Consider the following 55,769-nt stretch of genomic DNA (forward strand, 5'->3'; position numbering starts at 1 on the left):
GCCTCAGGCGGCCCGGATCCGGCGGAGTTCGCCGGCCTGGGCGCCGGGGTGGAACTCCTCGAGCATCGTGGTGACGAGTTCGGCGATGGCCGAGCGCTCGGACCTGCTGAGGGTGATGTGGGCGAACAGCGGGTGACCCTTGAGCTTCTCCACCACCGCCTGGATGCCGTCGTGCCGACCGACCCGGAGGTTGTCACGTTGCGCCACGTCGTGGGTGAGAACGACCCGCGATCCGGTGCCCAGTCGGGACAGCACGGTGAGCAGGACGTTGCGCTCGAGCGACTGCGCCTCGTCGACTATCACGAACGAGTCGTGGAGGCTGCGGCCCCGGATGTGGGTCAGTGGCAGCACCTCGAGGATGTCGCGATCCATCACCTCGTCGATCACGTTCTCGCTGACGAGCCCCTCCAGGGTGTCGAACACCGCCTGCGACCAGGGCGACATCTTCTCCGACTCGCTGCCCGGCAGGTAGCCGAGTTCCTGACCGCCGACGGCGTACAGGGGCCGGAAGACGACGATCTTGCGATGTCGACGCCGCTCGAGCACGGATTCGAGCCCAGCGCAGAGGGCGAGGGCGGACTTGCCGGTGCCGGCGCGGCCACCGAGCGAGACGATGCCGATCGACTCGTCGAGCAGACAGTCGATCGCGATACGCTGCTCGGCCGAGCGGCCCCGCAGGCCGAAGGCCTCGACGTCGCCGCGGACCAGTCTGAGTCCGCCGTCGTCGGTGACGCGGGCCAGCGCCGAGGACGAGTCGGTCTGCACCCGCACCCCACAGTGCACGGGTGTTTCTGCGTCGAGGCCGGCCGCGCGGGCGACGAGCGGTGAGGCGCCGCCGGTCGAGAAGAGGGTGTTGACGAGCTCCTGCGTGGCGGGCAGGTCCGAGACGCCGCTGTAGCCGGTGAGAACGACGTCCTGCGCGTGGTACTCGTCCGCGGGCAGTCCCACCGAGCCGGCCTTGACGCGGAGCGGGACGTCCTTGGAGACGAGGACGGTGTCGTCGCCCTCGGCCCGCAGGTTGAGTGCACAGGCGAGGATCCGGGAGTCGTTGCCGGTGTCGCGGAACCCGGCGGGCAGAACCGATTGATCGGTGTGGTTGAGCTCGACCCGCAGGGTGCCGCCGGTGTCCGTGACGGGCAGGTCACCGTCGAGGCGGCCGTGGCGCAGGCGCAGGTCCTCGAGCAGCCGCAGTGCCTCGCGCGCGAAGTAGCCCAGCTCGGGGTGGTGGCGCTTGGCCTCGAGCTCCCCGATCACCGCGATGGGCAGGACCACCCGGTTCTCGGCGAAGCGGGTGACGGCCCACGGGTCGGACAGCAGAACCGAGGTGTCGAGGACGTAGGTACGGACGGTGTCGGTCACGGCGCGCTCCTGGACCGCGGCACCCGCGGTCGTGTCGGGATGGACCGGTCGGCCCAGGTCGTCCGGAGACGACAGGGCCGGGTGCCGGCCCCCTCCCGATCGCCTGTAACGATCATCGGCTGGGACCTCCCGACGGTCGGCTTCCCCACCGACCGTTGGCCCCGACGCTACGCCCCGAATCACATCGCTGTAGTTAAGTCGACGTGAATTCTCCGCGACCTCCCGCGTCCGCCGTCTCCGGCCCGCCGGGGTGTCCCAGCGAGATCCCCGTGCCGTGGACGTTGGGTCGCTTTCTGTCAGCGGCGCTGAAGCCGTGGAAGGCCTCTCACTCCCGCCGGCGCGCGAGCCCCTGAGCGGCGAACGCCTCGTTCAGCTCGAGGAGGTCGACGTCCGCGAGGCTCCGGTCGAGCTTGCCGAGCAGCTCGGCCGTGGCCGCGGTCCGTCACTCGACCATGAGGCGGATGGCCTCGGCGACCACCGCCGGCCGGTCGCCGCCCTCGATCTCGACCGTGACGAGCGTGGTGAGCTGGGCGCCGGAGGGCTTGCGGTCGAGTGAGGTCAGCTCGACGCCGGCCCGGATCCGGGATCCCACCGGGACCGGCGCGGGGAACCGCACCTTGCCGAGCCCGTAGTTGATCATCATCGAGAACCCGCGGATGTCCATGACCCGGTTCCCGAGTACCGGCAACAGTGACAGGGTGAGGTACCCGTGGGCGATGGTCGTGCCGTAGGGCCCCTCCGCAGCTCGGGCGGGGTCCACGTGGATCCACTGGTGATCCCCTGTCGCGTCGGCGAACGCGTCGACGCGCTCCTGCGTGATCTCCATCCAGTCGCTGTATCCCACGTGCTCGCCGATCGCCGCCGACACCTGGTCCAGGCCCTCGAACACCCTCATTTCAATCCTCTCCTCATCCCGGGCCGTGTTCCACCACCACGATAGACATCCCCGGGTGCCGCGGGGTCGCCTCCGGATCGGTCTTGCACTGCAGCGCGATGAGACCCGAGCGACGGGCGTCGGTGATGAACGTCGTGGCACCGGTGATGACCGACCATCAGCCGGGCGGAGCTGACGGTGCTCGGGCGGCGGCACCGCGTTCGATCTGCGCGCCCGGTTGCGTGCTCACCGACCCGTCGGCGACGCGGAGGTCTCGGACTGGGCCTCCACCGTCCTCATACCGTGAATGCAGGATGATGGTGCACATGAATACGACAGGCGATACGCAGCGTGGGCCCGGCGGGGTCTCGCGTCCGCAGAAGACGGCGCTCCTGGTGGCGAAGCGGATCGTCGCGGACATCGCCCGGCGCGGCAACACCGTCGGTGACCGCCTGCCGCCCGAACACCTCATGCTGGAGGAGTACGGCGTCGGCCGGGGCACGCTGCGGGAATCACTGCGGTACCTGGAACTGCAGGGGGCCATCACCCTCAAGCCCGGGCCGGGTGGCGGCCCGATCGTCCAGCAGCCCGACGGCGGGACGCTCGCCGCCGCGTTGAGCCTGCTCATGCAGTTCGAGAACGCCCCGTTCTCCACGATCATGGAGGCGAGGGCGGCGATGGAGCCGTCGATCGCGAGGCTCGCCGCCGGGCGGATGAGCCGCGAGGCGCTGGAGGAGCTCCGCCTCAACGTCGAGGCCACGCGCGAGGGGGCCGAGGGGGGCGAGTACTTCGCCGACGACTCCGAGCGGTTCCACGCCCTCATTGCCTGGGGGTCGGGCAACGTCCTGTTCGGCTATCTCTTCGACGCGCTGCTCGGAATCCTGGCGGGCTCGTCCATGGGCGTGGCCTACCCCAAGCGACAGCGCGACCACACGTGCGCGATCCACGAGGACATCTACCGGGCGATCGCCGACCGCGACGCCGTGGCGGCCCACGACCTCATGGCGCAGCACATCACGGACCACCACCACTACTTGAAGAAGAGGTTCCGCGCGGCGTTGGAGCAGCCGATCCGCTGGGACCTCGCCTGGTGACGAGCGCGGCGCGGTGTCAGATGTGCCGACCGCCGGTGATCTCCAGGACCGTGCCGGTCATGTAGCTCGACATGTCGCTGGCGAGGAAGAGCACCGCCTGCGCGACCTCGCCCGGTTCGGCCGCCCTCCCCATGGGGATCTCGGCCATCTTCTCCTCCCAGATGTGCTCGGGCATCGCGAGCGTCATCGCGGTCCGGATGAGCCCGGGCTGGACGGCGTTGACGCGCACGCCCGCGAAGGCGACCTCCTTGGCCGCGGCCTTGGTCAGTCCGACGATCCCTGCCTTGGCCGCCGAGTAGTTGGTCTGACCGACCAGGCCGACCTTGCCGGAGATCGAGGAGATGTTGACGATCGCCCCTCCGCCGTGGCCGCGCATGCGCCCGGCGGCAGCGCGGGTACCGTTCCAGGTGCCTTTGAGGTGGATAGCGATGATGTCGTCGAACTGCTCCTCGGTCATCGTGCGCATCGTGGCGTCGCGGGTGACCCCGGCGTTGTTGACGAACACCCCGAGCGGCCCGAACGCCTCCTCGGCGACGTCGATCGCAGCCTCGACGGCGGCGCCGTCCCGCACGTCACAGTGCAGGTACCGAACGTGGTCCTCGCCGCCCAGCTCGGCGACCGCCGCGGCGCCGGCCTCGTCGTCGATGTCCCCGACCACGACGCGGGCTCCGTTCGCGATGAACGTCCGGGCGATCTCCAGCCCGATCCCGCGCGCGGCCCCCGTGACGACCGCGGTCCGACCCTCGAGAAGTCCCATCATGTGCCCCCTTCGTCCAGTGCCCCGGCCCTCTCGACCAGGATCGCCTCGGTGTGTCCGCCCCGTGCCGGCACGCGCCCCATCGGCGGTTCGAGGCCCGAGAACCTCATCGCCGGCAGCAGTCCGCGGACCGGCCCGGCCGGGGTCCCCACCCCGCGCCACCGGTTCCGGGCCGCGAGTTGCGGGTGCTCGACCGGCCCGGCGACGTCGTTGAGCCGCGCCGCCGGCACACCGAACCGGTCCAGACTGTCGGCCCGCTCCGCCGAGTCGGGCGAATCACCCACCGACCCCGCGGCGGTCACCGGCTACCCGCCGCCCGCGTGGCCGCCCGGACGAGGCCGCCACCGATGATGAGCCTCTGGATCTCGCTGGTCCCCTCGTACAGGCGCAGCAGCCGGACGTCCCGGTAGATCCGCTCGACGGGGACGCCGCGGATGTACCCGCTGCCACCGTGGATCTGGACGGCCAGGTCGGCGGCCCGACCGGCCATCTCGGTGCAGTAGAGCTTGGCCGCCGACGGGGCGATCCGGCGGTCCTCACCACAGTGATACTTCGCGGCGGCCTCGCGGACCATCGCGCGACCCGCCATCACGCCCACCTGGATATCCGCCAACATCGCCTGTACCAGTTGGAACTCACCGATCACCGTCCCGCCCTGGGTGGCGGTGGAGGCGTGCGCGAGCGACTCGTCCAATGCGCGCTGCGCGGCACCGACCGCCAACGCGGCGATGTGCACGCGGCCCCGCGCCAGCGAGGTCATCGCGGCCCGGTAGCCCGCGTCCTCGTCACCGCCGACCAACGCATCGTCAGGTACGCGGACGGCCTGGAAGCTGACCTCGGCGGTCCAGGCACCCTCCTGGCCCATCTTCTCGTCCTTGGGCCCCACCGTCACGCCCGGCGTGTCCGCGGGGACGAGGAAGACGGCGACGCCAGTGCCGTCGGCGTCGGCGGGACGGGTCCGGGCGAACACGACGAACAGGCCGGCGAGCGGCGCGTTGGTGATGAAGCGCTTGGCTCCCTCGATCACCCAGCCGGCTCCGTCGCGCACCGCCTTGGTGGTCAGCCCAGCCGGGTTCGACCCGGCGCCGTCCTCCGTGAGAGCGAACGACGCGATCACCTCCCCTGAGGCGATCGACCCCAGCCACCTCGCCTTCTGCTCGTCCGTCCCGAAGTTCACCAGCACCTGCCCGGCGATCCCGTTGTTGGTGCCGAACAGGGACCGCATCGCGAAGGTCGTGTAGCCGAACTCCATCGCCATCTCGACGTCCTGGGTCAGGTCCAACCCCAGGCCTCCCCAGCGCTGCGGGATCGCGTAACCGAACAGGCCCAAGTCGGCCAGCCCCGCGCGGATGTCCGCCGGGACCTCGTCGGCGTCGGCGATCTCCTGCTCGCGCGGCAGCACCACCGTACGGATGTAGTCGCGCGTCGTCGCGAGAATGTCCGCGAAATCGTCCCCGGAGACCTCCGGGTCCGCCACCGTCGTGTCCATCGCCCGCCTTCCGCCGCTTCCAGCGCGTCGCCTGGATGCTACCAACTATGATCATCGTTAGCGGGGAGCTCCATCCGCCCCTGAGTCCCACCGGATCTGCTGAGACGGACACCGGTGCCTGAGTACAGTCGGCGCCATGAAGGCTGCCGTGTGTGTCGAGACCGGATCCCCGCTGGTGATCGAGGACATCCCGATCCCCGAACCGCGGGAGGGCGAGGTTCTCGTGCACAACCACGCCTGCGGGGTGTGCCACACCGACCTGCACGTCATGAAGGGCGAGGTCGGATTCCCGCTCCCCGGAGTGCTCGGCCACGAGATCTCGGGCGTCGTGGCCGAGGTCGGCCGCGGCGTCACCACCGTCCGCCCCGGCGACCGGGTAGTGGGCTCGTTCATCATGCCGTGCGGCTACTGCGAGAACTGCGCGCGCGGCATGGAGGACATCTGCTCCACATTCTTCGAGTACAACCGCCTGCGCGGGACCCTGTACGACGGCGAGAGCCGGTTGCGCCGCGCCTCCGGTGAACCGCTGTCCATGTACTCGATGGGCGGGTTGGCCGAGTACAGCGTCACGCCCGCCACGGCAGTGTTCGCCCTCCCGGACCACCTCGACCTGACCGACTCCGCGATCCTCGGGTGCTCGATGTTCACCGCATACGGGGCGGTCCGCAACGTCGGCGATCTCCGCACCGGGGAGTCGGTCGCGGTGGTGGCGGTCGGCGGCGTCGGCCAGAACATCGTCCAGTTGTCCGCGGTGAGCGGCGCGGAATCGGTCATCGCGATCGACGTCGACGACGACAAGCTCGCGCTCGCCCGCCGTATGGGCGCCACCCACACCATCAACTCGGCGCAGACCGATGCGACGGCCGCCGTCATGGAGATCACGGGTGGCCGCGGGGTCGACGCGGCATTCGAGGCGCTCGGCTCCGCGGTCACGACCCGCCAGGCCACCGAGGTCGCCAGAGAGGGCGGCCGCGTCGTGGTGGTGGGCATCCCGCCGGCCGGGACGTCCCTGGACGCGGATCTGGCGCGCATCGTCCGTCGGAAGATACAGATCAAGGGTTCGTACGGCGCGCGGGCCCGGCAGGACGTGCCCGCCCTCATCCGTCTGCTGGCCGCCGGCAAGCTGGATCTCGGCCAGGTCATCTCGCGGCGCGTCCCGATGGCCGAGGCGCCGCAGGCCTACGAGGCGCTCGACCGCGGCGAGGTGCTGGGGCGCGCCATCGTCCTCACCGGCGACTGAGCGCCCTCGTCGAGAAGAGCGTTTCGCACAGATCCACTCGACCGATACGGGCGAAATCGTCTTCTCGATGGTGACGGCAGCAGGCCCCGCCGAACGACCCCCACTCGCACCGACCCCCGGCCCGCCGCCATCAAGGCGAGGGCCGGGGTCGGGGGCGCGCTGATCGGGCAGGTCAGAGCAGTTCGATGATGGTGGCGTTCGCCTGGCCGCCGCCCTCACACATCGTCTGCAGGCCGTACTTGATGTCCTTGTCCTTCATGTGGTGGACGAGGTCGGCGAAGATGCGCGCGCCGGACCCACCGAGGGGGTGACCGAGCGCGATCGCGCCGCCGTTGGGGTTGAGTCTGGCCGGGTCCGCGCCCGTGTCGGCCAGCCACGCCATGGGCACGGAGGCGAACGCCTCGTTGACCTCGAACACCCCGATGTCATCGATCGACAGACCCGACTTCTGCAGGGCCTTGGCGGTCGCCGGGATCGGCGCGGTGAGCATGATGACCGGGTCGTCACCCGCGAGAGTCGCGGCGTGCACGCGAGCCAGCGGGGTGCAGCCATACTTGGCGGCCGCCTCCTCGCTCATCACCAGGATCGCCGCCGAACCGTCGGAGATCTGCGAGGCGTTGCCCGCGTGGATGACACCGTCCTCCTTGAACGGCGTCTTGAGCCCGGCCAGTCCCTCGACGGTGCTCCCGCGGCGGATACCCTGATCGGTGTCGAACACGCCGTCCGGGGTGGTCACCGGCACGATGTGCCCGGCGAAGAACCCGGCGTCCTGTGCGGCGGCGGCCTTCTCGTGCGAGGCCACCGCGAACTCGTCGAGCTGGGTGCGGGAGAAGCCCCACCGCTCGGCGATCATCTCGGCGCCCACACCCTGGTTGGGCGCGATGCCGTCGTACCGGTCCATGAAGTGCTGCCCGTAGGGGAACGAATCGGCGGACACGTGCGAGCCCATCGGTACGCGGGTCATCGACTCCACGCCGCCGGCCACGACCACGTCGTGGTACCCGGACTCGACGACCGCGACGGCGAAGCTCAGCGCCTGCTGCGACGACCCACACTGCCGGTCGATCGTCACGCCGTTGACCGTCTCGGGCCACCCGGCGGACAGCGCGGCGGTCCGGGCGATGTCGCCGGCCTGCTCACCGGCCTGCGTCACACAGCCCCAGATGACGTCCTCGACGACCGCCGGGTCGATCCCCGCCCGCTCGACGAGCCCGTTGAGCACCACGCCGGACAGGTCAGCCGGATGCACCCCGGCCAGGCCGCCCTTGCGCTTACCCACCGCGCTACGCACGGCCTCCACGATCACTGCACCCATGTAGGTTCTTCCTTCTCTCTCGTGCGTCCCCCGGTGCCGGACGCTCCCGGCCACTGGTGGGACATCCTAGGGTTATCCGATGTACGGCGGGGTCTTCTTCAGTTCGCCACGCGCGATCGTGCGGCGGTGGACGGCGTCCGGTCCGTCGACGATGCGCAGGGCCCGCGCCCAGGCGTAGAAGTACGCGAGCGGGGTGTCGTCGGAGACGCCGGCGCCGCCGAAGACCTCGATGGCCCGGTCGATGACCGCGCACGCGACCTGCGGCGCGATGACCTTGATGGCCGAGATCTCGAAGCGGGCCTCCTTGGCGCCGACGGTGTCAATCATCCACGCGCAGTGCTGGACCTGCAGGCGCGCCTGATCGATCTCGATCCGCGAGTTGGCGATGTGCTCCTGCACCACGCCCTGACTCGCCAGCGACCCGCCGAACGCGTGGCGCGACTTGGCCCGGTCGACCATGAGCGCGAGCGCCCGCTCGGCCATCCCGATGGCGCGCATGGCGTGGTGGATCCGGCCCGGTCCGAGGCGCGCCTGGGCGATCGCGAAGCCGGCCCCCTCCTCCCCGAGCAGGTTCGAAGCGGGCACCCGCACGTTGTCGAACACCAGCTCACAGTGCCCGTGCTGGTCCTGGTAGCCGAAGAGGGGCAGATTGCGCTCGATCCGCAGGCCCGGGGTGTCGCGCGGGACGAGGACCATGGACTGCTGACGGTGGGTCTCGGCGTCGGGGTCGGTCTTGCCCATGACGATGAGGATCTCGCAGCGGGTGTCGGCGATGCCCGTGATCCACCACTTGCGACCGTTGATCACGTACTCGTCGCCCTCGCGGCGGATCACGGTCTGGATGTTGGTGGCGTCCGAGGAGGCGACATCCGGCTCGGTCATGGCGTACGCCGAGCGGATCTTCCCCTCCTTGAGCGGCTCGAGGTACCTGGCCTTCTGCTCATCGGTGCCGAACAGGTGGAAGGTCTCCATGTTCCCGGTGTCGGGGGCCTGCGAGTTGATCGCCTCGGGGGCGATGACGGGCGACCATCCCGTGATCTCCGAGACGGCGGCGAACTCGAGGTTGGAGATGCCCGACCACTCGGGCAGGAAGAGGTTCCACAGGCCACGACGGCGGGCCTCGGCCTTGAGGTCCTCCATGATCGGCGGGTAGGCGTTGTCGCCGTGTTCGCGCAGATACGCGGACCACACGGGCTCGGCCGGGAAGACGTGCTCCCGCATGAACTCCCACATGTTCTCCTGCAGCTCGAGGCTGCGCTGACTGTGAGCGAATTCCATTGTTTCTACTCCTGTAGTGGTTGTCGGCGCGGACGCGGTCAGTGCAGGGTCATGCCACCGTCGACCACGAGGGTCGCGCCGGTGATGAAGGACGAGGCGTCGGAGGCGAGGAATACCAGCGCTGAGTCGAGTTCGGGCTGCAGTCCGAGCCTGCCGAAGATGGTGCTGCCGGTGATGTCGGCGAGCATCTTCTCGGGGATCTCGTCGGTCATCTCGGAGGCGAAGTACCCGGGGGCGAGCGCGTTGACGCGGATGCCACGGCGGCTGCCCCACTGGTGGGCCAGGTCGCGGGTCAGGCCGAGAACGGCCGCCTTGGTCGCGGAGTACGCGGCCTGCGGCGCGAAGCCGGCGGTCAGGCCCAGCACGCTGGCGACGTTGACGATGCTCGAGCCGGGCTGCATGACGGCCGCGCACTCCTTGGCCGCCCAGTAGGCGCCGTTCAGGTTGACGTCCACCACGCCGCGGAACTGCTCCGGTGTCTCCTTGAGGGCGGGCACGGCGGTGCCGAGTCCGGCGTTGTTGACGAGGATGTCGATGCGCCCGTGGGCGTCCGTCACCGCGCGGACCATCGCCCCGCAGGCCTCTGGGTCCGCGACGTCGCAGGCCACGGTCATCGCGGTGCCGCCGGACGCGCGCAGGTCGTCTGCGAGTGCCTCGAGCCGGTCGCGGCGCCGGGCGGCGAGCACGACGATCGCGCCGGCCGAGGACAACGCGCGGGCGAATCCCGCCCCGAGGCCGGAGGACGCGCCGGTGATCACGGCGACGCGGCCGTCCAGGCGGAACCGTTCCAGGACGGGCACCGCCGACTGCGGTCCCGTGCGAGGGTCGACGGGGGCCGACGCACCGGGATCGGAGGCGCCGGGGGTGGGATCAGTCATCGCGTGGTCCCCTTCCGGGAGTCGAGGATCGAGTGGCCGTGGTCGACCAGCTCGCGGATCTGCGGGCCGATGTCTCCGAAGTCCTGCCCGGCCATGTCGCCGGCCTCGGAGCGGGTGGCCACGCCCTGGGCGATGGCGGCGAACTTGAACGTGGCGAACGCCAGGTACCAGGGCATGTGGGACGGGTCCGTGCCGGTGGCGTCGCAGTACCGGTCGAGGAGGCGCTGCGGCCCCGGCCACCCGGGTTCGGTGGTGACGGTGGGGATGAGCGGCACCGTCGGCCCGTCGGGATCGCCCCAGTACAGGACGGTCTGTGCCAGGTCGGCGACGGGGTCACCGAGCGTGGACAGCTCCCAGTCGAGGATCGCCTTGATGCGCCCCGGGTCGTCGGGGTCGACGACGTAGTTGTCCAGTCGGTAGTCACCGTGGATGATCCGCGACGACGGAGAGGTGGGCATGCTCTCGCCGAGACGCGCCGCCAGGTCGGGCAGGCGCTCGGCCCGGACAGAGGCACTGGACTTCTCCGACTGGCCCAGCCAGCGTCGGAGTTGTCGCTCCAGATAGCCCTCCGGGCGTCCGAGATCGGACAGGCCCACGGCGTCCTGGTCCACGGCATGGAGCGCGACCAGGGCGTCGATCTGGGCGTCGGCCATGGCCGCCTTGTCGTCGTCGGACTCGGCGAAGCCCGGCGGTAGCACGTCACGGATGACGTGGCCGACCACCTTCTCCATCACGTAGTACGGCACGCCCAGGTCCTCACCGGTGGTCTCGTTGAGCACCACCTTCGCGACCGGCACGTCCGTGTCCGCGAGCCCGAGCTGGATGCGCGCCTCCCGGCCCATGTCGTGGGCGCTCGGCAGGAGCTTCCCCGTGGGTGGCCGCCGCAGGATGAGCTCACCGGCGTCCGAGCGGAGCGTGAACGTGAGGTTCGACTTGCCGCCGGCGATGAGCTCGGCGTCGAAATCGGTCCACGCCCGGTCGCCGGTGGCCTCGGCGATCTTCGGACCCACGATGTCGGGGCGGAGCAGCTGGTCGAGCGACAGGCCCGTGGCCTCTGACGATGATGGGGTCATGGAGTTCGATCCTCGCTGTTGATGGGCGGCCGGGTGAACGGTTCGGAGCAGACCTGGGGGCTGCGTGGGTCGGAGGCGCCGTGTCAGTGCTCGCCGACCCGGTGCAGGTCGTGACCCCGGGTCTCCTTCATGAAGGCGGTCGCGACCATGGTGCAGACGCACAGGAAGATGATGTACGCGCTGATCATCCAGTACAGGTCCCACTCGATGAACTGGGCGTTGAGGTACGGGGCGCTGCCGCCGAACACGGCGACCGAGAGCGAGTAGGCGAACCCGATGCCGGCGGTGCGCATCTTGGTGGGGAACGCCTCGGACATGAACGAGGACAGGATCGACCCGGCGGCGGCGACGAGCGTCATCGCGATGAGCGAGGCGACGAACAGCGTCCACGGGCGCTCGTCGATCATCCCCATCAGCACCGGCGTGGTGATGATGGTGCCGACACCGAAGATGAAGATCACCGGGCGGCGGCCGATGTGGTCCGAGAGCAGACCCCACAGCGGCAGGGTGCCCAGCGCGATGAGCTGGCTGGCGAAGATCATCCAGAACGCGGACTCGGAGTCCATGTCGCGCTGCGTGATGGCGAACGTCGACGCGTAGGAGCTCCACGTGTAGTGCGCGACCGTGATGCCGGAGACCATGGCCACGACGAGGGCGATCGCGCCGGCCAGCTTGCGCCGCGAGAACGTGACCGCGGTTCCGGACGCCTCGGCCTCGGCCGCGGCCTTGTCGAAGACGTCGGATTCCTCCATGCCGCGACGCAGGTAGAGCACGAACAGGGCGAACACGGCGCCGAGCAGGAACGGCACGCGCCAGCCCCACTCGCCCACGGCGCTCTCCGACAGCACGGCGGTGATGCCGCCGCCGATGCCGTAGGCGATCACGGTGCCGCCCATGATGGCGACAAAGACGAGGCTGCCCCACATGCCGCGACGGTGCGGGGGCGCGATCTCGGCGACGTAGCTGTAGGCGGTCGCCGACTCGCCGCCGTGCGCGAAGCCCTGGACCATGCGGCACAGCAGCAGCAGGCCGGAGGCGACGATCCCGAGTGCTCCGTAGGTCGGCAGCAGGCCGATGAGCAGGCTCGCGCCGGCCATCATGAGCATGGTGGTGATGAGGACGAACTTGCGGCCCTTCACGTCGGCGATCCGGCCGAAGACGATCCCGCCGAGGGGGCGCATGAGGAAGCCGACCGCGAAGACGGCGAGGGTGGCCAGCAGCGCGGACACCGGGTTGTCGTTGTTGAACATCGCTGCGGCGATGTAGGGCGCGAAGACCGCGTAGGCGGTCCACTCGTACCACTCGAACAGCTGCCCGGTGGTGCTGGCGGCCAGGGACCGGATGCTGCTGCGGTTTCCCCGTGCCGTCTGCACGGGTGGTGCGGCGTCGGCGGTAATGGCTCCGTTGTCGCCGGGGTTCAGGGTGGCCTCGGCCATCTCAGTGTCCTTCGGTGTGAGGGGAAGTTCGGGGCGCGTGGTCAGGGCTGGTCGGGGGCATGCGCGTCTCGGAGCTCGCGACGGCGGATCTTGCCGGTCTGGGTCTTGGGAAGTTCGGGGACGAGGTGGATCTCGGCCGGTCGCTTGTAGGCGGCGAGCCGGGCGGCGGCGAACGCGATCAGCTCGTCCTCCGTGGCGGTACCGCCGGCCTTGAGCGAGACGAACGCGACGACCTTCTCCCCGCGGTACTCGTCGGGCAGGCCGACGACGGCGGCCTCGAACACGGCGTCGTGTTCGTAGAGGGCGTCCTCGACCTCGCGCGGCCAGACCTTGTAGCCGGAGGCGTTGATCTGGTCCTTTAGCCGGTCGACGAGGTAGACCCAGCCGGCCGCGTCCATGACGGCGACGTCACCGGTGTGCAGACGCCCGCCGGGCATGGTCGACTCGGTCGCGGCCTCGTTGCGCCAGTAGCCCGAGACGATCTGAGGCCCGGACAGCACGAGTTCGCCCTGCTCGCCGGGCGCGACGGGGGTGTCGTCCGCGTCGACGACCTGGGCATCGATCCCTGGCAACGGCACGCCGATGGACAGGGTGCCGCTGGCGGCGTCGACCGGCGCCCGCAGGCCCGGCGGCACGGCGATCACGCCGGAGGTCGTCTCCGTCATGCCGTAGCCGTTGTGGATGTAGTGCCCGAACCGCTCGGCGAACCGCTCGACCGTCGACGGCGGGATGGGGGCACCACCGCTGTAGAGGGTCTTGACCGCGGCGAAGTGCTCCGGCCCCGCATCCTCCAGGCGCATGAGCGCGTTATACGCGGTGATCGAACCGATCGTGAACGTGACGCCGTGCTCACGGAAAGCATCGAGCACGACCTCCGGCCGGAACCGGCCCGCGAAGACGAGCGTCGCGTCGCCGATGAGGGCGAGCGTGGCGTTGGCGACGGCGCCGGTGATGTGGAAAAGCGGAGCGATGGCCAGGACGACGTCCCCCGGCGCCACATCGACGAAGTCCGCGAGACTCCGGGCGACCGCGACGACGTTGCCGTGCGAGTTCATGGCCCCCTTCGGCGGCCCGGTCGTGCCCGACGTGTAGGTGAGCAGCGCCAGATCGTCCGCCGTGACCGTGACCTGCTCCGGCGTGCGACCCTCGAACCGGCGGATGAGCTCGACGAGGTCCCCGTCCGCGGAGGGCTCCGCCGGCTGCTCGTCACCGAACGCGCGGGGATCGTTCCGCGTCTGCAGATCCCGCTCGCTGGTGCTGACGACCCAGGCCACGTCCGTACCGCTGACGGCGTCCCGGATGGCGGGCACGTCCCTGTCGGTGGCGATGATCCCGACGGCACCGGAGTCGGCGACCGGGAGTAGGAGCTCGCGTCCGAAGTACATCGGGTTGAGCACCACGGCCGCGGCGCCGATCTTCCACAGCGCGAGCATCGCCAGCGCGTACTGGGGGATGTTCTGCAGGTGGATGCCCACCCGGTCGCCCGGCGCCACGCCGCGGGCCTGGAGCGCGGTGGCGAGCGCGTCGGACATCTGGTCGACCTCGGTCGCGGACAGCTCGGTGTCGAAGTAGGCGATCGCCACCCGATCCGGCGCCGCAGTGACGCGCTGGCGCCACGCCTCGACCAGGCTCGATCGTCGCGCCACCGCACCCTCGTCCAGCCCTGGACGGTACAGCTCCCGCCATGGTCGCAGGTCGCTCTGACTCATCTCGCTCCTCCCGTCACCGCCGGATCCGGCGTAGCCGACCGAGCGATCGCTCGGTGCGCCATAGTGTTGCTTACACCACATTGGGTGTCAAGCGGAGGGCGGTTATAGGGTCATGGAAATGAGCGAGGAGATCGCGACCACGGCGGATTGGCGCGAGTTCGGAGACGACGCGCTCTCCCCTCCCCTACGCGCGGCGCTGGGCGTGTTCGCGCGCCACGGCTACCACGGAGCTTCTATCCGGATGATCGCCGAGGCCGCCGGCCTGTCGGTGCCCGGCCTGTACCACCACTACCGCTCCAAGCAGGCGATTCTCGCCGCCCTGGTCGACACCGCGATGGCCGAGATGCTCGCCAACACGGCCGCTGCCGCCGACGACGCCGGCGATGATCCGGTGACCCGCTTCGAGAACGTGGTGGAGTGTCTCGCCCGCTTCCACATGGCCCGGCGCGACCAGGCGTTCGTCGCCTCCACCGAGATGCGCAGCATGGAGCCGGAGGTGCGCGCCCATCACGTCGGCCAACGCGACGCCCAGCAGAAGATGATCGAGGACGCCATTCGCGCGGGCGTCGAGTCCGGCGACTTCGCCTGCGAGTTCCCCGAGGACGCGGCGCGAGCGATCGCGTCACTGTGCGTCTCCATCGCGAACTGGTACCGACCCGACGGCCCGCTGAGCGCTGATGACGTCGTGTGTCGCCACGTCGAGTTCGCCCGCCGGATGGTCGGGGCGACCGCCCACTGACCAGCGGCGGTCAGCGCCTCCGCTTACCCCTCGCCGGGGACATGCCCCGCTCCGCCGGCCGCGTCCCGCGCTCGGCGCGCGCCCGCGCCTTCGCCGCCGTTTTCTCGCGGGCCGTGCGCTTCTCGCGCGGTGGCTCCCCCGCACCCCGCGACGTCGATGCCGTTCGGCCCCGCACGATCCCGACGAACTCGTCGATGAGCTCGTCGCCCTCCCTGGCGGGCGACCACGCCACTCCCGTGCGGGTGGTCGGGACACCCTCCAGCGGCCGGGCCACCACGTCCCGACGACTCAGCGAACGTGCGTACGGCAGCGGTAGCGCGAGCAGCCCGATTCCGGCCGCGACCAGGTCGACGGCGGCGGACACCTCCTCCGGCGTCGCCGTGACCGCGTCGACCGGATCGAGCCATCGCTCGGCCTCGAGGTCCTCAGCGCTCAGCGTGTCGAACGCCCCGAGCTCGTGATCTTTCCCGGCGAGCACGGCCATGGTCTCGGTGTACAGGGGGATCCGCAGGAGTCCAGGCGGCGCCGACCGCGGCGCATCGTCGGCCTCGCGGAGGAAGATCACGTCGAAGCCGTCGTCGCCGGCGGACCGTGCCAGGTCCGGGCGCGGGTCCCCCACTCGTCGTGCCGTGATCGGCACTCCGGGGTTGCGCTCGCGCCACCGGGTGAGCCACTTGTCGGGCTGCACGCCGGGAACGTATCCCACGCGCAGGCGGGGGCCGATGCCCGCGCTCTCGTCGGTCATCGACCCCCGCCTGTCGTCGTGTGTCTCGGAGTCCTCAGCCCAGGATCGTCCAGTCCTCGAGGCCCTCGTAGAGGGGCTTGGACCTGGCCAACGCCGTGACGCGCTCGCGCAGGGCGGCGACGTCGGCGTTCTTACCCGCGGCGAGGGCGGCGCCGATGATGTCGGCGACCTCGCGGAAGTCGTCCGCGGTGAAGCCGCGCGTCGCCAGGGCGGGCGTGCCGATCCGCAGGCCGGAGGTGACCATCGGCGGCCGGGGGTCGAACGGCACGGCGTTACGGTTCACGGTGATGCAGACCTCGTGCAGCAGGTCCTCGGCCTGCTGACCGTCCAGCTCCGAGTCACGCAGGTCGACCAGCACCAGGTGGACGTCGGTCCCCCCGGTGAGGACGGAGACACCGGCGTTCTTGCAGTCCTCGGCGGTGAGCCTCTCGGCGAGGATCTTCGCGCCCTCCAGGGTGCGCTGCTGCCGCTCACGGAACTGCTCGGTCCCGGCGATCTTCATGGCCGTGGCCTTGGCGGCGATCGCGTGCATGAGCGGCCCGCCCTGCTGGCCGGGGAACACCGTCGAGTTGAGCTTCTTGAACAGCTCGAGGTCGTTGGTGAGGATCATGCCGGAGCGCGGCCCGCCGAGCGTCTTGTGCACGGTCGTGGAGACGACGTCTGCGTGCGGGACGGGGCTCGGGTGCAGGCCCGCGGCAACCAGGCCGGCGAAGTGCGCCATGTCCACCCACAGCTTGGCGCCGACCTCGTCGGCGATCTCGCGGAACTTCGCGAAGTCCAGCGTCCGGGGGTAGGCCGACCAGCCGGCGATGATGACGTCGGGCTTCTCCGCCAGAGCCATCTCACGGACGGCGTCCATGTCGACGAGCATCGTCTCGGCGTCGACCTCGTAGGCGGCGACCTCGTACAGCTGGCCGGAGAAGTTGAGCTTCATGCCGTGCGTGAGGTGCCCACCGTGGGCCAGGGACAGCCCCATGATCTTGGAGCCCGGCGCGGCGAGCGCCATGAGCACGGCGGCGTTGGCCTGGGCCCCGGCGTGCGGCTGGACGTTGGCGTACTTGGCGCCGAAGACCTCCTTGGCGCGGTCGCGCGCCAGGTTCTCGATGACGTCCACGTGCTCGCACCCGCCGTAGTAGCGGCGTCCCGGGTAGCCCTCGGCGTACTTGTTGGTGAGCACGGACCCCTGCGCCTGCAGCACCGAGCGCGGCACGAAGTTCTCCGACGCGATCATCTCGAGCGTGTCCCGCTGACGGGCCAGCTCGCCGGCCATCGCCTCGGCGACCTCCGGATCCAGTTCGGACAGGGAGGCGGAGAACACGTCGGTGTTCGGGTCGGTCATCGTTGCTCCTCGCGCGTGGGCTTCTCGCTTCGTACGAATCGTGTGGGCCACGGCTCGTCTCGTCGTCGTCGTCAGTCTAGTGCCACGCACCCTGACACCCTCTCCCCCGTGGCCACCTGCCACAATCGGAACCCGTGAGCAGACATGCCGGCGACTACACGCCGTACGTGGAGTTCGACCGCCGGAGCTGGCGGCGGCTGCGGCGTGCGATGCCCATGGTCCTCACCGAGCAGGATCTCGAAGGGCTCCGCGGCCTGGGCGAACACCTCGACCTGGACGAGATCGCGGAGATCTACCTCCCGCTCAGCCGCCTCATCCACCTGCAGGTCTCCGCACGTCAGCGGCTGTTCCAGTCCACCAACCTGTTCCTCGGCGAGACCGTCGACGCACCGATGCCGTTCGTGATCGGGGTCGCCGGCTCGGTCGCGGTGGGCAAGTCCACCTCCGCCCGTGTGCTGCGCGCGCTGCTCACCCGCTGGGACTCCCACCCCCGGGTGGACCTGGTGACAACCGACGGGTTCCTCTACCCCAATCGTGAGCTCCAGCGCCGTGGGCTCATGCACCGCAAGGGGTACCCGGAGTCGTACGACCGCCGCGCGCTGCTGCGTTTCGTCACCGAGGTCAAGTCCGGGGCGCCCGTGGTCCGCGCGCCGGTCTACTCACACACCAAGTACGACATCGTGCCGGGTGAGCACATAGAGGTGCAGCGGCCGGACATCCTCATCGTCGAAGGCCTCAACGTCCTGCAGACCGGCCCGCGGCTCATGGTCTCGGACCTGTTCGACTTCTCGCTCTACGTGGACGCGCGGATCGAGGACATCGAGCAGTGGTACATCGAGCGGTTCCTCGAACTGCGCAGCACGTCGTTCTCCAACCCGGGCTCGCACTTCGCGCACTACGCCGACCTGTCCGACAACGCGGCGCGCCTGGCCGCGCGTGAGATCTGGAACTCGATCAACCGGCCGAACCTCGTGGAGAACATCCTCCCCACCCGACCGCGCGCCACGCTGGTGCTGCGCAAGAACTCGGATCACTCCATCCAGCGGCTGCGCCTGCGCAAGATCTGAACACGCGCCTCCGCGCGATCCCCGCACCCCGCCTACACCGGCGGCGCGCCCGTCTCCCCCTCCGGCACACCGCGCCTCCGCAGCTCGGCCTCGGCCCGGTCGAGACCTCCGTGTTCGAGCGCGGCCAGCCAGCTGCGATCCGACCACACGAGCCGCCCTCGCCGTCGTACCTCCACCTCGAGCTCCCCGGTCAGGTGCTCGATGGACCCGGCCGAGTTGCGGTTCTCCGACGGCAGCGGCACGGGCAGGACGTGCGCACGGTCGAGCGGTGAGCGTCCGCTGACGCGGATGTCCCAGCCGTAGCCGCGTCCCTCGAGCTCCCACCTCTCGTCGGTGACGTCGGCGCGCACGGGCGAGACCACGGGGTTGCCGAGCCGCACGACGCGCCCGCCCGGGAGCCGCACGACGAGCGCGGTGACCTCGGTGCGCAGCGGGCCGGAGTGGATCTGGCCGCCGGCGAAAGCGACGCAGCTGTCGGGCTCGGAGAACGCCTGCGCCTGCCCCCACCACCAGGAGTCGGGGAAGCCCTCCGCGCCCCAGTTCTTCTCGCCGTAGACCTCGGCGTCGTCGAAGTCCCAGCGCCGGCCGTCGAGCTCGGCCCATCCGCTGGCGCGCCCGCCGAGCAGCCAGGGGTGCCAGTACTGGTTGAGCGCGGGAACCGACTGGAAGATGCTCGACCCGCCGACGGCGCGATGCGGCCACTCCACGGGGTCGGTGATGTCCACGTGGAGCCGCGCGCCCTCCCCCATGTCCACGCGGATGCCGTCGCGTCGGTACTCGAACTGGCCTCCGGACCGGGCGCCGATGCGCGCCGGGTCGGCCCACCCGTGCGGCGCGGCGGCGAGGCGGAGCGTGGAAACCGCCGCGGAGGACGACGGCGAGGGGTCCCCGTCACCGGGCCGGCGGGCGCCACCGGCCTCGAGCGGGATCGTCACCTCGTCCGAGGCCAGGCCGAGCGTCGCCCAGTGCCCGTCGGGTCCCCGGTTGACCCCGATGAGCGCGATGGCCACGCGCCCGCGTTCGCGGTCGGTGATCCGGAGGAAGTACCCCTCCATGGCCACGCCGTGCGCGCGGAGCGGATCGCCGAAGGGCAGGTCCGCGCCGGTCGCCCGGTATCGCCGGAGGAGTCCCATGCGGATCAGCGTCCCATATCCGGCCGGCCGGCGGTGTCTCAGTCCGCGTCGACCGGGCGGTCGTCCGTGGCCGGATCCAGCTTCCGGACGAGGCTCGGGGCGAGCTCCGAGAGGTCGTACTCGGCGAGGAGGCGGCTGACCTCGTCGTCGTCGACCCCGGACAGCACCCTGGCGATGGTGACACCGTGCGTGGGCTCGCTGACCACCCGGATCTCGTCGCCCGCCCCGACCGGCCCCGGGGCGAGGACCCGTGCGTACGCGCCCGGCCGCCCGCCCTCGGAGAAGCGACGCACCCACCGCGGCTTCCCGACCCGGTGGGCGAAGGTCTGACACGGGATGCGCGGCGTGGTGACCTCCATACGCAGGCCGGCGGCCCCGGCGTCGCCGGCAGCACCTGCAGCGGCGACCTCGAGCACCGTCCCGATCTGCAGCTGCGAGGTGTCGACGCCCGTCACGCGGAGGTTCTCGCCGAAGTAACCGGGCGGGATCGGGCCGCCGAACTCGGGTTCCCACTGCTCGACGTCGGAGTCGGAGAGCAGGTAGACGGCCTTCCACACGCCGCCGTGGTGCTCGCGGTCGGCCTGGACGTCACCGTGGAGGCCGTACTCGCGGACCCGGACCGGGCCCTCGACGGGACGCTTGTCGATCGCCGTCACGCCGACCCGGCCGGGCACGGCCAGCAGCTGGTCGACCACGCACACGGCACGGACGGTGAACGCCCCGGGCACGGAGGATCCCGCCGGGGTGCTCACTGCCCGAACCTGCGGTTGCGGGCGCTGTACTCGCGGAGTGCGCGCAGGAAGTCCACGCGGCGGAACGCGGGCCAGTAGGCCTCGGTGAACCAGATCTCCGAGTACGCGCTCTGCCACAGCAGGAAACCCGAGAGCCGCTGCTCCCCGGACGTGCGGATCACGAGGTCGGGGTCGGGCTGCCCGGACGTGTAGAGATGCTCGCCGATGCCCTCGACCGTGATCCCCTCGACGAGGTCCGCCCCGGTCCGCCCCTCGTCGATCAGCTGCTCCACGAGCTCACGGGCCGCGTCGGCGATCTCCTGCCGCCCGCCGTAACCCACCGCGACGTTGACCTTGACGCCCGGCCGGCCGGTGCTCACCTGTTCGGCGTGACGCAGGCGGTCGGCCAGCCACTCCGGCAGGAGCTCCAGCCGCCCGACGATGCGGACCTCCCAGTTGCGCTCCGGCCTGGTGATCTCGTCCACGACGTCGGCGATGATCTGCAGCAGTTCGCCGAGCTCGTCGGCGTCGCGGCCGAGGTTCTCGGTGGACAGGAGATAGATGGTGGCGACGTCGATGCCGAGCTCGTCACACCAGCCCAGCATCTCGGCGATCTTCACCGCGCCGGCCCGGTGGCCGTGCGCGACGTCGGTGAACCCGGCCTCCTTGGCCCACCGGCGGTTGCCGTCGCACATCACGGCGACGTGCCGCGGCAGCCTCTTGCCCTCGAGCGACGACCGCAGTCGGGACTCGTAGAACTTGTACAGGGGGGAGGTGGCCACGCGGGAAAGAGTACCGCGCGGCACCGCCTCCTCTGTGTTGCCCCTGACCCGCTGCGCGCTCGGCTCCGTCGGCCGGCGGGAGTCAGTCCCGGCGGCCGGCGCGCACCGCCGCGGCGAGGGCACGCAGCCCGTCGGCGGTGGTGTCCCATCCCATGCAGGCGTCGGTGACGGACTGCCCGTAGACCAGTTCCTCGGCCCCGACGGACTGGGCGCCGGGCTCGATGAAGCTCTCGATCATCAGCCCGGAGATGCCCTGCTCTCCCCCGCCGATGCGCTCGGCCAGCTCGGCCACGACCTCGGCCTGGCGCTCGTGCGACTTGCCCGAGTTGGCGTGGCTGGCGTCGACCATCACGAGACCCGGCAGCCCGACCTTGCCCACGGCCGCGACCGCGGCTGCGACGGACTCGGCGTCGTGGTTCGGCCCGCGGGTGCCGCCGCGCAGGATCACGTGACAGTCCGTGTTACCCGCCGTCTCCACGACCGCCGCGCGGCCGTCGGCGTCGGTGCCGAAGAAAACGTGCCCCGCCGCCGAGGACCGGCAACCGTCCACCGCGACCTGCACCTCTCCGTCGGTGCCGTTCTTGAAGCCGACCGGCATGGACAGGCCCGACACGAGCTGGCGGTGCACCTGGCTCTCCGTGGTGCGGGCGCCGATCGCACCCCAGGAGACGGCGTCGGCGATGTACTGCGGGCTGGTCGGCTCGAGGAACTCGGTGCCGACGGGAAGTCCGAGGTCGAGCACGTCCAGCAGCAGCCTGCGGGCGGTGCGCAGGCCGCGCGGGATGTCGTAGCTCCCGTCGAGCGCGGGGTCGTTGATGAGGCCCTTCCAGCCGACCGTCGTGCGCGGCTTCTCGAAGTACACGCGCATGACGATGAGCAGGTCCTCGGACGTCTCCGCGGCGAGCTCGGCCAGCCGTCCGGCGTAGTCCAGCGCGGCCCCGGTGTCGTGGACCGAGCAGGGACCCACCACGACGAGCAGTCGGTCATCGCGGCCGGCCAGCACGTCGGCGATCTCGGACCGGCTCCGCTCGACCAGCGCCTCGCGGGCCTCTCCCAGCGGGAGCTCGCCGAGGATCTCGGTCGGGGTCGGCAGCGGTGAGTACGACAGGACGCGCCTGTCGGCGGTCTGGGTGGGGTTCTCGGCGGTGATGGTCACGGCGGTCGCTCCTGACGATTCGGTGGTGGCGGGCCGGGTGCCGTGATCCTCTTCGGTGCCCATGTCGCACCCGGATCCGCCGCTGTTGAAAGGCGGAAGGCGGCGACCATGGTGGTCACCGCCTCTGGGCTCCGGGTGTCGACGATCCGTCTAGCGGACGCGTGCGCTCGCGGCGCGGGCTCCACCCGGAGCCCACATAAAGCGCCAATATGCGCGAGCGATCGACATACGGCCCACCGTAGCAGAACCCGATCAGCTGTGGCCATTCACCCCCTCGAGATCACCACCCGCTCATCCTCCCTCTCCGCCAATCGAACCCTTGTGCTATGAGCGACACGCCGGTAGAATCGATCACAGGTTCGATAAGGGTGCGACGCGGGCGGGGGGTGACCGGGTGGATACGACGACGACGAGGGCGTTCGGTCTCGGCGCGCTGCGCGCGGTGGACGAGCCGCTGGAGTCGTTGGACGCCTCGGCGCTGAGCGAGGTGGCGCGGTCGGTGACGCTGGCGCAGAACCTGGCCGGGGCCACCCGGCTGCACGCCGCGTACCTGCTGGTGGAGAGTTTCAAGGCGCTGGACGAGGCCGCCCACGGCGAGCCCGGCACCGATACCCGTCCCGCGCACGCCCGCCTGGACCCGGCCGACCGGGCCCGCCACCACCTGGCCGCGGCGATGGCCCTGACCGGATGGCACGCCCGCCACCTGGTCACCGCCGGCGTGCAGATCCACACCCGCCTGCCCCGTCTGCGCGAGGCCGTCGAGCGGGGGCTGCTGCCCGAGCAGTTGGCCATCGACGCCGCCTGCCGCCTGGCCGGCATTCCCGACGACATCATCAGTGGTGTCGAATCCGATGTCGTGGCCCGGCTGACCCGCGACCTGGCCGGCGGTCACCGGCCCAGCCGCACCGCCCTGGACACCACCGTCGACGCCTCCCGCGAGCGCCACGACCCCCAAGGCGCCGGCGATGCCGTCGACGCGGCCGCCGACCAGCGCACCGTGCGGTTCCGGCCCGAACGCGACGGCATGACCAGCATGTGGGCCCACCTGCCCTCCGGCGACGCCGAGAAACTGCGCCGCCGCATCGACGCGGCCGCCCGCGCCGCCGCCGACACCGGCCACCCGCGCACCCGTAACCAACTGCGCGCCGACGCCCTGGTCGCTCTCGGCGACCCCAACACCACCGACATCGCCGACCCCCTGCCCGACCAGCCCGCCGACACCGCCGGCAGCGCCGACGCCGGCGCGGCAGACCCTGCCGCAGGCGCCTCGGCCGCTGCCGACGACGCGGGTCGTGCGCCGATGGGGGCCTCGTGGGGCACCGATCAGCCGATCCGGATCTCGGTGATCAACAGCATCGCCCAGGGCCTGCCCAACCGCGTGGAGTTCGTCACCGGCGCCTACGCCAGCTTCGACTGGCTCTGCGAGGAACTACTCTCCGGCGGCGACGCCAAGGTCCGGTTCGAACTGCTGGACCCGCAACCGGGCACCGAGGACACCCCCGAGGCGGCGCTGAAGTACCGCATCAGCCCCGCCCTGGCCGAACGCATCCGCCTGCGCGACGGCACCTGCCGCCACCCGGGGTGCACGGTCGATGCCCACGACTGTGAGATCGACCATGTCATCGCCTTCGACCACCAACGCCCCGAGCTGGGCGGGCCCACCGCCGAATGGAACCTGGTGTGCCTGTGCCGAAAACACCACCGGGAGAAAACCTTCGGCCACTGCGCCTACCGACCAGGACCGCTCGGCGAGCTGACCATCATCACCGAAACCGGACACGAACACCACACCAGACCCCACGGCCCCCTGGCCCACGCCCGCGACCGCATCCTCGACCACCGCTGGCACCAACACCTCGACCGACTCATCGCCGACGACGGCCACCTCACCAACCCACCCGGGGTCGAACGCCGACACCGCTCGTCATAGGCCTCGCCGCCAGACCACATCCCGCCCGGCCCCCGGGCGCGCTCAGCGCTGCCACGTACTCGATCGCCTGGCGACCTCGTGGATCGCGTCGATCTCGCGAAGCCCCAATCGCGATGGCCGGGACTGCAGGAAACGGCGAATACCGCGCCGCGGCACCACAACTACCGCGCCATCCGCCGGCTGAGCCTTCACCGTGAACCCGCGCCGCGCACCCACCACCGCGATGATGCCCGTGACCGGCACCGGGAAACCGACGTGCTCCGCGAGCATCCGGGACGCCCGCTGCGCCTCGAAACGGCTCTTGCGAACATAGGCGTGGCGCTGGCCGTTCACCAGGAAGACGTCGCCGCCAACCCAGACCGACGCCTTCGGGTGGTTCTTCGCGTTCACGGTGAACACCCCACCCGGGCCGACCACCACGTGATCGATGTCCGCGCCGCGATCGCCCACCCGCACCGCATGAAGAACGCGCCACTGCACGCCCAGCCCGGCCAACTGCTCGGCGACCGCCTCCTCGCCGTCGGCGCCGATCCGCCACGCTCGCTCGTCGGTCCTCGCGTCGACAAGCCGGGCGAACAGGTGGCGAATCGTGCCCTGCGCCGCACGCTCGGCCACCGCGCGTTCGCGTGCGGAGGCGCCCGCCCGCACGTCCGCGAGATCGTGCCACCTCGGTCCGGTCGGGCCCGGCGACGGCGACTGCGACGGCGAAGGAGGCGGAGGCGGAGGCGGCGAAACCCGGCCATGGACTACCGCATCGGGCGTGTCCGTGCGCGCCAGCTCCGGGGACCGCGTCGGCGCCGGGCCAGGAGCTGCCGACGGGCCAGGCGCCGGGGCCGGGGTCGTTCCGGGGCCCTGATGCGGCGGTCGCTGGGCGGCGAGGTGGTCCTCGATCGCCCGGCGCAGCAATGGCAGGTTAGACATGTCGTCGGAGCGGTACCGGCCCGTCGTGAGGTCGAGATAGCCGAGGTCGGTGCCACCGGGCGTCGACGCGTAAAGGCGGTCGTGGCCGTAGCGACGCCACCGCCGGACATTCCACTCGGCCACTGGCCCTCCTCTGCCGGATGCCACGAATCGTGACATCGCTCCGGTGCGGATAGCGACGAACCCGTCGAATGCCGCATCCACGACGGGGGTTCACCGGAGGCACTGCGAACGGCGATCGCCACGCCTCCGCCGCAGCCGCTCGCGGATGTGGTGACTCGCCACTGATCGTGCCGCGCGCTCCCGCGGCCGCCCCTCGCCATGGCGTCTCGCGCGCACCGAAGCGCAGGCCAGGCGCCATGGGGAGGGGCGGCGGCAGTGTCGGCGGGCATCCCCGCGCGCGGGTCGCCACGGCACCGCCGGGTGAGGGGGAATACGGTCGGGCCCCCTTTTGTTTGACATGTCAGCAACGTACGCTGGGCGCATCGACACACGGCTGGGCGTATCGACAACGAGAGGGACAACCATGCAGTTCGGAATCTTCAGCATCGCCGACATCACCCCGGACCCCACCACCGGGCGCATACCCACCGAGCACCAGCGGCTCGAGGCGATAGTCGAGTACGCCAACCTGGCCGAACAGGTGGGTCTGGACGTGTTCGCGCTGGGTGAGCACCACAACCCCCCGTTCGTCACGTCTTCTCCCACCACCACACTGGGTTACGTCGCGGGCCGCACGAGCGAGATCATCCTGTCGACGGCCACGACGCTCATCACGACCAACGACCCGGTGAAGATCGCCGAGGACTACGCGATGCTGCAGCACCTGTCCGGCGGCCGGGTCGACCTGACGATGGGCCGCGGAAACACCGGCCCGGTGTACCCGTGGTTCGGACAGGACATCCGCCAGGGCCTGCCGCTGGCCATCGAGAACTACGAGCTGCTGCACCGCCTGTGGCACGAGGACGTGGTGGACTGGGAGGGCAAGTTCCGCACGCCGCTCCAGCAGTTCACCTCGACGCCCCGCCCGCTGGACGGCGTCGCCCCGTTCGTGTGGCACGGCTCGATCCGCTCGCCGCAGATCGCCGAGCAGGCCGCCTTCTACGGCGACGGCTTCTTCCACAACAACATCTTCTGGCCCATCCACCACACCAAGCAGATGGTGGAGCTGTACCGCCGCCGCTACGAGCACTACGGCCACGGCTCGGCTGATCAGGCGATCGTCGGACTGGGCGGCCAGTTCTTCGCGCGTGCCAACAGCCAGGACGCCGTGAACGAGTTCCGCCCCTACTTCGACAACGCCCCGGTCTACGGCCACGGCCCGTCGCTCGAGGATTTCACCGCGCAGACCCCGCTCACGGTCGGCTCGCCGCAGCAGATCATCGACCGCTACATGACGATGCGCGAGCACGTGGGCGACTACCAGCGCCAGCTGTTCCTCGTCGACCACGCCGGCCTGCCGCGCAAGACGGTGCTCGAGCAGATCGAGATCCTGGGCACCGAGATCGTCCCCACCCTCCGCCGTGAGCTCGACGCGCTGCGCCCGGCCCACGTGCCGGACGGCCCCACGCACGCCGCGCGGGTCGCCGCCCGCGACGCCGAACTCGCCGCCGCCGGCGAGCCCGCCTACTCCGACGCCTACCGCTTCGGCACCGGCGACAACTGGACGGGCCTCACCGCCGAGGGCGGGCAGCGGGCACAGCAGGAGTCGCTGGCCCGCAACCGCCGCACCCAGGCCCGCCTCGCCGAGGCGCCGGCCGGAAAGGAGTCCAAGTGAGCTCCGAGCACCTGACCGACCACACCGCCCCTGACGAGCGGTCGCTCAACCTCGTCGTCGTCGCCGCGGGCACCTCCGTGCCCTCCAGCACGCGGATGCTCGCCGACCAACTCACCTCCGCCACCCGTGACGCCCTCGCCCGCCACGGGCAGCGCGTCGAGGTGACGGTCCTCGAGGCGCGCGAGCTGGCCCACGAGGTCGTCGACGCGACGGTCACCCGCTTCCCCGGCGAGAAGCTGAGCGCGGCGATCGACGCGATCGGCCGCGCGGACGGGCTGATCGCGGTGACGCCGATCTACAACCAGTCGTTCTCCGGCCTGTTCAAGTCGCTGTTCGACGTCATCGAGCCCGGCACCCTCGCCGGGGTGCCGGTGGCGCTGGGCGCGACGGGCGGGACGGCGCGGCACTCGCTGGCGGTCGACTACGCAGTGCGGCCGATGTTCGCCTACCTCAAGGCCGACGTCGTGCCCACCACCGTGTTCGCTGCCGCCGAGGACTTCGGCGCCGTGTCCACCGCGGGCGACGAGAACTCGCTACGGACGCGCGCCGTCCGGGTGGGGACCGAACTGGGCGACTACATGCTGCGGTTCGCGGGGGTTACCGCCGGCGCGGTCGAGCCGACGCGCGCGGATGACAAGCGGGGACGACGGGACGACGACGACGAGTTCAGCGACTTCGTCCCGATGGGCGATCTCCTGGGACGCTGAAGCGGCGTCCGGCCCGCCTGATGCCTCCGAACGTCAGCGCGGGTCGCTCACCTCGTCGTTACCGGGGGCACCGATCACTCCGGATCGGTCGGTGCCCTCGTCGGCGAGCTGGTCCGGTGCCGGGTTCTCGACGTCGAAGCTCTCCGGCAGGTTCTTGATGTGCTTGTTCATGTTGCGCACCAGCAGGACCGTGGCGATGAGCAGCAACAGCACGAGGGGGATGCCGAGCGGCGAGGCCTTCCCGAACTCCGGACCGACCGGGTTGTCGTTGTACCCGGGGGTGCCGGGCGACTGGTTCTGAGCGAAGATCATCGCCGACTCGTACGCCAGGATCTGGACGTCCGGTCCCAGGGTGATCATCTCGGGTCCTCACTCGTGCTCGGTCCGACAGGGAGCTCGACCGACGGATCGACTCCCGCGAAGAGGTCTGTCTCGTATTCTCCCTCACCGAGCTGAGGAAAGCCCACCCGGCTGGCGGCCAGTTCGAACTCCTCCGTCGGCCACACCCGCTGCTGCATCTCCACCGGCGCCGCGAAGAACCATCCGTTGGGGTCGATCTGCGTGGCGTGCGCGAGCAGGGCCGAGTTGCGCTGCTCGAAATAGTCCGCGCACTCCACCCGGGTGGTGACCCGCTCCATCACGTCCGGACGGTCCTTCCAGCGGGACAGGAACTCGTCGAAGTGGCGTACGCCGTCGCGGGCGTACAGCTCCTCGTCGAGCAGCTCGAGGCGGCGCCGGGGGAAGCCGTGCGTGTAGTAGACCTTCGCGATGGCCCACGGCTCGCCAGCGTCCGGATACCGGGCCGGGTCCGCGGCGGCCTCGTAGGCGGCCATCGACGCCGAATGCACCTTCAGATGATCCGGGTGGGGATAACCACCGTTCTCGTCGTAGGTGATCATCACGTGTGGCCGGAACTCGCGGATCCTGCGGACCAGGGCCTCGGTGACCTCGTCGTCGTCGGCCAGGGCGAAGCACCCCTCCGGCAGGGGCGGTAACGGGTCCCCCTCGGGTAGCCCCGAGTCCACGTAGCCCAGCCAGTGGTGGTCGACGCCCAGGATGTCGGCGGCGCGCGCCATCTCGCGCACGCGAACCGCGGGCAGATCCGCGGTGATGTCCGGGCGGTCCATCGCGGGGTTGAGGATGTCGCCCCGCTCTCCCCCGGTGCACGTCTCGACCAGCACGTGGACGCCCTCCGCGACGTACTTGGCCATGGTCGCCGCCCCCTTGGACGACTCGTCGTCAGGGTGGGCGTGGACCGCCATCAGCCGCAGACCGGCCATCGGGTGCACCTGCCGTTCTTCTCGAGTAGGTGGAGGACCGCACCATTCTATGGGCGTCGCCGCGCGCCGTGCCCCCGGCCCGTGCCCCGGTGGACCCCCCGACCGTCCTCGCCGACGCGCCCGGATACCCTGGCCCCCATGAATGAGCCGAGGTCGGACGCCCCGTCGCGGCGCCCCGCAGGGCCGCCCGCCGACCGGTACGCCGACGCCGACCGCGGCTCGGGCCTGGCCGGCAAGGTCGTCGCGGTTCTCCTCGTGCTGCTCGTGGGCGCCCTGCTGGTGGCCGGCGTGGTGACGATGTACCGCCTCAACCAGACGCCCGACATCTCGGGCGAGGCGACCGGCGTGGAGGTCGTGGACTCCGGCCGGGTCGACCTGACGTTCACCGTCACGCGCGAGGAGCCGGGCACGCCTGCGTACTGCATCATCCGCGCACAGGAGGAGTCGAAGGGCGAGCTGGGCCGGCGTGAGGTCTACGTTCCTCCGTCCGAGAACGGCACCGTCGAGATCACCGCGTCGGTGTTCACCACCGACCGTGCGTTCATCGCCGACGTGTACGGCTGCGGCGAGGACGTCCCCGACTACCTGCGCAGGTAGAGCGCCTGCGAACCCGACCGACCACCGCCCTCGCGCGGCGGTGTCTGTGTTAATATTGGCGCTTCAGCACGGCTCCGGTTCCGCGGGGCCGTGTTTTTATTAACTCACGCACGCGAACAGATTGGAGTGCGCTCATGGCGAACGACACCCAGGTCCACTGGCTGACCCAGGACTCGTACGACCGCCTCATGGCCGAGAAGGAGGCGCTGATCGCCAACCGTCCGGTCATCGCCGCCGAGATCAACGAACGGCGCGAGGAGGGCGACCTCAAGGAGAACGCCGGCTACCACGCCGCGCGCGAGCAGCAGGGCCAGGAGGAGGCGCGGATCCGCACCATCGACGACCTGCTGGCCAACGCCCAGGTCGGCGAGACGCCCACCGAGTCCGGCGTCGCGCTCATCGGCTCCGTCGTCCGCGCGTACTACAACGGCAACGAGGACACCAAGGAGACCTTCCTCATCGGCACCCGCGGCGAGGGCTCCGGCAAGGACGACCTCGAGATCTACTCGCCCGACTCGCCGCTCGGCAAGGCCGTGCTCGGCGCCAAGAACGGCGAGACCCGCGAGTACACCGCCCCCAACGGCAAGAAGGTCTCCGTCACCGTCGTGACCGCGGAGCCGTACCAGAGCTGACCTGCTCCGTGGAGACCCCGGTGGTAGGTTCTTCACGAATGTCGGGTCGCCCAGACGCGCCCGACTCAGCGCCGGCGTAGCAGGAGTTCCAACGTGTCAGACGGTTCCCAGGACAGGCCCCACGGCCCTGCCCCGACGATCGAGGCGGCCGCAGCGAGGGTCCTGGGTCCGGCACTCCGGACCGGCCAGTCACCCTTCGAGGACGATCTCTACACCTGGACCCCCGAGGTCGCGGAGGAGCTCGCCCGCCGCCTGGACGCCGACCCCGCGGACGACGCGGGCGGCGCCGGCGGCGGGGCGGGCCCGACCGGGGCGGCGGCGTCCGGGTCGACCCGCTCCCCCGTCATGCAGGCGCTGCACGACCAGCTCGAGGGCGCCCCGCGGCCGGTGGTGCTGCTGGCCGCCGAGCTGCTGTACATCCAGCAGCTGCCGCTGAGCACCGTCACCGCGCGCCTCAAGCGAGGCCGCGTCCGCGACGTGCTTTCCTGGATGGACGAGGCGCCGGAGATCCCCGCCGACCTCGACGAGGTCCTCACCGAGAAGGGCCCGCTGACCGGCGGCCTCGGCTTCAACGTGCAGATGCGGGAGCACCTGCGCTGGCTGTGCTCGTTCATCATCCACTGGGCCGAGCTCGACGCCTCCGTCCGCGACGCGGCCCTGTCCGACCCGTGGGAGTTCCAGCGGGTCGCCCGCTCGACGCCCGGCGACTGGCGGGCCATCCGCTACAGCCTCCAGTACCTGGTGTGGCCCGGCCACTTCCAGCCGATCGTCAAGCACGAGCACAAGACTCGGATCCGCGACGCGTTCGCCGACCTCATCGGCGGGCCGTCCGGGATCGACGAGCTCGACATCGACCAGGACCTGCACCGGATCTCCGAGGTGCTGTCCGCTCAGCTCGGTCAGCCCGTCGACTGGTACCGCGGCTCTGTTGCCAACCAGTGGCAGCGGCACCGCGACGACCACTCCCGCCGCGCGTGGCTCGTGCGGCCCGGCCGGGGTGGCGTCGGCCAGTCCGGGCAGTGGGTCGCGCAGAACCGCATCGCACTGCCCGCCTCGCACCTGCCGCGCATCCCTGCCCACGCCAGCCGGCTCGAGGTCTCCCAGGCCGTCGAGCAGGGCTACCCGCACCTGGACTATCAGGCGCGCTTCCAGCTCACCGCGGAGCTGCACACGTTCCTGTCCCGGATGAGCCCGCAGGACGTGGTGGCCACCGTCGCCGACGCCAAGCTGCACCTGGGCACCCTCACCGACGACCTCGGGTACGTGGAGGACGGCGGGCAGCAGCTCGAGCGGTCCGTGCTGTGGAGCTCCGTCACCCTCGATCTCGAGTCCCTGCCGAGCCCCCTGTCCGAGCTGATCGGCGAACCCGGCACCGTCGTCGACCTCACCGACGGGCTCGACGCGCTGCTGTCGGCCATGCACCCGGGGCGCCACTCCGCCGAGTCGCAGGTCGCGGAGGCCCCCGCCGCGGGCGCGGTGCCCACGCTGCCCGAGGTCACCGACGAGCTCGCTGACGGCCTGCACATGCCGCGCAAGGAGCTGCAGGAGATCGTCGACACGCTGCAGCAGCGTCAGCAGATCGTGTTCTACGGCCCGCCCGGTACCGGCAAGACGTACCTCGCCCAGGAGCTCGCGCGCTTCCTCGCCGGTCCCGACGACCCGAGCCGCGTCCAGCTGGTGCAATTCCACCCGAGCTACGCCTACGAGGACTTCTTCGAGGGCTACCGCCCCACCCTCACCGAATCCGGTCAGCCGGGCTTCGCGCTGCAGGCCGGCCCGCTGCGTCGGCAGGCCGCGCGCGCGACGTCCGAGTCCGGGCGGGAGCACCCGAGCTTCCTCATCATCGACGAGATGAACCGCGCCGACCTCGCGCGCGTGTTCGGCGAGATGTACTTCCTGCTCGAATACCGCGACCGCACCGTCCTGCCCCAGTACTCCCCCGACACGTCGTTCCGGCTGCCGCGCAACCTGTTCATCATCGGCACGATGAACACCGCGGACCGCTCGATCGCCATGGTCGACGCGGCCATCCGCCGCCGCTTCGCGTTCATGGAACTGCACCCCGACACCCCGCCGGTCGCCGGTGTGCTGCGCCGTCACCTCGAGGCACGCGGCGCGTCGACCGAGCCGGCGGAGCTGCTCGAGGCGCTCAACGCGGAGATCGACGACTCCGACCGCGACCTGCGGATCGGGCCGTCGTACTTCATGAAGGACCAGGCCACCGAGCCCGGCGGCCTCGAGGCGATCTGGCGGTACGACCTGCTGCCGCTCCTCGAGGAGCACTACTACGGGCGGCTCACCCGCGCCGAGGTCCACGAGCGGTTCGGCCTGGCGGCGCTGCGCCGCAAGATCGGGCGGGCGTGACCGCGACCTCGACGGGTCCGGGGGCGTCCGAGCTGATGTCCCTGGAGTTCGACGAGTTCGACCGTCGGGGCAGGCTCGTCACCCTGAGCTGGGAGGGCGCGCAGCACCTGTCGCAGACCGGGCTGGTGGAGGTCCTGCCCGCAGGCCGCGACACGTGGCGGCTCATCCCCAGCGGTGCCGTGGGGTCGGTGCGGGTCGAGGGCCTGTCCGTGCGGGTCCTGCCGGCCGCGAGCCTCGGGCTGACGCAGCTGTTCTTCCTGCTGGATCACGCGGCCGACGACGCGTTCCTGGCCTCGGCCGTCCAGGCGCGGGACGACGACGAGCTGTGGTCCTCCGTCGCCGAGTCGATGGCCCGGCTGGCGCACCAGGCGTTGGCCGCCGGGCTGCTGCGGGGGTACCGCAGGGTCGACGAGGCGCTGACCACCGTTCGCGGCAGGATCCGGCTCGGCGACCAGATCCGCCGCCATCCGGGCATGACCATCCCGCTCGAGGTCACATACTCCGAGTTCACGCCGGACATCGCCGAGAACCGCATCCTGCGCACGGCCGCGCACCGCCTGCAGTTCCTGCCCGAGCTGCCCGACGCGACCCGCCGTCGGCTCGCCATGGTCGACGCCAGGTTGTCCGACGCCTCGCTCATCGGTCAGGGGGCGCCCGTGCCCGCGTGGACGCCGAGCCGGCTCAACGCCCGGTTCCAGGACGCGCTGTCGCTCGCGGACCGCATCGTGCGGCGCATCTCCGTGGAGGTCGAGGACGGCCATGCGGCGTCGGCGGCGTTCGTCACCGAGATGCCGGAGCTGTTCGAACGGTACGTGGAGGCCGAGCTGACCGCCGCCCTCGACGGGCGGGGCGGGCGGCTGCTGCACAACCCCGTCGTCAATCTGGACTCCGGTACCGAGGCCGACGGTGACACCTCGTCCGGCCGTCACCGCGCCCCCGCGGGGGACGGTGACCACATCTCCGTGCGGACCGGCTTGGTGTACGAGGTCGACGGCGAGCCGGTCGCCACGTTCGTACCGACCTATCCCACGGACCGCCGGACCCGCGCGGCCGAGCACTACCGGCTGCTTGCCGCCTGCACGGCGCTCGGCGTCGACCGCGCGTACATGGTGTATCCCGCCCAGCGGCGTGACGATTCTCCTCAGCCGCGGCGGATCGTGCACACGGACATCTCGATCGTCGAGTACCCCGTCGACCTCTCCGGCGGCCCCGCCGACAGCCGTCGGGCTATCGTCGAGTTGGCCGAGCACGCGCGCGCCCTCGCGTGTGCACCCGCCGCCCGCCACCGCACGGAAGGGAGACGACACGCCCGATGAGCGACGCCGATGATCCCGCCCGCCGACTCGTGGTGAGTCTCGCGCTGGCCGCAGTGGGGACGGTCGGCGCGTATCGCGGCGCGTACGAGGTGCTCGCGCAGCAGGCCAGGATCGCCCGTCGGGTGATCCCGAAGCCCACCTCCCGCCCCTACGACGGCGACGGGCTGTACCGCCCGGGGGCGCCGTCTCCCGATCCGTGGCGGCCGGGCATGACGTGCGACGTCCACATGATGGTCTTCGGCGACTCGCTGGCCGCCGGGCTGGGCGCCGACTCACCGGACGAACTACCGGGTGTCCTGCTGGCCCGCGGCCTCGCCGAGGAGGCCGGCTGGGACGTCCGGTTGAGCATCAAGGCGATCGTCGGTGCCACCTCCAAGGGGCTGGCCGGGCAGGTCGAGGCGATGCAGGTCGCGCACGGCCGGCCGGACATCTCCGTGATCCTCATCGGCGGCAACGACATCACCTCGCGCAACGCGATCGGCCCGTCGGCACGCCGCGTCGGGGAAGCCGTGCAGGCCCTACGTGATGGCGGTTCCCACGTCGTGGTGGGCACGTGTCCGGACCTGGGCATCATCAAGCCGGTGCCGCAGCCGCTGCGTTCTGTCATGGCCACGCTCAGCCGGCGGCTGGCCGCCGCGCAGGCCGTGCAGGTCCGCCGGGCCGGGGGCGTCCCGGTGTCGCTGGCCGAGACCCTGGCCCCCGAGTTCCACCGCCGCGGCGAGAGTCTGTTCTCCCCCGACCGCTTCCACCCCAACTCGGCCGGCTACGAGCTCGCCGCCGGCCTGCTGCTGCCCGCGGTCTGTGTGGCGCTGGGCGTGTGGGACGAGGTGCCCGAGGAGCATCTGCCGCACGATGCCGCCGAGGCCGCCGCGTCACTCGAGGCCGCGGACGTCGCCGCCGAGGCCGCCGAACCGGCCGACGCCTCCGGCCGTGCCGAACACCGTGAGTCCGTGGTCGCCCGCCTCACCAAACGCCTCACCGACTTCGTCCGCACCCACGAGGACACGGGCGACGAGGGCGAGAACGCGTTCCTGCATAATGAGGACGTGGACGCCGATCCGGAGAGCACGGGGGATGCCCGCGAGGCCGCGGACACCCTCCGGCGACGGAGCCGGATCCTCCGGTTGGCACGCCTCACCCGGGACGACCCCCACCCGGGCGAACCGACCGACCAGACCTGAACCTCACCTGCCGCACACGAAGCAGCCACCAGACACGAAGGAGCCTTCCATGCCGGAAGCCGTGATCGTCTCTTACGCCCGTTCCCCCATCGGGCGCGCCAACAAGGGTTCCCTCGTGGGCATCCGCTCGGATGACCTCACCGCCCAGATGGTCAAGGCAGCACTGGCCAAGGTGCCAGAGCTCGACCCCACCCAGGTCGACGACCTGATGCTGGGCAACGGTCTGCCAGGCGGCCAGCAGGGCTTCAACATGGCTCGCGTCGTCTCGGTGCTCGCCGGCATGGACACCGTCCCCGGCACCACCGTCAACCGCTACTGCTCGTCGTCGCTGCAGACCACCCGGATGGCGCTGCACGCGATCAAGGCCGGCGAGGGCGACGTGTTCATCTCCGCCGGTGTGGAGACCGTCTCCAACTTCCAGTACGGCACCTCGGACCACATCCCGAACACCCACAACCCGATCTTCGCCGACGCCGAGGCCCGCACCGCCCAGCGCGCCGAGGGTGGCGCCGACGTGTGGACCGACCCGCGTGACCAGGGCCTCCTGCCGGACGTGTACATCCCGATGGGCCAGACCGCCGAGAACGTCGCCCAGATCACCGGCATCACCCGCGAGGAGCAGGACCACTGGGGTGTGCGGTCGCAGAACCGCGCGGTCGAGGCCGTCGAGCGTGGCCACTTCGCCAACGAGATCACCCCGGTGACCATGCCCGACGGCACCGTCGTCACCGCTGACGACGGCCCGCGCCCCGGCACCACCTACGAGAAGATCTCGCAGCTCAAGCCGGTCTTCCGTCCCGACGGCACCGTCGCGGCCGGCAACTGCTGCCCGCTCAACGACGGCGCCGCGGCCCTCGTGATCATGTCCGACACCAAGGCCAAGGAGCTCGGTCTCACCCCGCTCGCGCGCGTCGTCTCCACCGGCGTGTCCGGCCTGTCGCCGGAGATCATGGGCCTCGGGCCGATCCAGGCCGTCAAGAACGCCCTGAAGATCGCCGGCAAGCAGATCTCTGACATCGACCTGTTCGAGATCAACGAGGCGTTCGCCGTGCAGGTGCTCGGCTCGGCCCGTGAGCTCGGCATCGAGGAGGACAAGCTCAACGTCAACGGTGGCGCCATCGCGCTGGGCCACCCGTTCGGCATGACCGGCGCCCGCATCACCGCGTCGCTCATCAACAACCTGCAGGCCGAGGACAAGCAGTTCGGCGTCGAGACCATGTGCGTCGGCGGCGGCCAGGGGATGGCGATGGTGCTCGAGCGCCTCAGCTGATCCCCGGCGCGGCGGGCGACATGCGACCCGCCATCGCGAAGAGCGTTCCGCCCACGTTTCCCGAGAGGGGCGTGGGCGGAACGCTCTTCTCGTCGGCAGGGCCGCCGCAGTCCCCCGATGGACGGCCCGTCCAGGGCGCGCACGGAGCTACCAGGCCGTTCTCGAACGGGTTGACCGACGCCGGGATGGAGCACCGCGCGGACTACGCGGACAGTGGCCGGCACCACTGGGCGACATTCATCAGGTACTTCGACGCAGGAATGACGACGGCCCCGGTTCCCTTCTCAGGGGCGCCGGGGCCGTCGCGGCTCGCGGGTCGGTTCCGCGTCAGAGGCGGATCACTCGCGGAAGTAGCTCATCAGCCGCAGGATTTCGACGTACAGCCACACCAGGGTCACGGCGAGGCCGAGGGCGACGCCCCACGCCATCTTGGCCGGGGCACCGGCGCGCACGAGGCGGTCGGCGTTGTCGAAGTCCAGCAGGAAGCTGAACGCGGCCAGGCCGATGCAGACCAGCGAGAAGATGATGGCCATGACGCCGCCGTCACGCAGCGGGTTGAAGCCGAACAGCAGCGCACCGAACAGATTGCCCACCATCAGGACGAGCACGCCGATGAGGGCGGCGGTCATGAACCGGGTGAACTTGGGGGTCACGCGCACGGCGCCGGTCTTGTAGACGAACAGCATGCCGGCGAAGACGCCGAACGTGCCCAGGATCGCCTGGCCGATCACCGCAGCGGCGTCGGCACCGGCGATGTTGAAGGTGAAGATGTGGGAGACCGCGCCGATGAACAGTCCCTCGAACGCGGCGTAGGTCAGAGTGACGGGCGCGGAGTCCATCTTGCGGCCGAAGGTGGCCACGAGAACGGTGATCAACCCGCCGATGCCGCCGACGAGCAGGAGCGGCATCGCGAGCCCCATGTCGACGGACAGGAAGTAGGCGATGAGGCCCACGACGCCGATCACGCCGAGGGTGATACCCGTCTTCGCGACGACGTCGTCGATGGTCATGGGCCGGGTGTCGGCGGCGGCCTGCGGGGCACCGTAGCCGGCCTGAGCACCGTAGCCGGCCTGAGCACCGTAGCCGGCCTGGGCGCCGTAGCCGGCCTGGGCGCCGTAGCCCGGCTGGCCGTACTGCCCCTGCTGGAACGCCCCGCGTCCGGCGGCGCCGAACTGGGTGGCGCCGCGGGCGCTGTCTGTGGACAGGGAACTGAAGACCGGATTGCTGCTGCTGCGCATCGAGGTCCCTTCGGAAATTGTCGGGGAAGGTCGTTGGTCGAGAGTCCCCGCCGGCTCACCGACGAATCACTCGTACCCCTACAACGCGCGAGGTCGCCTGAGTGTTCCCGGCGGAAACGGTTTTGGACGGCGGTCCTGGGGTGGAGCGCCGGTCACGGGCCGGCCGGTCCGGCTCATGGCCGGCCCACCCCGTTCCTGGTCAGGAAGCGGCGGAGGTCCGCCGTGGTGGTGACGAAGCTGAACGCCCGGTCCTCCCCTCGGATCGTGTAGGAGTTACTCGACCGGGGGCTCAGCCCAGCGCCACCCTGTGGTTCCAGGACCGCGCCGTGCGCCAGAGGCAGAACACCGCCAGGGCGACGAGCGCGATCACGAAGCCGATCGGCATCACGTCATTGCTCGCGGAGGCGCCGGCGGCCAACTCGGAGAGCAGGTCGAAACGGACGAGGCCCAGCGTCTCGCCGTCGGTCTCCCCCACCCCGATCGGGATCAGCAGCATCCCGAGCAGGGACAACGCCTGCGTGGCGAGGTAGACCAGGACGAACACGACGATCGGTCCACCCGCCCCGAGCCCGGACAACCGTCGCTCGTGCCCGATCGAGATCGAGAAGTAGTACTGCACCGGCCACACCAGGACCGAGCCGAACGCCAGCGCGATGCCGGCCGCGACCATCCACCCCGGCGTGACGTCGGTGACGGTGGTCCACGCGGCGGTGAGTACCGACCACGACGGCGACGATCCGCCCGAGCGCTGGGCGTTCGACCACCACGCGAGCAGCGCGAGCACCACGGTGAGGACGATCGCCGCCAGGGACGCGAGCATCGCCCAGGCCAGCTTGGCCCAGTAGATGCGGGAACCGCGGACCGGCAGGGAGTGCGTGAAGTACCCGATCCGGCCGTAGCTCGAGCGCCAGTAGTCGGCGGCGAGGGTCAGCTGGACGGCCGGGACGGCGATCACCGCGGCGAGCATGCCCGCGGCCAGCCCGAGCTCGGACAGCACCGGCCAGCCGGCGGCCCCGAGCAGGCTGCCCAGCGCCCCGATCAGCGCGAGCAGGCCGAAGAGGGTCCCGAGCGTGCCGCGCGTGCGCAGCCATTCGTGCGTGAGGAGTCTCGTCGTCGTCGCCCTTCTCGGGGCCCCGGTCGACGGTGAGGGGGTCGCGGTGGTCGCGGTCATCGGTATGTCTCCTTGAAGATCTGGTCGAGGCTGGCACCCCGGCCGCCGCGGAGGTCGTCGGCGTCGCCGGAGAGGACGACGCGGCCGTGGCGCATCATCACCACCGCGTCGAGGACGGGTTCGAGGTCGTGCACGAGGTGGGTGGCGATGAGCAGCAGCGAGTCCTCGGAGAGGGTGCGCACGATGCCGTCCACGATCAGTTGCCGCGCGGCCGGGTCGACGCCGGAGATCGGCTCGTCGAGCAGGTAGACGCTCGCGTCGCGCGACATGGCCAGTGCGATCTGGACCTTCTCGCGCATGCCTTTGGACATCTCCTTGAGCCGCGTTGACTCGCTCAGGCCGAAGTAGCCGATGAGGTCGCGGGCCTTCTCGGGGCGGAAGTCGGCGAAGAAGTCCGCGTACAGGTCCAGGCAGTAGCTGACCCGCGCGCGGTCGGGCAGGAAGCTGGTGTCGGGCAGGAAGGACACGCGCGCCTTGGACTCCGGGCCCGGCGCGTGACCGGCGATGCGGACGTCGCCGGTGTAGCCGGTCATCACGCCGGCGAGAATCTTGAGCAGTGTGGTCTTGCCGCAGCCGTTCTCGCCGAGCAGGCCGACGATCTGCCCGGAGGCGAGCGTGAGGTCGACGCCGTCGAGGGCGGTGACGGGGCCGTAGCGCATGGCGAGGCCGGAGACCTCGACAAGTGTTGTGGGCTCGTTCATCTCAGGCATCTCCGGTGTCTGCATCGGTAGTGGCGTGGTCGTCATGGCTGTCCCATCTCTTCTCGAGCAGTGCTCTGGCGCTGTCTCGCGTCATGCCCAGGCCGCGGACGCGTCGGACGTAGGAGTCGGCGGCGTCGGTGGCGAGGTCGGCGCGGACCTCGTCGATGCGCTCCTCGTCGCTGGTGACGAAGCGCCCGGTGGCCCGTTCGGATCGGCACAGGTCGAGGCGTTCGAGTTCGGCGAGGGCGCGCTGGGCGGTGTTGGGGTTGACGCCCAGTTCGGCCGCCAACTCGCGGACGCCGGGCATCTTGGTGCCCGCCGCCCAGTCCCCGGTCACGATGCGTCGCGAGAACTCCTCGACGAGCTGCACCCAGATCGGGGACGAGGTGTCGAACTGCATCGTCGCCCCGCTTCCGTGTTGCTGTATTAGGTGATTAATACAGTGACACCGACGGAGGGCGTTGTCAACGCCCAGCGTGGGTCGCGGTGGGAGAGAACCGAGGTGACGACGACGAGGAGCGCGACCGCCCGCACGGCTGCTGGCCTGTCAGACCTGCGTCAGGCACCCTTCGACGAAGGCTGCCGCGATGATCTCGCGGTAGGCCTCGACCCCGGAGGTCGGCCGTCGACCCGGCCGCCCGCCGCCTAGCTAGCTCTGCCGCGCCCCGGCCCAACCCGGCCCGCGCACGAGATACCCCACGCGGTCGCTCCACGTCTCCGAGCGGAAGACGTCACGGGAGATCGCGAGCCACTCGTGCGTGGCGATGCGCAGCGGGTTGAAGGTGTTGATGTTGGTGGTGAGCCCGTAGACCACGTCCTCGCCCTCCGGCTCGTAGGTGCCGAACAGTCGGTCCCAGATGATGAGGATGCTGCCGTGGTTGCGGTCGAGGTAGCGGCGGTTGCTGCCGTGGTGCACGCGGTGGTGCGAAGGCGAGTTGAACACCTTCTCCAGCGGTCCGATGGTCCGGATGGCCTCGGTGTGGACCCAGAACTGGTAGATGAGGTTCACCGCGCGGGCGTCCTGCACGATCGCCGGCCGCACGCCCAGCAGCGACAGCAACCCGTATGGGACGTAGATGGTCAACGCCTCGGCCACCGGCTGGCGCAGGGCGGTCGAGAGGTTGTACCGCTCGCTGGAGTGGTGGACGACGTGCATGGCCCACAGCCAGCGGCTCTCGTGGTCGAAGCGGTGGTTCCAGTAGTAGAGGAAGTCCCACCCGAGGATGCCCACCGCGTACGCGAGCGGTCCCGAGCCCAGGTCCAGCGGGGACCGGCGGAACAGGACCGAGCTGGCGGTCTGGGCGCTCCACAGCGTCGACACCATGACCACCGTGGACGCGACGGCGGACACCGCCGACCAGCCGGTGATCCGGCGCAGTGCGGGCGGGATCGCGGCGTCGCGCTCGGGTGTTGCCCCGCCCTCGCCGTCGGGCAGTGCCGACGACGATGATGACGACGACAAGGTCCCCGCCTCGGGCAGACCAGACCCGCGGTGGCGGCGGATCAGGTCCCCGGCGGTGGCCACGGCGGCCGAGGCCAGGGAGAAGCCCATCAGCGCCTTGGCATAGCGGCCGGTCCGCGGGGTGAGCGGCGCCAGGAGCCTGTCGGTGATGTACGGCGCGATCAGACTCCCGACGCCCATCGACAGGCTGGCCATGGTGTCGGCGAACTCGTAGTCGCCGGCCCGCCGGTCGGGCGCCGGGTTGCGCTTCTGCCAGGCGTACTCGGCCGCCATCGACGCCACGAACGCCGGGATCGCCAGGACCGTCAGATCGACCTTCATGGCGTCATCATATGACGCAGCTCATACGTGTCAGTGCGCGGACGCGGGCGCCGTCGCGGGGCCCTCGGTCTGGGCGCTGTTCCGGACGAAGAACACACCGATGACCGGGATCAGTGAGATGACCGCGCCGAGCAGCAGCGCGTTGTGCACGCCGGTCATCTGCGCGGCGGCGTCCCCCAGTCCGGATTCGGCACCGGACACGATCCCCAGCGTCATGACGGTGATGAAGAGCGCGGTCCCGGCGGCTGCCGCTACCTGCTGCAGGGTGTTGAGCAGTGCGGAACCGTGCGAGTACAGGTGCGGCGGCAGCGACCCGAGCGCGGAGGTCATGAGCGGCGAGAACAGGAACGCCAGTCCCACGCTGAGGACGATGTGCCACGTCATGACGAGGGCCAACGAACTGTCGTCGGAGAAGGTCGTGAACATGCCCCACAGGCCGGCGGAAGCCAGGATCGAGCCGGGGATGATGAGGGGGCGCGGGCCGATCCGGTCGAACGCGCGACCGACGAACCAGCCGAGGACACCCATGATCAGGCCGCCGGGCAGGAGGGCGAGCCCGGAGTTCAGGGTGCTGGTGCCCAGCACCTGCTGCATGTACATCGGCAGCAGGATGAGGGTGCCGAACAGTGACATCATCGAGACGAGCATGAGCACGAGGCTCACGGTGAAGGTGGGGAACCGGAAGGCCCGCACGTCGAGCAGTGCGAAGTCCTTGAGCGCGAGCTGACGCCACACGAATACCGCCAGGGCGACCGCGCCGATCCCGACGGGGATCCACGGCGAGATGAGGGCATTGCCGCTGGCGGCCTCGCCGATCGAGCTGAGACCGAAGATGAGTCCGGCGAAGCCGATGGCGGAGAGCACGCCGGAGAGGACGTCGAGCGGGATGGGGCGCGGCTCGGTGACGTTGCGGATGAGCACTGCGCCGGCGACGAGCGCCACGATCCCGATGGGCAGGACCGACCAGAACATCCACCGCCAGCTCAGGACCTCGAGGACGAGACCGCCCACCGTGGGACCGATCGCGGGCGCGACAGCGATCACGATGGAGATGACTCCCATCGTGCGGCCGCGACGGTCGGCCGGCACCACGTTGAGGACGGTCGTCATGAGCAACGGGATCATGATCGCGGTGCCGACGGCCTGCACGACCCGGCCGGCGACCAGCATCGGGAACACCACGGCCAACGAGGTGAACAGCGTCCCGCCGGTGAACGTGCTCATCGCTATGACGAACACGATCCGCAGCGGCAATCGGACGAGCAGCCACCCGGTGAACGGGATGACCACGGCCATCGTGAGCATGAAGGCGGTGGTGAGCCACTGCGCGGTCGCGGCGGTCACCGCGAACTCGACCATGAGCTCGGGCAGCGCCACGGACATGATGGTCTCGTTGAGGATCACCACGAACGCGGCGCCGACGAGCAGGGCGATGAGGCGCACGGTCGCGGCGGGCAGCGGCGGCGAGGCCTCTGCGGCGGCCGGCGCGGCGGCGTTGGGGTTGGCGGAGACTTCAGACGTCACGGTCGTCCTCTGGGATTGCGGTGTGAGAAAAGAGCAGAATCCGGCGCCGGGAGGCCGCGCACGGGAACCTTCGCACTGTACTTAAACGTTCGTCCGGCGCGCCGCCTCACGTGATGCGAAATACCTCCGGGACGAGCCGCGGGACCAGGCGGACCAGGAGAACCATGGCGACGAGCTCGACGAGGGTCTGGGTGACGACGACGAGGGGCGCCATCTCGAACTCCGCCGGCAGTGCCAGCACGAGCGGGAGGACCACCAACGAGTTGCGGGTAGCTCCGCTGAACGCGATCGCCCGCCTGCCGGGCACATCGAGTCCGGCCAGCCGCCCGGCGAGCACGCCCACGGGCACGATGACGGCCACGTACACCGCGTACACCGGCACGACCAGCGTCAGCGTGCCGAGCTGCTCGCTGACCGCGGCGATCTGGGAGGCCACGACCAGGGCGAGGGTGGCGACCATGAGCGGGACCATTGCGGAGACCGCTCCCCGCTCGACCGCGCCGGCGGCCCGGGCGACGGGACCGGCGGCGCCGACCGGGCCGGCAGCGCGACCGGGGGCCGCGCGCTGGGTGAGCGCCGCGGCGGCCAACGGCAGCGAGATGAGGAGGAGGAACGCCTCGACGAACGGGCCGGGGTCCACTGCGTCGACGAACTCGGCGCCGAGGAACGCCCACAGGTACAGCGGCAGCAGCACCATCTGGGCGAGCATGAGCAGCGGCGTGGCCGCCAGCAGCCGCCGCGTGTCGGCCCCGGCGAGGCCGGAGAACACGAGGACGTAGTCGATGCACGGCGTGAGCAGGACGAACAGCACGCCCACGAGCAGCACGCGGTCGTGCGCGACGACGCGCGAGAGCAGCCAGACGATCGGCGGGACCACGACGAAGTTGACCACGCCGATGGTCGCGAGGAAGCGGCGGTCGCGCAGGGCCCGGCCGACGTCGCCGAACGGGATCCCGAGGAACGTCGCGTACAGCAGCAGCGCGAGCACCGGCTGGATCGCGAACTCCGCCGGGCCGGCCACCGCGGGAACGAGGAGTCCGACGACCCCACCGGCCACGAGGCCCGCGAGGTACAGCGCCACCTGGTGGCGCTCCATCCACTCCACGCTCGAGCGCATGGCCCTCCCCTCGCCGCGCAGCCGCGGGTCAGTCCAGCGCGTCCGACCGCCGGACCCGCCCGGCAACAGGTCTACCCTGGAGCCCGTGGAGACGCGGACGCTGCCGGTGTGCGAGGCGGGGTCGGTGGAGATGACACCCCTGCTCCTCGAGCGACTGGTCGACCAGTCGCTCGAGGCCCGCTCGCGCGAGCTCACCGAGCAGATGGTGTTCGACCTACTCGAGCCGTCCCCGCACGCTCTGCTCGTGCAGCGTCCGGGTTCGGAGCTCCTCCGGCCGATCGTCACCGCACTCGAGGCCAGCCCGGGCGACCCGCGCTCGCTGACGGAGTGGGCGGCGCGGCTGGGCGTGAGCGAACGGACCATCACCGGGGCCTTTCGCGCGGACACGGGGTTGAGCTTCGGCGCCTGGCAGGCGGCCTTCCGCGCTCAGCAGGCCGCGCTGCTCATGGGCCGCGGGATGACTGTGGACGTGGTGGCCGCGCGGGTCGGGTACAGCTCCGCCAGCGCGTTCGGAGCGGCGTTCCGCCGGACCACCGGCCTGACCCCGGGCCGATTCCGCGAACTCGGGGTGTCCGAAGCGCTACACCGCGCGTCCTGATCAAGAGATTGCGCCGCTGACCAGCGTCGTCGTACCGTCTTAGGGGGTGCGGGAGGCCTGAACTCCGGGCGCGGCTCTCGCCCGGGCGGGCGATCTCTGCAGAGAGCCAGCACGAGTGCTGCCGGATACGCTGCCCCTCTGCCCTACGCTGCCTTTCTGCACGTTTCGACCGGGCTCACGCTGGCGGGATGGACCATTCTCGCAGCGCAGGCCGATGCGGCAGCGCATCCGGGCGGTGGTGTGATGCCGGAATGCCCGCCCGCGGCCCCGCCTCGAACTCTGGTGTAGCTACTGCGAGAAAGTTCCCGCCGAATCGCAGTGACTACACCAAAAAATAGGCCCCGTCAGGACCCGATCGGCAGGCCCCGTCAGGACCCGATGCCGAACCTCGCCGCGAGGTAGGGCAGCCAGCCCATGCACTCCGGGGTCAGGGCCATGCAGGCCGCCTCCCCCGGCCCTGGGCCGAAGATGAAGCGCAGCGGATTCTCGAGCGAGCCCGTGGGGATCATGATCTCTCTCCTGGGGATCGGGACTGATCTACCCTTCCGGGATATCAGATGTGTGGGCGGACGCGCGAGTGCGGGAACAGGACTCGCGGAGCCCCGGAGGGAGACTGCGTGGAGTTCCAGGAGACCGCTGGTCACTGGAGCTGGAGATCTCCGGCCGGTGGCCTTGGCAGAAATCGCGGGACTCCGAGGCCGCGACCCCCACGAGCGCCACGTCGACACCCACGGCATCCACGACCCCGCACGATGAGGGCGCCGCCTCGACCACGCAGCCCGACTGAGCCAACTGAAAAGGACACCGCGCCGAACCCCGGGCATGCACACCGCGCCCCTGCTTGCGACCGGGTTCCTCATCAGGGCTACCCGCGCGCTGCGGCGCTCGGACTGGAGCCCCGCGCGGCCAGCCGCCACAGGACAGTCCGCTCCTTAGCGCGGGCGGCGTGCAGCGGGTCGGCGGTGTCGGCCGCGCGAGAGTGCCGAGGCGTCGTCTCGTGCGTCCCGACCACCGTCAGGCCCGCGTCGGCGACTCGCGCGAGCAGCTCGTCGCGCGTGCGCAGGCCCAGGTGCTCGGCGAGGTCGGACAGGATGAGCCACCCCTCCCCCTGCGGCGTGAGGTGCTCCGGCAGCTCAGCCAGGAAGCGGTGGAGCATGTCGGAGTCCGGGTCGTAGATCCCCTGCTCCAGGTCCGAGGTCGGCCGACCGGGGATCCAGGGCGGATTGCACACCACGACGTCGGCCCTCGCGGAGCGGTCGCCCACCTCGTCGTCGTCGCCTGGCCACAGGTCACCGCGCACAACGGTGACGCGGTCCTCCAACCCCAGCCGCCGCATGTTGCCCCGCGCGCACTGCACGGCGCGCGGGTTGATGTCGGACGCCACCACCGCCCGGGCACCACGCCGGGCCAGGACCGCGGCGAGCACCCCGGTGCCGGTGCCGATATCCCACACGACCGGCTGGTCGACGCCCGGCGGCCACGGCGCGTCGGCGACGAGGTCGATGTACTCGTCGCGGGTCGGGGCGAAGACGCCGTAGGCGGGGTGGATGCGCGCGCCCAGCGCCGCGATCTCGATGCCGTTGCGGTGCCACTCGTACGCGCTGATCACACCCAGCACCTCGGGCAGCGAGACCAGCGTCTCCCCGCCCCGCGTCCCGCCGACCTCGTCGGACCCACCCGACGCCTCCTCGGCGCCGCCGGGCGGTGGGCCATAGGCGTGCACGCAGGCGTCGCGCACGTCGGGCGCCCGCCGCAGGCTGATCGAGTAGTCGGGCTCCAGCGGGACGAGGATCCGTCCCAGGATGGTCGCCCGCTCGGCGCGGGCCCTGCGGTTGGCGTGGAAGATCGCGCCGGGATCGGAGCCCTGCGGCGCCCCCGACGCGCGCTTGCCCAGGCGCCGGTCGAGCGCGCGCATGAGCTGGCGGGCGTTGTGGAAGTCGCCCCGCCACAACAGTCCGGTGCCCGAGCGGATGAGCTTGAGGGCCTTGTCCGCGGCGATGTCGTCGTGGATCACCACGATGCGTCGGGGCGCGGGGGCGCCGTTCTCGGAGCGCCAGGCCGCGGTGCGGTCGGTGTCGTTCTCGCGCCACTCGACGGTCGTCGGGGCGAGGTCGGTGGCGCGGTGAGTGGGCACGGGGCCATTGTCTCAGGGGGCGTGCGCCGAAGCCGACCTCACGGCCCTCGAACTCCCTCCCACTCTCAGCTTGTAGCTGGTAGGGGGGCTTGCGGCAAGAGCCGCAGGTACGCGGGCACGGTCCACAGGTCCCCGACGAGGTCGTCCGCGTCGATCATCGGCCACGCCCGGTACAGCGCGCGGCGGAGCCCCGGGTCGGCAACGTCCCGGAGTCCGTGCGCAGCAGCGGGGTGCCGGTGACCTACGGCCGAGTGGAGGATCTGTCGCGAGTTCTCGACGACTGGCTCGCGGCTCACCCCGAGGGCGTCGCGTGCGTGATCCGCGCTGCCGGCTCTCCCGGCGTCGAGCGGGCCTTCTCGGACCGCGTCCGCACGCTGACCCCGGCCGAGGCCAAGGGATTGGAGTTCGACCTCGTCGTCGTCGTCGTCGATCCCGGGTCCTTCGGCTCGGGCGACACCGACTCGGGCATCACCGGAGCGGTCGACCGGTACGTGGCGATGACCCGCGCGACGCGGCAGTTGATCGAGCTCCGGCCGTAGCGATGACTGCCGTGGTTCAGTGCCTCATTGTGGCGACGAACGCGTGGTAACGGGTTTAACATTCTCCCACCACCCCGCGCGCCGGCCTCCTCAACCCGAGGGAGTCACGCGCTTCCTCGTGAGGCTCGATATGCACTCTCGCATCGCTGCGGCACTCGCCGCTCTCGCCCCGATCATCTTCCTCCTCGCCGCCTGCAGCGCAGACGATCCGGCGCCCACGCCGGCTACCGTCACCACCACCGTGCAGGCGTCGACGACAGCCAGCTCCACCGAATCGACGTCCACCACCGCCAGCTCCAGCGAACCGCCGCCGAGCCCGACGGCAGCAGAGCCGGCCGCCGACACGTGCGGGGCCGTCGGGTACCAGGGGGCGCCCGGCCACGAGAGCCCCCACTGCCTGGGAAAGCAGATCGCGTCGTGCGGCACCGCGAACCACCAGACCGGTACGACGTTCTTCACCGATGGCACATCCGGGTGGACGCAGACGTGTCAGAACCAGATGCTGGCTACCTATGTCCCGCCGCCGCCCGTTCAGACCTTCGATCAGGAGGCGTACAACCGGCAGTTCGCCGAAGAGTACTGGCGGACGCACCCGAGGCCGACGTTCGACCCGGACTCGGCCGATGGTTACGGACCTGACCAAGAGCTCCCGCCGGCGTGCCTACGACTTGAGGGCGTGGACTGCTGACACCGCAGGATCACCCGGTGGGTGGGATGGGTGTCTGCTGGTAGAGCGCCAGCCGCCACCGCCCCTGACGGGGCGTGTACACGGTGGACATCAGTGCGTGGAACTCGTCGACGTCGCCGCGGGTCGCCCGCCCTGTGTAGACCAGCGCGACCGCGTCGTCGTTGAGCTCGACGAGGCGCTCGTCGCTGATCTCGTAGGTCCGCCACGGCGGCGCGTCGTTGAGGGAGGTGACCACCTCCGCACGGTCCAGTACTTGACCGTGGGCCAGGACCATCACCCCGTCGGGAGTCATGAGGCGCCCGTAGAAGTCGGCCCCCGAGCGGTCGCACAACGAGGACCACCCTTGGTGCTCGAGCTCCAGAAGTTCCGCGATGTCCACGCCTTCACGATAGGCGCACATGACCGACATTTTCTCTGGAAGCTGGCAGCACTACCGCGCCTTCGATCCTGGCGCCGGCGGCTACCAGCGCACGGCCGGGCTCGTGGTCTGAGGCGGGCTCTGTGGGACGAATCAATCGTCGAGGCCGGTGCCGGCGCGTCGATCTTGCTCGGGCGCGTGAGGTCTCAAGGCCTGGGCCAGTGGAGGCAGGTGTGTCATCACCACGTCGCGAACCACGTCGGTCTCGACGCCGAAGTACTGGTGAACAAGGATGTTGCGGAACCCGCGAATCTGCGGCCAAGCGATTTCCGGATGCGCGTCCCTAATCGCAGGAGGCAGGTGGTTCGCGGCCTCCCCGATAATCTGCAGATTGCGCTCGATGGCGTCCTCCGCCATGAAGACGAGATCTATGTTCTCATGATCGAGGCTGGCAACGTACCTCCGGCAGCGATCAATCGCCTGCAGGATGTCGCCGATGCGCCGATCGGTCTCGCGAGTCATATCGCCACGGAGTCGCGGATCGCAGCGTCGGAGATCGGACGTTTGAGCAGCTGGGCTGGAAAGATGTCGATGTTCTCGCGGCCGAAGAGCGTTCGGACTTCCTCCATCAATCCAGAAGCCCGCATCAGAAGATTGCCGTCGGCCGGGTCCATGTCGACCACGATGTCGATATCGCTTTCGCCATGGGCAGTGCCGCGGGCGACTGAGCCGAACAGTCTCGGCCTGGTCGCCGAGTACTTTGCGAGCAGGGCTCGAAACTCATCACTACGCGCCTCGATCAGCTCGCGCAGTACGCGAGACTCAGGAGTCGGGGCGGTGCTCGTCATGCGCCTAGGGTACCCGCCGCGCCGGCCGCTGAGGGCTACCAGTAGGCCGCCGACACGGCGAGGGTACGGCGCGCCCGGGCTAGCTGCCGGACGCGGCGTCGCTGATCGCCGACAGCGCAGCACGCAGCCGCACGTCGGCATCGTCAGCGACTTCCCGAACCTGAGGACTGCCGCTGAGCTGGACCATGGTCTGCGGGTCGATGGCTTCGATGGTCGTCTGCTCGGCGTCCTTGCCGCGGCGCACCACGACGTTGCACGGCAACAGGGCACCGAGCTCCGGTTCGGCGGACAGTGCTTTGCTGGCCAGGCCGGGGTTGCAGGCTCCGAGGATCGTGTAGGCGCCCACCTTGTCCGCTGCCTCGTCACCCAGCTTGGCGGCGAACGTCGCGTTGACATCGATCTCGGTGAGAATGCCGAAGCCCTGCTCCGCCAGGGCAGCGCGCGTGCGCTCCATGGCCTGCTCGTAGGGCATGTCGACAGTGACTGTGCGGGTGTAGGTCATGACCGGCTCCTTCGATATCTCTTCGACGGCGTTGTGGTGTCCCCAACTCGGGAGTGTAAAGCTGCAGCGGGTCAGGCCAGGGAGAGGAATAGCTTCTCCAGGTCCTTCTTGTCCAGGGTCCCGTCCGGGTTCGTCAGGCACTGCTCGAGGCCGCTCGCGATGATCGCGAAACCCGCCCGATCGAGGGCCTTGGACACCGCCGAGAGCTGGGTGACGACGTCCTTGCAATCGCGACCGTCCTCGATCATGCGCACGACGGCGGCGAGCTGGCCCTGGGCGCGCTTGAGGCGGTTGAGTGTCGGCGTCAGTTCGACTGTGTCGAGTTGCATCGGGCCCCCTGTGGTCGACGAGAAGTCACCACAGACTATACCCCCCGGGGCATGTTGCGTATACCCCCCAGGGTATGTACCTTCGTGGCACACCCCGAGACGGGGAACCCGATCGACAAGGAGAGCACCGTGCTTCTCGAGCGCATCTACGACGAGGACCTCGCCCAGGCCGGGTACGTCATCGGCTGCCAGGCGAAGAATGAGGCGATGGTGGTGGACGCCCGCCGCGACATCAGCGAGTACCTGGAGCTGGCCGCCCGCCACGGCATGACGATCACCACCGTCACCGAGACCCACATCCACGCCGACTACCTGTCCGGCACCCGCGAGCTGGCGGAGGCGACCGGGGCGACCATCTACGTGTCCGGCGAGGGCGGCGACGACTGGCAGTACGGCTTCGAGGCCGAGCGCCTGCACCACGGTGACCAGCTCACGCTGGGCAACATCACCGTCGAGGCCGTCCACACCCCGGGACACACGCCCGAGCACCTATCGTTCCTCGTCACCGACGGGGCGTTCGCCGACTCCCCCGGTTACATGCTGACCGGCGACTTCGTCTTCGCCGGCGACCTCGGCCGACCGGACCTGCTCGACGAGGCCGCCGGCGGAGTCGACACGCGCTTCGAGGGCGCCTCACAGATCTTCCGCAGCCTCAAGGAGTCCTTCGTCTCGCTGCCGGACCACGTCCAGGTGTTCCCGGGTCACGGTTCGGGCAGCGCGTGCGGCAAGGCGCTCGGCGCGCTCCCCTCGACCACCGTCGGGTACGAGCGCCGGTTCGCCTGGTGGGCCGACTACGTCGAGCGCAACGACGAGCAGGGCTTCATCGACGAGATGCTCGAGGGCCAACCTGACGCACACGCCTACTTCGGCCGCATGAAGCGGCAGAACAAGGAGGGTCCGGCGATCCTCGGAGCGCTCGCACCCCTCCGCCGGTTCAGCACCGGAGAGCTGGCCGAGGGGCTCGAGAGGAACAACCTCGTCGTCGTCGACACCCGCGGCCAGGACGAAGTCCACGCCGGCACCGTCCCCGGGGCCCTCAACATCCCCGGGGTCGACAAGGCCGCCTCGTACGGCGCGTGGGTCTACGACCCCGAGCGCGAGGACACCCCCCTGGTCGTCCTCGCCGCCGACGAGGAGACCGCCGAGCGGTACCGCGACCACCTGATCCGGGTGGGCATCGACACCGTCACCGGCTACACCACCAGCTTCGACGGCCTGCCGATGACGACCCCCGAGATGATCCAGCCCGACGACCTCGCCACATTCGACGCCGCGATGGTGCTGGACGTGCGCAACAAGACCGAACACGCGGACGGCCACATCCCCGGCTCCGAGCAGCTCAGCGGCGGCCGCGTCCTGTGGAACCTCGACCAGCTCCCGACCGACGGGCCGATCGTCACCTACTGCCAGAGCGGCGTCCGCAACTCGGTCACGGCCAGCGCCCTGCGGCGAGCCGGATACCGGGTCGTCGAGCTCGAGGGCAGCTACAACGCCTGGTCCGAGCGCAACCTCGCCACCGCCTGACCACACCAACTCACCTCACCCGAAAGGTCTGAATCACCCGTGTCCTCCTCTCTCACCAGCATCCCGACCATGACTCCCGCCCAGCTCCACGACGCTATGAGCGGGGACACCCCGCCCACCGTGATCGACGTGCGCTCCGGCGCCGAGTACGCCTCGGTCCACATCCGCGGCTCCTACAACGTGCCGCTGCCGCTGCTCGCCGAGCACGGCGAGGAGCTCGCCTCGCGGCTCCCCGGCCAGGTCCTCCTGATCTGCCAGTCCGGCAACCGCGCCCGCCAGGCGTGCGAGCGGCTCGCTGCCGTGGGCGTGGACCGTGACTCTGTGACCGTGCTCGACGGCGGGATCGCCGGCTACGAGGCCGCTGGCGGCGAAGTCGTCCGCGGCAAGGGCGTCTGGGCGATGGACCGGCAGGTCCGCATGGTCGCCGGCTCCCTGGTCCTGGTCGGCGTCACCGCCTCGAAGCTCATCTCGCCGAAGTTCGCCTACCTCGCCGGCGCGATCGGCGCGGGGCTGACCTACTCCGCGGCGAGCAACTCGTGCGCTATGGCCGCCGCGCTGTCGACGATGCCGTGGAACCGTTCCGCCGCCGAGCCCGGGCTCGGCACCGTCCTGGACTCGCTGCCGACCCGTTCCTGACCCACCACCCCGCCCGCGACCCCGGCGCCCCCGCCGGAGAAAGGCACCCTCCATGGAGATCACCACGATCGTCGTCGTGGCCCTGGCCGTCCTGGTCGGCCTGTCCCTGGGCCTGCTCGGCGGGGGCGGGTCCATCCTCGTGGTCCCGCTGCTCACCTACATCGGTGGGCTCGACGCCCGCGAGGCCATCGCGACCTCACTGTTCGTCGTGGGCGCCACCTCGCTGGTCAGCCTCGCGGGCCACGCCCGCAAGGGCAACGTCCAATGGCGGACGGGCCTGATCTTCGGCGCGGCCGGGATGGTCGGCGCGTTCCTCGGCGGCCTGGCCGGTGGCTACATCCCCGGCACCCTCCTCATGATCGCCTTCGCGCTCATGATGATCGCCACCGCCGGCGCGATGATCAAGAGACGCAAGGACCGTGACTGGCAGAGCCAGACGCACCACCACCCGCTCTGGCGGATCCTCCTCGACGGACTCGTCGTGGGCGCCGCGACCGGACTGGTCGGTGCGGGCGGCGGCTTCCTCGTGGTGCCGGCCCTCGTCCTCCTGGCGGGTCTGCCCATGACGGCCGCGGTGGGCACGTCCCTGCTCGTCATCGCGATGAAGTCCTTCGCCGGTCTCGGCGGCTACCTCACGTCGGTCAGCCTGGACTGGCCGCTCGTCGCCGCCGTCACCCTCGCCGCGATCGCGGGCTCCTTCGTCGGCATCCGGCTCACCTCCGTGGTGCCGGAGCGGTCTCTGCGCAAGGGCTTCGGGGTCTTTGTCCTGCTCATGGGCGCGTTCGTCCTCTCGCAGGAGCTGCCGTTCCCCGCCGGGCCGATCATTCTCGGCGTCGTCGCGGTCCTGGCCGCGGCCGCGGCGGTCTGCCTGCTCGGCTTCACGGAGCGTTGCGCGCTGGGCAGGGCCACGGATCGCCAGAGGGGTGGCGCGGCTCTGGCGTGACTGCCCTCGAGTGGAGGCCGCCCGGTTCGCCGGGCGGCCTCCGCAGCAGGACCGGGCGACCTCGGCAGTCGTAGCGTTAGCTCAGCCGACCGACGCGACCGTGAACGCCGAGTGAATGGCGCCGTGGATGTAGCCCACCTCGCCGGCGTCGCCCACGACCTCGCAGTCGATGCCCGCAGCGCGCAGCTCATCGGCCAGCGGCGCGGCGGCCATGGTGCCGTCGGCGTAGATCACCATGTCGGCCGCGGCGGACTTGGCGTTGCCCTTGGCGTCGGTCCACTCCACGCCCGACTCGGTAATCCGGGTGACCGAGACACGGCGCTGGATGTCCACACCGTGCTCCTTGGCATGCCGCACCGCGGTCCAGCGGCGCGGCATCGCCAGCGGCAGGCCCAGCTGCTGTGACTCGTGCAGCAGGGTCACGCGACGGCCGCGCTCGGCCAGAAACTCGGCCAGCTCCAGGCCCACCAGCGACCCGCCGATCACTACGACGTTCTTGCCCATCGGCAGCGCGATCTTGGTGAGGTTACGGATCCACGACGGCCGCTTGGTGATGGTCGACAGCTTGCCCAGCCGCCCCACCAGGCGCAGGAGAAACCCGGCCTCGTCGGCGGTGGCGGTGCCGAGCATGGTGTTGCGCAGCGAGTCGCCGGTGTGCACGTGCGGCAGGTGGCCGCCCGGGATGGCCGGGGCGGGGCGTTTGGCGCCGGTCGCCACGATCACCCGGTCGGCGCCGAGCGCGCGGATCGTCTCGACGGTGGCCTCGGTGCCCAGCCGCACGTCGACGCCCAGCCGGTCGATCTCGGCGGCGAAGAAGCGAACCAGCGGTTCGTTGTCCGGCGTGGTGAGGGTGGAGAACCACATGGTGCCGCCCAGCCGGTCGGCTTTGTCCAGCACGGTCACGCGGTGCCCGCGCTCGGTGAGGACCACCGCGGCCTCGAGCCCGGCGGGTCCGGCGCCCACCACCACGACGTGCTCGCGCGTGGGCGCGGGCGTGAGCGGCAGGAGCTTCTCGTTGCCCAGCGCCGGGTTCACGGCACAGAAGGGGGTGTCGTCAAAGAAGTTCTCGGCCACGCAGAGGTAGCAGTTGATGCACGGCCGGACCTCGGCCCGCCGCCCGGTGGCCAGCTTGTTGGGCAGGTCCGGATCGGCGAGCAGCTGGCGGCCCATGGCGGCGAAGTCCACCTTGCCGTCGTCGATCGCCTTTTCCGCCACCTCGGGCAGCATGCGTCCCACGGCGATCACCGGCACGGACACGGCCTGCTTGATGGCCGCGGCGTTGTCCAGGTACGCGCCGACGCGATCCGGCAGGGGGCCGTCGGTGAAGTTGTCGAAGGGGTTGCGGCCCCAGCCGGTGACGTGGATGGCGTCGGCGCCGGCCTTCTCGAACAGCTGCGAGGCCAGGATCGCCTCGTCAAGTTCGAGCCCGCCCTCCTGGCCGTACTCCTCGCCGGAGACGCGCACCAGCACGGCGAGGGAGTCCCCCACGCGCTCCTTGACGGCGGAGATGACCTCGCACGCCAGCCGCGCCCGGTTGATCAGCGACCCGCCGTAGGAATCGGTGCGCTGGTTGTCGCGGCGGTTGAGGAACACGCCGAGGATGTAGCCGTGCGCGACGTGGATCTCGATCGCGTCGGCGCCGGCCTTGGCGATCCGCTCGGCGGCGTCGGCCCAGGTGCTGATGAGCCAGGCGATGTCGTCGGAGTCCATCTCCTTGTAGACCATCTGCTTTCCGCCGGTGGCGGCGCCCATCTTGCCGAGCTCCTCGGGGGTGCTGTCGGCGAGCGCGGAGTAGTCGTAGGTGTAGTCGGGCTCGTTGGGCGTGATCACGGGGCGGCCGCCCGCCACATCCACGCGCGCGACCTTGCCGTGGTGGGTGGACTGCACGCACAGCTTGGAGCCGGCGGCGTGCACGGCGTCGGCGAGGGCCTTGAGGCCGGGGATGTACTTGTCGTCGGACAGGCCCGGCTCCTTGAGCGAGGCGGCGCCGACGGGGAACGCGATCGCGCACGCGCCGGTGATGATGAGCCCGGCGCCGCCCTTGGCGCGGGCGACGTAGTGGTCGATCTCCGCCTGTTCGATCTCGCCGTCCTCGGAGACGTTCATGTCCATGGCCGGAAGAACGATGCGGTTGGGGGTCTCCATGGGGCCGATCCGGCCCGGCGAGGTGAGACGGGGGAACGAGGTGCGGGTAGTCACGTAGTGAGAATACGCCCGTGTTGACGCGTGTCAGAACTTTGTGGGGAATCCAGGTCGGAGGAGTTGCCTCGCCGCGCGGGGGACGTGCTACGGGCGACGACGACGAGGTGAGCGGGCGCGGACCGGTGGGCGGTGGCTGCGGGGGCGCGCTCTGCCGCTGCGGCGGTCTCGGTCAGGACACCGCGCCTCCCGCGAAGAGGAAGATGGCGAAGGATGCCCAGAGCACCGGCGCGGCCAGGAAGAGCCCGAGAGCGGCGAGCCGGTAGCCGCCCCGCAGGACGACCAGGACCAGTAGCGGCACCACGATCGGGATCACGACGAGCCCGGGGATTCCCAGACCCACTTTGTCGAGGCCGAACGCGCTCGACAGGTAGGTCAGCGCGGTGAGCATGAGTCCGGCGATGAAGCCCGCGTACGCACTGGCCCAGTCTTCGGGGGTCAGGCGCGTTGGCTCCTGGGTCTCGTGCGTCATGGAGCGACTCCTTCCGCGCCGACGACGATTCCCCACATCAGCGTCACGGCGATGAGCGGAGCCGCCGCGCCGAGGGCCACGCCGGAAACTCGAGGCCACCGCACGCGAGAACAGTGACCACGGCGACAGCGCCGATCAGGATGCTGAGCTCCACCGCAATCTGGTTCCCGCCATCCATCCGACGGCCCAGGAGGACGCCGAGCACCCCGGCCACCAGAGGTGTCGCCACTACAGCTGACCAGAACGCGGTCCTCCAGCGCTGGAGGCTCGGGGCGTTCATATCGGATGCCGTTCCC

56 protein-coding genes and 2 pseudogenes (1 of these 58 only partly in view) are annotated in these 55,769 nt (G+C 70.5%); 19 read left to right on the forward strand and 39 right to left on the reverse strand.

Features of this window, described 5'->3' with window-relative positions; all coding sequences use genetic code 11:
- Positions 1–3: 3 nt before the first annotated feature.
- From C3V38_RS00315 to C3V38_RS00330, 4 genes and pseudogenes are all read right to left on the reverse strand, one after another.
- Complete coding sequence (locus tag C3V38_RS00315; RefSeq protein WP_106384849.1) at positions 4–1,359, reverse strand: PhoH family protein; 1,356 nt, start codon at positions 1,357–1,359, stop codon at positions 4–6.
- A gap of 193 nt (positions 1,360–1,552) precedes the next feature.
- Positions 1,553–1,792: pseudogene (locus C3V38_RS17815) on the reverse strand (hypothetical protein); the annotation flags it as partial.
- 9 nt (positions 1,793–1,801) lie between these two features.
- Entirely contained in the window at positions 1,802–2,254 is a 453-nt protein-coding gene (locus C3V38_RS00325; protein ID WP_061914346.1) for a MaoC family dehydratase, read from the reverse strand.
- 16 nt (positions 2,255–2,270) lie between these two features.
- Positions 2,271–2,405, reverse strand: a pseudogene (locus C3V38_RS00330) (acyl-CoA dehydrogenase); the annotation flags it as partial.
- A gap of 154 nt (positions 2,406–2,559) precedes the next feature.
- On the opposite strand from C3V38_RS00330, the gene C3V38_RS00340 reads away from it, so the two are divergent.
- Positions 2,560–3,327, forward strand: coding sequence for a FadR/GntR family transcriptional regulator (locus C3V38_RS00340; RefSeq protein WP_239550302.1), 768 nt, complete (start codon positions 2,560–2,562; stop codon positions 3,325–3,327).
- Between the two features lie 16 nt (positions 3,328–3,343).
- On the opposite strand, the gene fabG is transcribed toward C3V38_RS00340, so the two are convergent.
- The 3 genes from fabG to C3V38_RS00355 are packed head-to-tail and all read right to left on the reverse strand — an operon-like array spanning position 3,344 to position 5,573.
- Entirely contained in the window at positions 3,344–4,084 is a 741-nt protein-coding gene (gene fabG / locus C3V38_RS00345; RefSeq protein ID WP_106384851.1) for a 3-oxoacyl-ACP reductase FabG, read from the reverse strand.
- The gene (locus C3V38_RS00350) at positions 4,084–4,386 is read right to left on the reverse strand and encodes a hypothetical protein (protein WP_217354153.1); all 303 of its coding nucleotides are present in this window, start codon (positions 4,384–4,386) and stop codon (positions 4,084–4,086) included. Before C3V38_RS00350 ends, fabG begins: the two co-directional genes overlap by 1 nt.
- Entirely contained in the window at positions 4,383–5,573 is a 1,191-nt protein-coding gene (locus C3V38_RS00355; RefSeq protein WP_061914354.1) for an acyl-CoA dehydrogenase family protein, read from the reverse strand. Before C3V38_RS00355 ends, C3V38_RS00350 begins: the two co-directional genes overlap by 4 nt.
- 136 nt (positions 5,574–5,709) lie before the next feature.
- On the opposite strand from C3V38_RS00355, the gene C3V38_RS00360 reads away from it, so the two are divergent.
- Entirely contained in the window at positions 5,710–6,813 is a 1,104-nt protein-coding gene (locus tag C3V38_RS00360) for a zinc-binding dehydrogenase (RefSeq protein WP_106384852.1), read from the forward strand.
- A gap of 172 nt (positions 6,814–6,985) precedes the next feature.
- Here C3V38_RS00360 and C3V38_RS00365 read toward each other — a convergent pair whose 3' ends face one another.
- From C3V38_RS00365 to C3V38_RS00390, 6 genes are all read right to left on the reverse strand, one after another.
- The gene (locus C3V38_RS00365; RefSeq protein WP_106384853.1) at positions 6,986–8,128 is read right to left on the reverse strand and encodes a thiolase family protein; all 1,143 of its coding nucleotides are present in this window, start codon (positions 8,126–8,128) and stop codon (positions 6,986–6,988) included.
- Positions 8,129–8,200: 72 nt separating this feature from the next.
- Positions 8,201–9,406, reverse strand: coding sequence for an acyl-CoA dehydrogenase family protein (locus C3V38_RS00370; protein ID WP_061227586.1), 1,206 nt, complete (start codon positions 9,404–9,406; stop codon positions 8,201–8,203).
- Between the two features lie 38 nt (positions 9,407–9,444).
- Positions 9,445–10,206 (reverse strand): SDR family NAD(P)-dependent oxidoreductase, encoded by a 762-nt coding sequence (locus tag C3V38_RS00375; protein WP_106386297.1) that lies wholly within the window; start codon positions 10,204–10,206, stop codon positions 9,445–9,447.
- Positions 10,207–10,280: 74 nt separating this feature from the next.
- Positions 10,281–11,357, reverse strand: a complete 1,077-nt coding sequence (locus C3V38_RS00380; RefSeq protein ID WP_106384854.1) for a phosphotransferase family protein — start codon at positions 11,355–11,357, stop codon at positions 10,281–10,283.
- Between the two features lie 83 nt (positions 11,358–11,440).
- Complete coding sequence (locus tag C3V38_RS00385; protein WP_174705746.1) at positions 11,441–12,793, reverse strand: MFS transporter; 1,353 nt, start codon at positions 12,791–12,793, stop codon at positions 11,441–11,443.
- A gap of 41 nt (positions 12,794–12,834) precedes the next feature.
- A complete protein-coding gene (locus C3V38_RS00390; RefSeq protein WP_070722718.1) occupies positions 12,835–14,502 on the reverse strand; it encodes a class I adenylate-forming enzyme family protein in 1,668 nt (555 codons plus the stop codon).
- Positions 14,503–14,614: 112 nt separating this feature from the next.
- Between C3V38_RS00390 and C3V38_RS00395 the strand changes: the two genes are divergently transcribed.
- Complete coding sequence (locus C3V38_RS00395; RefSeq protein WP_070722721.1) at positions 14,615–15,241, forward strand: TetR/AcrR family transcriptional regulator; 627 nt, start codon at positions 14,615–14,617, stop codon at positions 15,239–15,241.
- 10 nt (positions 15,242–15,251) lie between these two features.
- On the opposite strand, the gene C3V38_RS00400 is transcribed toward C3V38_RS00395, so the two are convergent.
- Both C3V38_RS00400 and glyA read right to left on the reverse strand, forming a co-directional pair.
- On the reverse strand, positions 15,252–15,986 hold the full coding sequence (locus C3V38_RS00400; protein ID WP_070722723.1) for a LysR family transcriptional regulator substrate-binding protein: 735 nt from the start codon (positions 15,984–15,986) through the stop codon (positions 15,252–15,254).
- A gap of 34 nt (positions 15,987–16,020) precedes the next feature.
- Positions 16,021–17,325 (reverse strand): serine hydroxymethyltransferase, encoded by a 1,305-nt coding sequence (glyA, locus tag C3V38_RS00405; protein WP_106384856.1) that lies wholly within the window; start codon positions 17,323–17,325, stop codon positions 16,021–16,023.
- Positions 17,326–17,459: 134 nt separating this feature from the next.
- Between glyA and coaA the strand changes: the two genes are divergently transcribed.
- The gene (gene coaA / locus C3V38_RS00410; protein WP_007631281.1) at positions 17,460–18,392 is read left to right on the forward strand and encodes a type I pantothenate kinase; all 933 of its coding nucleotides are present in this window, start codon (positions 17,460–17,462) and stop codon (positions 18,390–18,392) included.
- 32 nt (positions 18,393–18,424) lie between these two features.
- Here coaA and C3V38_RS00415 read toward each other — a convergent pair whose 3' ends face one another.
- From C3V38_RS00415 to C3V38_RS00430, 4 genes are all read right to left on the reverse strand, one after another.
- A complete protein-coding gene (locus C3V38_RS00415; RefSeq protein ID WP_106384857.1) occupies positions 18,425–19,525 on the reverse strand; it encodes a tocopherol cyclase family protein in 1,101 nt (366 codons plus the stop codon).
- A 38-nt stretch (positions 19,526–19,563) separates the two neighbouring features.
- The gene (locus tag C3V38_RS00420; RefSeq protein WP_254426032.1) at positions 19,564–20,277 is read right to left on the reverse strand and encodes an MOSC domain-containing protein; all 714 of its coding nucleotides are present in this window, start codon (positions 20,275–20,277) and stop codon (positions 19,564–19,566) included.
- The gene (locus C3V38_RS00425) at positions 20,274–21,038 is read right to left on the reverse strand and encodes an isoprenyl transferase (RefSeq protein WP_106384858.1); all 765 of its coding nucleotides are present in this window, start codon (positions 21,036–21,038) and stop codon (positions 20,274–20,276) included. The genes C3V38_RS00420 and C3V38_RS00425 overlap by 4 nt, the downstream gene beginning before the upstream one ends.
- Before the next feature lie 82 nt (positions 21,039–21,120).
- Positions 21,121–22,194 carry a 3-deoxy-7-phosphoheptulonate synthase gene (locus C3V38_RS00430; protein ID WP_106386300.1) on the reverse strand — a complete coding sequence of 358 codons (1,074 nt, stop codon included), beginning with the start codon at positions 22,192–22,194 and terminating at the stop codon, positions 21,121–21,123.
- Between the two features lie 394 nt (positions 22,195–22,588).
- Here C3V38_RS00430 and C3V38_RS00435 point away from each other — a divergent pair, with 394 nt between their 5' ends.
- Positions 22,589–24,124 carry an HNH endonuclease signature motif containing protein gene (locus C3V38_RS00435; RefSeq protein ID WP_106384859.1) on the forward strand — a complete coding sequence of 512 codons (1,536 nt, stop codon included), beginning with the start codon at positions 22,589–22,591 and terminating at the stop codon, positions 24,122–24,124.
- Between the two features lie 42 nt (positions 24,125–24,166).
- Here the strand turns inward: C3V38_RS00435 and C3V38_RS17820 are convergent, their stop codons facing one another.
- Complete coding sequence (locus C3V38_RS17820) at positions 24,167–25,168, reverse strand: nuclease-related domain-containing protein (RefSeq protein ID WP_254426033.1); 1,002 nt, start codon at positions 25,166–25,168, stop codon at positions 24,167–24,169.
- A gap of 403 nt (positions 25,169–25,571) precedes the next feature.
- On the opposite strand from C3V38_RS17820, the gene C3V38_RS00445 reads away from it, so the two are divergent.
- Complete coding sequence (locus C3V38_RS00445; protein WP_106384860.1) at positions 25,572–26,822, forward strand: LLM class flavin-dependent oxidoreductase; 1,251 nt, start codon at positions 25,572–25,574, stop codon at positions 26,820–26,822.
- Positions 26,819–27,529 (forward strand): CE1759 family FMN reductase, encoded by a 711-nt coding sequence (locus tag C3V38_RS00450; protein WP_070722984.1) that lies wholly within the window; start codon positions 26,819–26,821, stop codon positions 27,527–27,529. The genes C3V38_RS00445 and C3V38_RS00450 overlap by 4 nt, the downstream gene beginning before the upstream one ends.
- A gap of 33 nt (positions 27,530–27,562) precedes the next feature.
- Here the strand turns inward: C3V38_RS00450 and C3V38_RS00455 are convergent, their stop codons facing one another.
- On the reverse strand, positions 27,563–27,889 hold the full coding sequence (locus C3V38_RS00455) for a hypothetical protein (RefSeq protein WP_106384861.1): 327 nt from the start codon (positions 27,887–27,889) through the stop codon (positions 27,563–27,565).
- Positions 27,886–28,809, reverse strand: coding sequence for a mycothiol conjugate amidase Mca (gene mca / locus C3V38_RS00460; protein WP_106384862.1), 924 nt, complete (start codon positions 28,807–28,809; stop codon positions 27,886–27,888). The genes C3V38_RS00455 and mca overlap by 4 nt, the downstream gene beginning before the upstream one ends.
- A 138-nt stretch (positions 28,810–28,947) precedes the next feature.
- Between mca and C3V38_RS00465 the strand changes: the two genes are divergently transcribed.
- The 6 genes from C3V38_RS00465 (at position 28,948) to C3V38_RS00490 (ending at position 36,169) form a co-directional block, all read left to right on the forward strand.
- Complete coding sequence (locus C3V38_RS00465; protein ID WP_007630144.1) at positions 28,948–29,406, forward strand: DUF4307 domain-containing protein; 459 nt, start codon at positions 28,948–28,950, stop codon at positions 29,404–29,406.
- 134 nt (positions 29,407–29,540) lie between these two features.
- On the forward strand, positions 29,541–30,038 hold the full coding sequence (gene greA / locus C3V38_RS00470) for a transcription elongation factor GreA (protein WP_007630145.1): 498 nt from the start codon (positions 29,541–29,543) through the stop codon (positions 30,036–30,038).
- 93 nt (positions 30,039–30,131) lie between these two features.
- The gene (locus C3V38_RS00475; protein WP_106384863.1) at positions 30,132–32,402 is read left to right on the forward strand and encodes an AAA family ATPase; all 2,271 of its coding nucleotides are present in this window, start codon (positions 30,132–30,134) and stop codon (positions 32,400–32,402) included.
- Complete coding sequence (locus C3V38_RS00480; RefSeq protein WP_061916757.1) at positions 32,399–33,718, forward strand: McrC family protein; 1,320 nt, start codon at positions 32,399–32,401, stop codon at positions 33,716–33,718. The genes C3V38_RS00475 and C3V38_RS00480 overlap by 4 nt, the downstream gene beginning before the upstream one ends.
- Positions 33,715–34,899 carry an SGNH/GDSL hydrolase family protein gene (locus C3V38_RS00485; protein ID WP_061229939.1) on the forward strand — a complete coding sequence of 395 codons (1,185 nt, stop codon included), beginning with the start codon at positions 33,715–33,717 and terminating at the stop codon, positions 34,897–34,899. Before C3V38_RS00480 ends, C3V38_RS00485 begins: the two co-directional genes overlap by 4 nt.
- A gap of 49 nt (positions 34,900–34,948) precedes the next feature.
- Positions 34,949–36,169 (forward strand): acetyl-CoA C-acetyltransferase, encoded by a 1,221-nt coding sequence (locus tag C3V38_RS00490; RefSeq protein ID WP_063972396.1) that lies wholly within the window; start codon positions 34,949–34,951, stop codon positions 36,167–36,169.
- Between the two features lie 338 nt (positions 36,170–36,507).
- On the opposite strand, the gene C3V38_RS00495 is transcribed toward C3V38_RS00490, so the two are convergent.
- The 7 genes from C3V38_RS00495 to C3V38_RS00525 all read right to left on the reverse strand — a co-directional run bounded on the left by C3V38_RS00495 (position 36,508) and on the right by C3V38_RS00525 (position 43,703).
- Positions 36,508–37,407: a Bax inhibitor-1/YccA family protein gene (locus C3V38_RS00495; RefSeq protein ID WP_061916763.1), complete on the reverse strand. Its 900-nt coding sequence runs from the start codon at positions 37,405–37,407 to the stop codon at positions 36,508–36,510.
- Positions 37,408–37,696: 289 nt separating this feature from the next.
- Complete coding sequence (locus C3V38_RS00500) at positions 37,697–38,578, reverse strand: hypothetical protein (protein WP_106384864.1); 882 nt, start codon at positions 38,576–38,578, stop codon at positions 37,697–37,699.
- The gene (locus C3V38_RS00505; RefSeq protein WP_254426034.1) at positions 38,575–39,279 is read right to left on the reverse strand and encodes an ABC transporter ATP-binding protein; all 705 of its coding nucleotides are present in this window, start codon (positions 39,277–39,279) and stop codon (positions 38,575–38,577) included. The genes C3V38_RS00500 and C3V38_RS00505 overlap by 4 nt, the downstream gene beginning before the upstream one ends.
- Position 39,280: 1 nt before the next feature.
- Positions 39,281–39,679, reverse strand: coding sequence for a GntR family transcriptional regulator (locus C3V38_RS00510; protein WP_106384866.1), 399 nt, complete (start codon positions 39,677–39,679; stop codon positions 39,281–39,283).
- Between the two features lie 249 nt (positions 39,680–39,928).
- Positions 39,929–41,062 (reverse strand): sterol desaturase family protein, encoded by a 1,134-nt coding sequence (locus C3V38_RS00515; protein WP_061230029.1) that lies wholly within the window; start codon positions 41,060–41,062, stop codon positions 39,929–39,931.
- 30 nt (positions 41,063–41,092) lie between these two features.
- Complete coding sequence (locus C3V38_RS00520; protein WP_106384867.1) at positions 41,093–42,586, reverse strand: MDR family MFS transporter; 1,494 nt, start codon at positions 42,584–42,586, stop codon at positions 41,093–41,095.
- Positions 42,587–42,692: 106 nt separating this feature from the next.
- Positions 42,693–43,703 (reverse strand): arsenic resistance protein, encoded by a 1,011-nt coding sequence (locus C3V38_RS00525; protein ID WP_061230031.1) that lies wholly within the window; start codon positions 43,701–43,703, stop codon positions 42,693–42,695.
- A gap of 85 nt (positions 43,704–43,788) precedes the next feature.
- On the opposite strand from C3V38_RS00525, the gene C3V38_RS00530 reads away from it, so the two are divergent.
- The gene (locus tag C3V38_RS00530; protein ID WP_232303144.1) at positions 43,789–44,301 is read left to right on the forward strand and encodes a helix-turn-helix transcriptional regulator; all 513 of its coding nucleotides are present in this window, start codon (positions 43,789–43,791) and stop codon (positions 44,299–44,301) included.
- A gap of 368 nt (positions 44,302–44,669) precedes the next feature.
- Here C3V38_RS00530 and C3V38_RS17475 read toward each other — a convergent pair whose 3' ends face one another.
- Both C3V38_RS17475 and C3V38_RS00535 read right to left on the reverse strand, forming a co-directional pair.
- Positions 44,670–44,810 (reverse strand): hypothetical protein, encoded by a 141-nt coding sequence (locus tag C3V38_RS17475; protein ID WP_007633571.1) that lies wholly within the window; start codon positions 44,808–44,810, stop codon positions 44,670–44,672.
- Between the two features lie 356 nt (positions 44,811–45,166).
- On the reverse strand, positions 45,167–46,435 hold the full coding sequence (locus C3V38_RS00535) for a class I SAM-dependent methyltransferase (RefSeq protein ID WP_106384868.1): 1,269 nt from the start codon (positions 46,433–46,435) through the stop codon (positions 45,167–45,169).
- A gap of 215 nt (positions 46,436–46,650) precedes the next feature.
- On the opposite strand from C3V38_RS00535, the gene C3V38_RS00540 reads away from it, so the two are divergent.
- Both C3V38_RS00540 and C3V38_RS17480 read left to right on the forward strand, forming a co-directional pair.
- Positions 46,651–46,974 carry a hypothetical protein gene (locus C3V38_RS00540; RefSeq protein WP_174705747.1) on the forward strand — a complete coding sequence of 108 codons (324 nt, stop codon included), beginning with the start codon at positions 46,651–46,653 and terminating at the stop codon, positions 46,972–46,974.
- A 130-nt stretch (positions 46,975–47,104) separates the two neighbouring features.
- Complete coding sequence (locus C3V38_RS17480) at positions 47,105–47,662, forward strand: hypothetical protein (protein WP_165001049.1); 558 nt, start codon at positions 47,105–47,107, stop codon at positions 47,660–47,662.
- Between the two features lie 10 nt (positions 47,663–47,672).
- Here C3V38_RS17480 and C3V38_RS00555 read toward each other — a convergent pair whose 3' ends face one another.
- From C3V38_RS00555 to C3V38_RS00575, 5 genes are all read right to left on the reverse strand, one after another.
- Positions 47,673–48,041 (reverse strand): nuclear transport factor 2 family protein, encoded by a 369-nt coding sequence (locus C3V38_RS00555; protein ID WP_106386303.1) that lies wholly within the window; start codon positions 48,039–48,041, stop codon positions 47,673–47,675.
- Between the two features lie 132 nt (positions 48,042–48,173).
- Positions 48,174–48,542: a DUF86 domain-containing protein gene (locus C3V38_RS00560; RefSeq protein ID WP_007633555.1), complete on the reverse strand. Its 369-nt coding sequence runs from the start codon at positions 48,540–48,542 to the stop codon at positions 48,174–48,176.
- Positions 48,539–48,868 carry a nucleotidyltransferase family protein gene (locus C3V38_RS00565; protein ID WP_007633554.1) on the reverse strand — a complete coding sequence of 110 codons (330 nt, stop codon included), beginning with the start codon at positions 48,866–48,868 and terminating at the stop codon, positions 48,539–48,541. The genes C3V38_RS00560 and C3V38_RS00565 overlap by 4 nt, the downstream gene beginning before the upstream one ends.
- A 79-nt stretch (positions 48,869–48,947) precedes the next feature.
- The gene (locus C3V38_RS00570; RefSeq protein WP_106384870.1) at positions 48,948–49,370 is read right to left on the reverse strand and encodes a DUF302 domain-containing protein; all 423 of its coding nucleotides are present in this window, start codon (positions 49,368–49,370) and stop codon (positions 48,948–48,950) included.
- A 71-nt stretch (positions 49,371–49,441) separates the two neighbouring features.
- A complete protein-coding gene (locus C3V38_RS00575) occupies positions 49,442–49,699 on the reverse strand; it encodes a metal-sensitive transcriptional regulator (protein ID WP_007626356.1) in 258 nt (85 codons plus the stop codon).
- A gap of 129 nt (positions 49,700–49,828) precedes the next feature.
- On the opposite strand from C3V38_RS00575, the gene C3V38_RS00580 reads away from it, so the two are divergent.
- The 3 genes from C3V38_RS00580 to C3V38_RS00590 all read left to right on the forward strand — a co-directional run bounded on the left by C3V38_RS00580 (position 49,829) and on the right by C3V38_RS00590 (position 52,802).
- Entirely contained in the window at positions 49,829–51,223 is a 1,395-nt protein-coding gene (locus C3V38_RS00580; protein ID WP_106386304.1) for an MBL fold metallo-hydrolase, read from the forward strand.
- Positions 51,224–51,292: 69 nt separating this feature from the next.
- A complete protein-coding gene (locus C3V38_RS00585) occupies positions 51,293–51,859 on the forward strand; it encodes a rhodanese-like domain-containing protein (RefSeq protein ID WP_106386305.1) in 567 nt (188 codons plus the stop codon).
- Between the two features lie 52 nt (positions 51,860–51,911).
- On the forward strand, positions 51,912–52,802 hold the full coding sequence (locus C3V38_RS00590) for a sulfite exporter TauE/SafE family protein (RefSeq protein ID WP_106384871.1): 891 nt from the start codon (positions 51,912–51,914) through the stop codon (positions 52,800–52,802).
- Between the two features lie 81 nt (positions 52,803–52,883).
- Here the strand turns inward: C3V38_RS00590 and C3V38_RS00595 are convergent, their stop codons facing one another.
- The 3 genes from C3V38_RS00595 to C3V38_RS17305 all read right to left on the reverse strand — a co-directional run.
- The gene (locus tag C3V38_RS00595) at positions 52,884–55,001 is read right to left on the reverse strand and encodes an NAD(P)/FAD-dependent oxidoreductase (protein ID WP_106384872.1); all 2,118 of its coding nucleotides are present in this window, start codon (positions 54,999–55,001) and stop codon (positions 52,884–52,886) included.
- Between the two features lie 172 nt (positions 55,002–55,173).
- Positions 55,174–55,473, reverse strand: a complete 300-nt coding sequence (locus tag C3V38_RS00600; protein ID WP_106384873.1) for a hypothetical protein — start codon at positions 55,471–55,473, stop codon at positions 55,174–55,176.
- Positions 55,474–55,516: 43 nt separating this feature from the next.
- Positions 55,517–55,769, reverse strand: the 3' portion of a protein-coding gene (locus C3V38_RS17305; RefSeq protein WP_129591144.1) for a hypothetical protein. Its footprint extends 14 nt past the window's final position; only the last 253 of its 267 coding nucleotides appear in the window; its start codon lies off the right edge, out of view; its stop codon occupies positions 55,517–55,519.

The sequence above is a fragment of the Dietzia sp. oral taxon 368 genome (assembly GCF_002999155.1).
Classification (GTDB): Bacteria; Actinomycetota; Actinomycetes; order Mycobacteriales; family Mycobacteriaceae; genus Dietzia; species Dietzia cinnamea.

Bases quoted from the DNA above. Each gene is read 5' to 3' on its own strand.
- C3V38_RS00510 (WP_106384866.1), bottom strand. From the start codon at position 39,679: ATGCAGTTCGACACCTCGTCCCCGATCTGGGTGCAGCTCGTCGAGGAG.
- C3V38_RS00590 (WP_106384871.1), top strand. From the start codon at position 51,912: ATGGAGATCACCACGATCGTCGTCGTGGCCCTGGCCGTCCTGGTCGGC.
- C3V38_RS00400 (WP_070722723.1), bottom strand. From the start codon at position 15,986: ATGACCGACGAGAGCGCGGGCATCGGCCCCCGCCTGCGCGTGGGATAC.
- C3V38_RS00490 (WP_063972396.1), top strand. From the start codon at position 34,949: ATGCCGGAAGCCGTGATCGTCTCTTACGCCCGTTCCCCCATCGGGCGC.
- C3V38_RS00505 (WP_254426034.1), bottom strand. From the start codon at position 39,279: ATGAACGAGCCCACAACACTTGTCGAGGTCTCCGGCCTCGCCATGCGC.
- C3V38_RS00415 (WP_106384857.1), bottom strand. From the start codon at position 19,525: ATGGGACTCCTCCGGCGATACCGGGCGACCGGCGCGGACCTGCCCTTC.
- C3V38_RS17475 (WP_007633571.1), bottom strand. From the start codon at position 44,810: ATGATCCCCACGGGCTCGCTCGAGAATCCGCTGCGCTTCATCTTCGGC.
- glyA (WP_106384856.1), bottom strand. From the start codon at position 17,325: ATGACCGACCCGAACACCGACGTGTTCTCCGCCTCCCTGTCCGAACTG.
- mca (WP_106384862.1), bottom strand. From the start codon at position 28,809: ATGGCCGGTCTGCGGCTGATGGCGGTCCACGCCCACCCTGACGACGAG.
- C3V38_RS00380 (WP_106384854.1), bottom strand. From the start codon at position 11,357: ATGACCCCATCATCGTCAGAGGCCACGGGCCTGTCGCTCGACCAGCTG.
- C3V38_RS00500 (WP_106384864.1), bottom strand. From the start codon at position 38,578: ATGACCGCGACCACCGCGACCCCCTCACCGTCGACCGGGGCCCCGAGA.
- C3V38_RS17480 (WP_165001049.1), top strand. From the start codon at position 47,105: ATGCACTCTCGCATCGCTGCGGCACTCGCCGCTCTCGCCCCGATCATC.
- C3V38_RS00455 (WP_106384861.1), bottom strand. From the start codon at position 27,889: ATGATCACCCTGGGACCGGACGTCCAGATCCTGGCGTACGAGTCGGCG.
- C3V38_RS00390 (WP_070722718.1), bottom strand. From the start codon at position 14,502: ATGAGTCAGAGCGACCTGCGACCATGGCGGGAGCTGTACCGTCCAGGG.
- C3V38_RS00565 (WP_007633554.1), bottom strand. From the start codon at position 48,868: ATGACGAGCACCGCCCCGACTCCTGAGTCTCGCGTACTGCGCGAGCTG.
- C3V38_RS00340 (WP_239550302.1), top strand. From the start codon at position 2,560: ATGAATACGACAGGCGATACGCAGCGTGGGCCCGGCGGGGTCTCGCGT.
- fabG (WP_106384851.1), bottom strand. From the start codon at position 4,084: ATGGGACTTCTCGAGGGTCGGACCGCGGTCGTCACGGGGGCCGCGCGC.
- C3V38_RS00445 (WP_106384860.1), top strand. From the start codon at position 25,572: ATGCAGTTCGGAATCTTCAGCATCGCCGACATCACCCCGGACCCCACC.
- C3V38_RS00465 (WP_007630144.1), top strand. From the start codon at position 28,948: ATGAATGAGCCGAGGTCGGACGCCCCGTCGCGGCGCCCCGCAGGGCCG.
- C3V38_RS00385 (WP_174705746.1), bottom strand. From the start codon at position 12,793: ATGGCCGAGGCCACCCTGAACCCCGGCGACAACGGAGCCATTACCGCC.
- C3V38_RS00515 (WP_061230029.1), bottom strand. From the start codon at position 41,062: ATGAAGGTCGATCTGACGGTCCTGGCGATCCCGGCGTTCGTGGCGTCG.
- C3V38_RS00570 (WP_106384870.1), bottom strand. From the start codon at position 49,370: ATGACCTACACCCGCACAGTCACTGTCGACATGCCCTACGAGCAGGCC.
- C3V38_RS00485 (WP_061229939.1), top strand. From the start codon at position 33,715: ATGAGCGACGCCGATGATCCCGCCCGCCGACTCGTGGTGAGTCTCGCG.
- greA (WP_007630145.1), top strand. From the start codon at position 29,541: ATGGCGAACGACACCCAGGTCCACTGGCTGACCCAGGACTCGTACGAC.
- C3V38_RS00355 (WP_061914354.1), bottom strand. From the start codon at position 5,573: ATGGACACGACGGTGGCGGACCCGGAGGTCTCCGGGGACGATTTCGCG.
- C3V38_RS00585 (WP_106386305.1), top strand. From the start codon at position 51,293: ATGACTCCCGCCCAGCTCCACGACGCTATGAGCGGGGACACCCCGCCC.
- C3V38_RS00560 (WP_007633555.1), bottom strand. From the start codon at position 48,542: ATGACTCGCGAGACCGATCGGCGCATCGGCGACATCCTGCAGGCGATT.
- C3V38_RS00365 (WP_106384853.1), bottom strand. From the start codon at position 8,128: ATGGGTGCAGTGATCGTGGAGGCCGTGCGTAGCGCGGTGGGTAAGCGC.
- C3V38_RS00370 (WP_061227586.1), bottom strand. From the start codon at position 9,406: ATGGAATTCGCTCACAGTCAGCGCAGCCTCGAGCTGCAGGAGAACATG.
- C3V38_RS00495 (WP_061916763.1), bottom strand. From the start codon at position 37,407: ATGCGCAGCAGCAGCAATCCGGTCTTCAGTTCCCTGTCCACAGACAGC.
- C3V38_RS00600 (WP_106384873.1), bottom strand. From the start codon at position 55,473: ATGACGCACGAGACCCAGGAGCCAACGCGCCTGACCCCCGAAGACTGG.
- C3V38_RS00395 (WP_070722721.1), top strand. From the start codon at position 14,615: ATGGAAATGAGCGAGGAGATCGCGACCACGGCGGATTGGCGCGAGTTC.
- C3V38_RS00525 (WP_061230031.1), bottom strand. From the start codon at position 43,703: ATGCGCTCGAGCGTGGAGTGGATGGAGCGCCACCAGGTGGCGCTGTAC.
- C3V38_RS00360 (WP_106384852.1), top strand. From the start codon at position 5,710: ATGAAGGCTGCCGTGTGTGTCGAGACCGGATCCCCGCTGGTGATCGAG.
- C3V38_RS00325 (WP_061914346.1), bottom strand. From the start codon at position 2,254: ATGAGGGTGTTCGAGGGCCTGGACCAGGTGTCGGCGGCGATCGGCGAG.
- C3V38_RS00575 (WP_007626356.1), bottom strand. From the start codon at position 49,699: ATGCAACTCGACACAGTCGAACTGACGCCGACACTCAACCGCCTCAAG.